The sequence below is a fragment of the Staphylococcus petrasii genome (assembly GCF_002902565.1).
GTDB classification, from domain to species: Bacteria; Bacillota; Bacilli; order Staphylococcales; family Staphylococcaceae; genus Staphylococcus; species Staphylococcus petrasii.
The window spans coordinates 1-43787 of record NZ_PPRC01000031.1 but is presented as its reverse complement, the minus strand read 5'-3'; the positions used below and the strand labels follow the sequence as shown (position 1 = coordinate 43787).

General features: G+C 32.6%; 42 protein-coding genes, 2 pseudogenes and 1 riboswitch. Of the genes and pseudogenes, 30 read left to right on the top strand and 14 right to left on the bottom strand.

The genetic code is table 11. The features are described from left to right. Positions 1-230: 230 nt before the first annotated feature. From CD127_RS06405 to brnQ3, 21 genes and pseudogenes are all read left to right on the top strand, one after another. Positions 231-1187 (top strand): thymidylate synthase, encoded by a 957-nt coding sequence (locus tag CD127_RS06405; protein WP_103366164.1) that lies wholly within the window; start codon positions 231-233, stop codon positions 1185-1187. A 126-nt stretch (positions 1188-1313) separates the two neighbouring features. After that, positions 1314-1799: a dihydrofolate reductase gene (locus tag CD127_RS06400; protein WP_103298409.1), complete on the top strand. Its 486-nt coding sequence runs from the start codon at positions 1314-1316 to the stop codon at positions 1797-1799. A 21-nt stretch (positions 1800-1820) separates the two neighbouring features. Further along, the gene (fakB2, locus tag CD127_RS06395) at positions 1821-2660 is read left to right on the top strand and encodes a fatty acid kinase binding subunit FakB2 (protein ID WP_103366163.1); all 840 of its coding nucleotides are present in this window, start codon (positions 1821-1823) and stop codon (positions 2658-2660) included. An 85-nt stretch (positions 2661-2745) separates the two neighbouring features. Beyond that, positions 2746-3273: a peptide-methionine (S)-S-oxide reductase MsrA gene (gene msrA / locus CD127_RS06390; RefSeq protein WP_103298407.1), complete on the top strand. Its 528-nt coding sequence runs from the start codon at positions 2746-2748 to the stop codon at positions 3271-3273. Then, on the top strand, positions 3266-3694 hold the full coding sequence (msrB, locus tag CD127_RS06385) for a peptide-methionine (R)-S-oxide reductase MsrB (protein ID WP_103298406.1): 429 nt from the start codon (positions 3266-3268) through the stop codon (positions 3692-3694). Before msrA ends, msrB begins: the two co-directional genes overlap by 8 nt. 12 nt (positions 3695-3706) lie before the next feature. Continuing rightward, positions 3707-4207 carry a PTS sugar transporter subunit IIA gene (locus tag CD127_RS06380; protein ID WP_103366162.1) on the top strand — a complete coding sequence of 167 codons (501 nt, stop codon included), beginning with the start codon at positions 3707-3709 and terminating at the stop codon, positions 4205-4207. Then, positions 4207-4428 (top strand): YozE family protein, encoded by a 222-nt coding sequence (locus CD127_RS06375; protein WP_103298404.1) that lies wholly within the window; start codon positions 4207-4209, stop codon positions 4426-4428. The genes CD127_RS06380 and CD127_RS06375 overlap by 1 nt, the downstream gene beginning before the upstream one ends. A 261-nt stretch (positions 4429-4689) precedes the next feature. After that, entirely contained in the window at positions 4690-6162 is a 1473-nt protein-coding gene (locus tag CD127_RS06370; protein WP_103366161.1) for a S41 family peptidase, read from the top strand. 21 nt (positions 6163-6183) lie between these two features. Then, positions 6184-6684, top strand: coding sequence for a GNAT family N-acetyltransferase (locus CD127_RS06365; RefSeq protein ID WP_103366166.1), 501 nt, complete (start codon positions 6184-6186; stop codon positions 6682-6684). Positions 6685-6702: 18 nt separating this feature from the next. Next, entirely contained in the window at positions 6703-7770 is a 1068-nt protein-coding gene (locus CD127_RS06360; protein ID WP_103366160.1) for an undecaprenyldiphospho-muramoylpentapeptide beta-N-acetylglucosaminyltransferase, read from the top strand. Between the two features lie 18 nt (positions 7771-7788). After that, positions 7789-8412 carry a phosphatase PAP2 family protein gene (locus CD127_RS06355; protein ID WP_103366159.1) on the top strand — a complete coding sequence of 208 codons (624 nt, stop codon included), beginning with the start codon at positions 7789-7791 and terminating at the stop codon, positions 8410-8412. A 208-nt stretch (positions 8413-8620) separates the two neighbouring features. Beyond that, a pseudogene (locus tag CD127_RS12830) lies at positions 8621-8731 on the top strand (hypothetical protein); the annotation flags it as partial. A 218-nt stretch (positions 8732-8949) separates the two neighbouring features. Beyond that, complete coding sequence (locus CD127_RS06350; RefSeq protein ID WP_103366158.1) at positions 8950-9609, top strand: response regulator transcription factor; 660 nt, start codon at positions 8950-8952, stop codon at positions 9607-9609. Continuing rightward, positions 9606-10967, top strand: a complete 1362-nt coding sequence (locus CD127_RS06345) for a HAMP domain-containing sensor histidine kinase (protein WP_103366157.1) — start codon at positions 9606-9608, stop codon at positions 10965-10967. Before CD127_RS06350 ends, CD127_RS06345 begins: the two co-directional genes overlap by 4 nt. Positions 10968-11281: 314 nt before the next feature. Beyond that, on the top strand, positions 11282-14089 hold the full coding sequence (locus tag CD127_RS06340; protein ID WP_103366156.1) for a 2-oxoglutarate dehydrogenase E1 component: 2808 nt from the start codon (positions 11282-11284) through the stop codon (positions 14087-14089). Between the two features lie 11 nt (positions 14090-14100). Next, positions 14101-15381 carry a dihydrolipoyllysine-residue succinyltransferase gene (sucB, locus tag CD127_RS06335; protein WP_103366155.1) on the top strand — a complete coding sequence of 427 codons (1281 nt, stop codon included), beginning with the start codon at positions 14101-14103 and terminating at the stop codon, positions 15379-15381. 669 nt (positions 15382-16050) lie between these two features. Continuing rightward, complete coding sequence (locus CD127_RS06330; protein WP_103366154.1) at positions 16051-16866, top strand: VOC family protein; 816 nt, start codon at positions 16051-16053, stop codon at positions 16864-16866. Positions 16867-16893: 27 nt separating this feature from the next. After that, positions 16894-17097, top strand: coding sequence for a DUF6501 family protein (locus CD127_RS06325; protein WP_103366165.1), 204 nt, complete (start codon positions 16894-16896; stop codon positions 17095-17097). Positions 17098-17205: 108 nt separating this feature from the next. Beyond that, positions 17206-17997 carry an ATP-binding protein gene (locus tag CD127_RS06320; RefSeq protein WP_103298394.1) on the top strand — a complete coding sequence of 264 codons (792 nt, stop codon included), beginning with the start codon at positions 17206-17208 and terminating at the stop codon, positions 17995-17997. 12 nt (positions 17998-18009) lie between these two features. Then, a complete protein-coding gene (locus CD127_RS06315) occupies positions 18010-19899 on the top strand; it encodes a vWA domain-containing protein (RefSeq protein WP_103366153.1) in 1890 nt (629 codons plus the stop codon). Positions 19900-20026: 127 nt separating this feature from the next. Further along, entirely contained in the window at positions 20027-21373 is a 1347-nt protein-coding gene (gene brnQ3, locus CD127_RS06310) for a branched-chain amino acid-like transporter carrier protein BrnQ3 (protein WP_103366152.1), read from the top strand. Positions 21374-21437: 64 nt separating this feature from the next. Here brnQ3 and CD127_RS06305 read toward each other — a convergent pair whose 3' ends face one another. From CD127_RS06305 to CD127_RS06295, 3 genes are read right to left on the bottom strand one after another with little or no spacing between them, the layout of a single operon-like run. Further along, complete coding sequence (locus CD127_RS06305; protein ID WP_103366151.1) at positions 21438-22601, bottom strand: toxic anion resistance protein; 1164 nt, start codon at positions 22599-22601, stop codon at positions 21438-21440. Between the two features lie 25 nt (positions 22602-22626). Next, positions 22627-23253: a 5-bromo-4-chloroindolyl phosphate hydrolysis family protein gene (locus CD127_RS06300; RefSeq protein ID WP_103298391.1), complete on the bottom strand. Its 627-nt coding sequence runs from the start codon at positions 23251-23253 to the stop codon at positions 22627-22629. Positions 23254-23273: 20 nt separating this feature from the next. After that, on the bottom strand, positions 23274-23543 hold the full coding sequence (locus tag CD127_RS06295) for an acylphosphatase (RefSeq protein ID WP_103366150.1): 270 nt from the start codon (positions 23541-23543) through the stop codon (positions 23274-23276). A 164-nt stretch (positions 23544-23707) separates the two neighbouring features. On the opposite strand from CD127_RS06295, the gene msaA reads away from it, so the two are divergent. Together msaA and cspA are read left to right on the top strand one after the other, a co-directional pair. Then, on the top strand, positions 23708-24016 hold the full coding sequence (gene msaA, locus CD127_RS06290) for a regulatory protein MsaA (RefSeq protein WP_103366149.1): 309 nt from the start codon (positions 23708-23710) through the stop codon (positions 24014-24016). A gap of 204 nt (positions 24017-24220) precedes the next feature. Continuing rightward, entirely contained in the window at positions 24221-24421 is a 201-nt protein-coding gene (gene cspA, locus CD127_RS06285) for a cold shock protein CspA (RefSeq protein WP_002433901.1), read from the top strand. Between the two features lie 160 nt (positions 24422-24581). Here the strand turns inward: cspA and lysA are convergent, their stop codons facing one another. From lysA to CD127_RS06240, 9 genes are all read right to left on the bottom strand, one after another. Continuing rightward, complete coding sequence (gene lysA / locus CD127_RS06280) at positions 24582-25847, bottom strand: diaminopimelate decarboxylase (RefSeq protein ID WP_103366148.1); 1266 nt, start codon at positions 25845-25847, stop codon at positions 24582-24584. Between the two features lie 2 nt (positions 25848-25849). Further along, positions 25850-26926, bottom strand: a complete 1077-nt coding sequence (locus tag CD127_RS06275) for an alanine racemase (RefSeq protein ID WP_103366147.1) — start codon at positions 26924-26926, stop codon at positions 25850-25852. A gap of 6 nt (positions 26927-26932) precedes the next feature. Continuing rightward, positions 26933-28084 carry an amidohydrolase gene (locus CD127_RS06270; protein ID WP_103366146.1) on the bottom strand — a complete coding sequence of 384 codons (1152 nt, stop codon included), beginning with the start codon at positions 28082-28084 and terminating at the stop codon, positions 26933-26935. Between the two features lie 177 nt (positions 28085-28261). After that, positions 28262-28981 carry a 2,3,4,5-tetrahydropyridine-2,6-dicarboxylate N-acetyltransferase gene (gene dapD, locus CD127_RS06265; protein WP_103366145.1) on the bottom strand — a complete coding sequence of 240 codons (720 nt, stop codon included), beginning with the start codon at positions 28979-28981 and terminating at the stop codon, positions 28262-28264. A 48-nt stretch (positions 28982-29029) separates the two neighbouring features. Then, positions 29030-29755 carry a 4-hydroxy-tetrahydrodipicolinate reductase gene (dapB, locus tag CD127_RS06260; RefSeq protein WP_103366144.1) on the bottom strand — a complete coding sequence of 242 codons (726 nt, stop codon included), beginning with the start codon at positions 29753-29755 and terminating at the stop codon, positions 29030-29032. After that, the gene (dapA, locus tag CD127_RS06255; protein WP_103366143.1) at positions 29755-30639 is read right to left on the bottom strand and encodes a 4-hydroxy-tetrahydrodipicolinate synthase; all 885 of its coding nucleotides are present in this window, start codon (positions 30637-30639) and stop codon (positions 29755-29757) included. Before dapA ends, dapB begins: the two co-directional genes overlap by 1 nt. 2 nt (positions 30640-30641) lie before the next feature. After that, a complete protein-coding gene (locus tag CD127_RS06250; protein ID WP_103298055.1) occupies positions 30642-31631 on the bottom strand; it encodes an aspartate-semialdehyde dehydrogenase in 990 nt (329 codons plus the stop codon). Between the two features lie 68 nt (positions 31632-31699). Further along, positions 31700-32902 carry an aspartate kinase gene (locus CD127_RS06245; protein WP_103366142.1) on the bottom strand — a complete coding sequence of 401 codons (1203 nt, stop codon included), beginning with the start codon at positions 32900-32902 and terminating at the stop codon, positions 31700-31702. An 83-nt stretch (positions 32903-32985) separates the two neighbouring features. Continuing rightward, positions 32986-33162: riboswitch (Lysine riboswitch) on the bottom strand. Positions 33163-33405: 243 nt separating this feature from the next. Beyond that, on the bottom strand, positions 33406-35010 hold the full coding sequence (locus tag CD127_RS06240; RefSeq protein ID WP_103366141.1) for an ABC-F family ATP-binding cassette domain-containing protein: 1605 nt from the start codon (positions 35008-35010) through the stop codon (positions 33406-33408). 153 nt (positions 35011-35163) lie between these two features. On the opposite strand from CD127_RS06240, the gene cvfB reads away from it, so the two are divergent. From cvfB to phoU, 6 genes are all read left to right on the top strand, one after another. Continuing rightward, positions 35164-36060, top strand: coding sequence for an RNA-binding virulence regulatory protein CvfB (gene cvfB, locus CD127_RS06235; protein WP_103366140.1), 897 nt, complete (start codon positions 35164-35166; stop codon positions 36058-36060). Positions 36061-36366: 306 nt separating this feature from the next. After that, a complete protein-coding gene (locus CD127_RS06230) occupies positions 36367-37326 on the top strand; it encodes a PstS family phosphate ABC transporter substrate-binding protein (protein ID WP_103298059.1) in 960 nt (319 codons plus the stop codon). Between the two features lie 184 nt (positions 37327-37510). Further along, on the top strand, positions 37511-38437 hold the full coding sequence (pstC, locus tag CD127_RS06225) for a phosphate ABC transporter permease subunit PstC (RefSeq protein ID WP_103366139.1): 927 nt from the start codon (positions 37511-37513) through the stop codon (positions 38435-38437). Between the two features lies 1 nt (position 38438). Beyond that, complete coding sequence (gene pstA, locus CD127_RS06220) at positions 38439-39374, top strand: phosphate ABC transporter permease PstA (RefSeq protein WP_103298061.1); 936 nt, start codon at positions 38439-38441, stop codon at positions 39372-39374. Between the two features lie 81 nt (positions 39375-39455). After that, positions 39456-40343 carry a phosphate ABC transporter ATP-binding protein PstB gene (gene pstB, locus CD127_RS06215; protein ID WP_103366138.1) on the top strand — a complete coding sequence of 296 codons (888 nt, stop codon included), beginning with the start codon at positions 39456-39458 and terminating at the stop codon, positions 40341-40343. A gap of 8 nt (positions 40344-40351) precedes the next feature. Beyond that, positions 40352-41005, top strand: coding sequence for a phosphate signaling complex protein PhoU (gene phoU / locus CD127_RS06210; protein ID WP_103298063.1), 654 nt, complete (start codon positions 40352-40354; stop codon positions 41003-41005). 164 nt (positions 41006-41169) lie between these two features. Here the strand turns inward: phoU and pepF are convergent, their stop codons facing one another. Beyond that, on the bottom strand, positions 41170-42978 hold the full coding sequence (pepF, locus tag CD127_RS06205; RefSeq protein ID WP_103366137.1) for an oligoendopeptidase F: 1809 nt from the start codon (positions 42976-42978) through the stop codon (positions 41170-41172). 162 nt (positions 42979-43140) lie between these two features. Here pepF and CD127_RS06200 point away from each other — a divergent pair, with 162 nt between their 5' ends. Then, positions 43141-43479 carry a hypothetical protein gene (locus CD127_RS06200; RefSeq protein WP_103366136.1) on the top strand — a complete coding sequence of 113 codons (339 nt, stop codon included), beginning with the start codon at positions 43141-43143 and terminating at the stop codon, positions 43477-43479. Positions 43480-43561: 82 nt separating this feature from the next. On the opposite strand, the pseudogene CD127_RS06195 reads toward CD127_RS06200, so the two are convergent. Next, a pseudogene (locus CD127_RS06195) lies at positions 43562-43787 on the bottom strand (transferrin-binding protein); the annotation flags it as partial.

Below are 43787 nucleotides of genomic sequence, written 5' to 3'. Positions count from 1 at the left end.
AAATAAAATCAATCTATATATATAAATTTCTAAAACCTATAATAACTAATTGATTTTTCAAAGAGTTTATTATAGGTTTTTATTTTTATATTCACGCTTCCATTTTCAAAATTTAGACTACAAAAATGTTCAAAATTTCGAAAAACTGAGGAACTCTATTAGAGTTAATTTAATAACCTCTCATTTTCTAGTATAATAATAGTTAATACAAAAATTTAGGAGATGACACTATGTTAAACCCCTTTGATTCAGCGTATCACAGCTTATGCGAAGAAATCTTAAAAATAGGTAATGAACGTGATGATCGAACACATACTGGTACTATTTCAAAATTTGGTCATCAACTACGATTTGATTTATCGAAAGGATTTCCGCTTTTAACTACAAAAAAAGTATCTTTTAAATTAGTGGCTACTGAATTATTGTGGTTTATTAAAGGCGATACCAACATTCAATATTTATTAAAATATAATAATAACATTTGGAATGAATGGGCTTTTGAGAAATACATTCAATCTGAAGATTATCATGGTCCAGATATGACAAATTTTGGTCATAGAGCCTTAGAAGATTCTGAATTTAATGAGCAATATAAAGAAGAAATGTCTAAATTTAAGCAACGCATCTTAAACGATGATAGTTTTGCTGAAAAATATGGCGATTTAGGAAATGTATATGGTAAACAATGGCGTGATTGGGTAGATAAAGAAGGGAACCACTTTGATCAATTGAAAACAGTGATCCAACAAATTAAAGAGAATCCTAATTCACGACGTCATATTGTATCTGCTTGGAATCCTGCTGAAATTGATTCAATGGCTTTACCACCTTGTCATACAATGTTCCAATTTTATGTGCAAGACGGTAAATTAAGTTGTCAATTATATCAACGTAGCGCAGATATATTCTTAGGTGTGCCTTTTAACATTGCTAGCTACGCTTTATTAACACACCTTATAGCTAAAGAATGTGGCCTTGAAGTAGGCGAATTTGTCCACACATTTGGAGATGCGCATATTTATTCAAATCATATTGATGCTATTCAAACACAACTATCTAGAGAGAGCTATACGCCTCCAACGTTACAAATAAATTCTGATGCTTCGATTTTCGATATCAATTATGAAGATCTTGAATTAATAGATTATCAGTCACATCCTGCAATCAAAGCACCAATTGCAGTTTAAAGCTATCTCAATTTTTTATTTATTTGAAAATGAAGTAACCGTACGATTACGTTTTAATAAATAATTAAATGCATAACTTAACAAAAATCAAAAATTTATCCTTAAATAAATAACGGAGGGAAAATTATGACTTTATCAATTTTAGTAGCACACGATCAACAACGTGTCATTGGGTATAACAATGATTTACCTTGGCACTTACCAAACGATTTAAAACATGTTAAAAAGCTTTCAACAGGTAACACTTTAGTTATGGGAAGAAGAACATACGATTCAATTGGTAAACCATTACCAAACAGACGAAATGTTGTATTAACGCATGACACTTCATTTCATGTAGATGGTGTAGATGTTATACACTCTTTAGATGAAATATATGATTTAGAAGGTCACGTATTCATCTTCGGAGGCCAATCATTATTTGAAGAAATGATAGATAAAGTAGATGATATGTATATTACTGTGGTAGAAGGGAAACACCAAGGAGATACATTTTTCCCTGAGTATACATTCGAAGATTGGGAAGTTGAATCTTCAGTTGAAGGGGAATTAGATGAAAAAAATACAATTCCACATACGTTTCTACATTTAGTTCGTAAACATAACAAGTAAAGTGATTTAATGGAGGTATTTATGACAAAACAAATTATAGTGACGGATTCTACGTCAGATTTATCACAAGACTATTTAAAGCAGCATAACATCCACGTCATTCCTTTGAGTGTAACAATTGATGGTAAATCTTATGTCGATCAATTAGATATTACATCTGAAGAATATATACAACATATCGAAGACGACGCCGATGTTAAGACGAGTCAACCACCAATTGGCAAGTTTATCGAACTATATGAAACACTAGCGAAAGATGATGTAGAAATTTTTAGTATACACATGTCATCCGGACTAAGTGGAACTTACAATACTGCACTACAAGCAAGTGAAATGGTAGATGCCAATATAACCGTTATTGATTCAAAATCAATTTCATTCGGTCTAGGTTATCAAATTCAAAAATTAGTTGAATTAATTAATACTAATCTCTCTTCTAACGAAATAGTTGAAAATCTTAAAGAAGTACAAAAAAATACAAAATTATTTGTAGTGATTGGTCAACTTAATCAATTAATAAAAGGTGGACGTATTAGTAAGACAAAAGGTTTTATTGGAAACATTATGAAAATCAAACCTATTGGTACGCTTGAAGATGGCTATTTAGAAATGGTGCATAATGCGCGTACTCAGAATTCAAGTATCCAGTATTTAAAAAAAGAAATTTCAGAATTTATTGACAAGCATAAAATTAAATCAATCGGTGTTGCACACGCTAATGTGATTGATTTTGTTGAAAAGTTAAAATCACAATTTGATGACGCCTTTGGCCCACAAGAATATGATGTCAATGTCACAACACCAGTTATTTCAACTCATACTGGACAAGGGGCAATAGGGCTAGTCGTTGTTCGTCATTAATATATTTTAAGTGTTGTGTAAGTAAATCACTTTAAAATCAATTCATATTGTCGTAAATTTAAATAATAACAAAGGAGGTAATCAAATGGCATACGCAACATTTGCTGGAGGATGCTTTTGGTGCATGGTTAAACCATTCACTTCGTATCCAGGTATTGAAAGTGTAGTTTCAGGTTATAGTGGCGGTGACGTAGAGAATCCCACATATGAACAAGTTTGTACGAATAAAACAGGCCATAGAGAAGCTGTACAAATCACTTACAATCCTGAAATTACGTCTTTTGAAAATATTTTAGATGTTTACTTTAAAACATTTGATCCAACTGATAATAGCGGTCAATTCTTTGATAGAGGCGAAAGTTATGAACCAGCTATTTTTTATCATGATGAACAACAAAAGCAAGCTGCTGAATTAAAAATTCAACAGTTAAATGAACAAGGTATATTTAAAAAACCTGTCATTACGCCTGTGCTTCCTTATAAGAATTTTTATCCTGCAGAGGATTATCACCAAGATTATTATAAGAAAAATCCTATGCACTACGAACAATACCAACGTGGATCAGGTAGAAAAGCTTTTATTGAATCACATTGGGGGTCAAAAAATGATTAAAAAAAATAAAAATGAATTAAATGAGATGGAGTACTTAGTAACACAAGAAAATGGTACTGAGCCTCCATTCCAAAATGAATATTGGAATCATTTTGATAAAGGTATTTATGTTGATAAAATTTCAGGTAAACCCTTATTTACATCTGAAGAAAAATTCGAATCAAATTGTGGATGGCCTAGCTTTTCAAAAGCAATCGATGATGATGAAATTATTGAACTCGTTGATAAAACATTCGGTATGGTTAGAACTGAAGTAAGATCCGAAGAAGCAAATAGTCATTTAGGACATGTTTTTAACGACGGTCCTAGAGAAAGTGGTGGCTTACGTTATTGTATTAATTCGGCTGCTATTCAGTTCATACCATATGAGAAATTAGAAGAGCTTGGATATGGCGATTTAATTCCACATTTTGAAAAATAGGAGTGAATAAACATGTTTAAAAAATTATTTGGTAAAGGTAAAGAAGTTAATAAAGAAATTCAAATTTATGCACCGCTTACTGGTGAATATGTAAAAATTGAAGACATTCCAGATCCAGTATTTGCACAAAAAATGATGGGCGAAGGTTTTGGTATTAATCCTTCTGAAGGAGAAGTAGTATCACCAATCGAAGGGAAAGTAGATAATGTCTTTCCTACAAAACATGCGATTGGTTTGAAAGCTGACAATGGCCTTGAACTTTTAGTACACATCGGTTTAGATACTGTTCAACTTGATGGCCAAGGTTTCGAAATTTTAGTAAATAGTGGCGATACAGTTAAAGTTGGCGATCCATTATTAAAATTTGATTTAGAATATATCAGAAAAAATGCTAAAGATGTTATCTCACCAATTATTATTACTAATTCAGACCAAACTGAATCACTTCATATCGATGACGTTCAAGCAGTAGTTAAAGGCGAAACTAAAGTCATTGATGTGACTATGAGCTAATGAAAAATCATTCTTTTTACCAATTTGCACTTACTGTCAGAGGACGAAAAGATAGTAAAGGCGAATTAGCTGAAGAAATTTTTAATGATTTAGCTTTTCCTAAACATGAAAGTGACTTTAATACACTATCTGACTATATTGAGATGCAGAGTGATATTACAGTGCCAATGTCAGTATTTGATGATTTATATGAAGAGTATACAGAATGGTTGAAATTTTAAAAAATACGAGCAAGTGCTTCACGCAATAGCTTATAAATATAAAATTCATCAATCAAACTGTTTTAATAAAATATTCTTGCTAGGGCGGGACGAGAAACACTTTTTAACTAAAGATTGATTTCTCTCCCGCTTTATTATTTTCAACTTTTAAGGACTTTAAACAGCCTTCTAATTTGCGTTTAATTATAAATAAAGACATACTAGTAATATCTTTTCAAAATAAAGAGTAAATACATAAGAAGTAATAGAGGAAGTGTTTGAATGAATAATAATACAGATAAGCATGATGAGCAATTGTCTTCTGATCATAAAAATGAAGTGTCATCTCCTAAAAAAGTACACTTAAAGATTTGGCAATTTATTCTTATCTTACTGCTTGCTATTATTCTTACTGCAGCACTAACTGTAGCTGCGACTATTGGGATTAATCACAAATTGAGTGGTTTGACTAAAGATGAACGTAAAGAAATGAAAAAGATTGAATTTGCTTATAAAACTTTAAATAATGACTACTATAAAAAACAACAATCTAATAAATTAACAGAAGCTGCTATCGACGGCATGGTTAAAGAATTGAAAGATCCATATTCTGAATACATGACTAAAGAAGAAACTAAAAGTTTTAATGAAGATGTGTCAGGTGACTTCGTAGGTATCGGTGCTGAAATGCAGAAGAAAGATAAAGAAATTATGATAACAAGTCCTATTAAAGACTCTCCCGCTGAAAAAGCCGGAATACAACCAAAAGATGTTGTAACTAAAATAAATGGACATTCTGTTGAAGGTAAACCTTTAGATGAAGTCGTAAAAATGGTACGCGGAAAAGAAGGTACGTCAGTAAAACTTACTATTAAACGTGGGTCTCAAGAAAAAGATATTAATATTAAACGTGAAAAAATCCATGTTAAAAGTGTGGAATATAAGAAAAAAGATGGTATCGGTATTATGACCATTAATAAATTCCAAGAAAATACAGCTGGCGAACTAAAAGCTGCAGTAATTAAAGCACATAAAGAAGGTGTTCGCAGTATTGTACTTGACTTACGTAATAATCCTGGTGGCTTATTAGATGAAGCCGTTAAAATGGCGAATATCTTTATCGATAAAGGACAAACTGTTGTTCAACTTGAGAAAGGTAGCGATAAAGAATCAATCACGACGTCAAATGACGCTTTAAAAGAAGCAAAAGATATGAAAGTGAGTATTCTAGTAAACGAAGGCTCAGCAAGTGCTTCAGAAGTATTTACAGGAGCTTTGAAAGATCATCATAAAGCAAAAGTTTATGGTTCAAAAACGTTTGGTAAAGGTATAGTACAAACAACTCGTGAATTTAGTGATGGTTCATTATTAAAATATACTCAAATGAAATGGTTAACACCAGATGGCCACTATATTCATGGCAAAGGTATCGAACCAGATGTTAAAATAGCATCTCCTAAGTATCAATCTATTAGTGTGATTCCAACTGATAAAACATATTCAGTAGGAGATAATAATAAAAATGTTAAATCAATTAAGATTGGTTTAAATGCTTTAGGCTATAAAGTAAATGATGAATCAAATCAATTTGATTCAAATTTATCTACTGAACTGAAAGCATTTCAATCTGATAACCATTTACCTACTACTGGTAAATTTGATGCTAAAACAAACGATAAATTCACGCAGTTATTAGTGGAAAAATCTAATAAAGAAGATACTGTATTAGATAAGTTATTAGACAAACTAAAATAAAGAGGTGTTTTGAAAGTGACAATTAGATTAGGTAAAAAAGAAGATATAAACCAAATTGAAGCGTTAGTTGAAGAAGCAAAACAATCTATGCAAGAACAAGATAATAATCAATGGGATGATAAATATCCTGTTGCCGAACATTTTGAAGAAGATATTGATACAGAAACGCTATATGTATTAGAAGAAGAGAATACAATTTATGGTTTTATAGTGGTCGACCAACAACAATCAGAATGGTATGATGATTTAGAATGGCCAGTTGATAGAGAGGGTGCTTATGTCATCCACAGATTAGCTGGGTCAAAAGATTATAAAGGTGCAGCTACGCAATTATTTGACTTCGCCGTTCAACTTGCTGAAGACCACGACGTTCATGTTTTATTAACTGATACATTTGCGCTTAATAAACCTGCGCAAGGCTTATTTGATAAATTTGGCTTCGAAAAAGTTGGCGAGGTAGAAATAGACTATCATCCATATGATAGAGGCGCACCATTCTATGCATACTATAAAAACATATAAGAATAGAGGTTAATAACTATGACTAAAATAGCATTTACTGGTGGCGGCACAGTCGGACATGTGTCCGTAAATCTAAGTCTCATTCCGACTGCTATTGAAAAAGGTCACACGGCATTTTACATTGGTTCTAAAAACGGTATTGAACGAGAAATGATTGAATCTCAGTTATCTGAAATTAAATATTATCCAATATCTAGTGGTAAATTACGCAGATATTTATCTTTTGAAAATGCTAAAGATGTATTCAAAGTGTTAAAGGGTGTTCTTGATGCCCGTAAAGTATTAAAAAAAGAAAAGCCAGATTTACTATTTTCAAAAGGTGGATTTGTTTCAGTGCCGGTGGTAATAGCCGCACGTTCATTAAAAATTCCAACTATTATTCATGAATCAGACTTAACACCTGGCTTAGCAAATAAAATTTCTTTAAAATTCGCTAAAAAAATCTACACAACATTTGAAGATACATTAAACTATCTTCCTAAAGATAAAGTAGATTTTGTAGGTGCAACGATCCGTGCAGACTTAAAAGAAGGTAACAAACAACGCGGTTATCAACTTACAGGCTTTGATAATTCTAAAAAAGTCTTACTTGTTATGGGTGGAAGTTTAGGTAGTAAAAAGTTAAACGAAGCGATTCGTGAAAATTTAGAAGCATTGCTTCAAGATTACCAAATCATTCATCTTACAGGTCATGGGTTAATTGATCACTCTATCAATAAAAGTGGATATGTACAATATGAATTCGTGAAAGAAGAACTTACGGACTTACTAGCCATTACAGATACTGTAGTAAGCCGAGCTGGTTCAAATGCTATTTATGAATTTCTAACGTTACGTATTCCAATGCTTTTAATTCCTTTAGGATTAGATCAATCTCGTGGAGACCAAATAGATAATGCTAAAAACTTTGAATCTAAAGGTTATGGCAGAACGATTCCTGAAGATCAACTTACTCAAGTTAAACTTTTAGAACAATTAAAAGATATTGAAAATCAACGTGATAGTATCATCAAACAAATGGAAACATATAAAGAAAGCTATACTAAAGAAGATTTATTTAATAAAATCTTGAACGACGCTTTATAAATACAGGAGGCGTACTTGATGAATCGTGCAAAGCGCATTACATTACTCATAGTTTTCACTCTAATCTTTGGAATTATCGCTTTTTTCCATGAATCAAGATTAGGTAAGTGGATTGATACAGAAGTATATGAATTTATTTATTCATCAGAAAGCTTTATAACAACTTCAATTCTTTTAGGCGCAACTAAAATAGGCGAAGTTTGGGCCATGGTTTGTTTATCATTAATGTTTGTAGCATATTTAATGCTTAAACGCTGTAAAATTGAAGCATTATTTTTCGCAATCGTTATGGCACTTTCAGGAATTCTAAATCCTGTGTTAAAAAATATCTTTGACCGTGAACGCCCAACGTTACTACGTTTAATTGATATTAGTGGTTTCAGCTTCCCTAGTGGACATGCCATGGGCTCAACATCATTTTTCGGAAGTGCAATGTTTATTGCTAATCGAAGTATGTCTGGATCTAACAAAGGCATTATCATCGGACTATGTGCTTTATTCATTCTATTAATTTCAATTTCAAGAGTGTATTTAGGCGTTCATTATCCAACAGATGTTATTGCCGGAATTATTGGCGGCGCCTTCTGTATTGTTTTATCAACTCTAATATTGAAGAAACAACTATATCCATCTACAAATTAATATCTTTGTCTTAAGAGAAGCAGTGTATTCATTTTTTGAAGCCTGTTTCTCTTTTATTTTTTAGGAAAATGAGGTAAGTGAGAAATAAAAATAAGAAAGCAGTGAACCTCGGCATTAGATTCACTGCTTTAATTAAAACGTTTAAAGCTAATTTTTAAAACTTCAACGTTAGTCTTTTACGGGCATATAAAAGGGGAATAACTCGAAAATGATCAATCCTGTAAGAACGAAATATATGTGGGGGGGAATTGTCTTAGTCGGTATTGATAATCATTTTCAACTATTATCATACATGACTGATAATCATTGTCAATTAGAAATGTGAAAATTTTAAATTTATTTTCTATCGTTTATTTTTACGTCAAAAAGTTATCACATCTTATTATGCTGTAACATACTTGTATACTTATTTAGAGAAATACTGTGATAAAATATTGTTTATATTATAAAAGGCTAATTGGCCATAATTAGTAAAATTAATTTTAAATTAATTAACATGTTTGTTAACTTATTTTTTCAAAAAAAGAGGTGCAACCATTGACTGATATATTAATAGTAGAGGACGAACAAAATTTAGCTCGTTTCCTTGAATTAGAATTAACACATGATAATTATAATGTTGATATCGAATATGAAGGGCAAGCAGGTCTAGATAAAGCACTAAGCAATAGTTATGATTTAATTATTTTAGATTTAATGCTTCCGAATATTAATGGACTTGAAATATGTCGTCGTGTGCATCAAGAACAGACAACACCAATCATTATTATCACAGCTAAGAGTGATACATATGATAAGGTTACAGGTTTAGACTATGGTGCTGACGATTATATTGTAAAACCATTTGAAATAGAGGAATTATTCGCTAGAATTCGTGCTGTATTACGTCGCCAACCACAAAAAGATATTATTGATATAAATGGTATTAAAATTGATATCGATGCTTTCAAAGTAACCGTTAACGGTGAACAACTTGATTTAACAAAAACAGAATATGATTTATTATACGTGTTAGCGACAAACCGTAATCATGTACTACAAAGAGAACAAATATTAAATCATGTATGGGGTTATGATAGTGAAGTAGAAACGAATGTCGTAGATGTTTATATTCGCTATTTAAGAAATAAATTAAAACCATTTGGCAAAGAAAAGACCATTGAAACCGTTCGTGGTGTAGGATACGTGATTAGATGATTAAAAAACGCACTTTACAATATAAATGGATGACAATCACGACACTTATTATGTTTACGACAATCCTTTTATTTTGTTTGATTACTATCTTCTTTCTTAAAGACACGTTACGTGAGGGAGAAATTGATGAAGCTGAGCATAGCTCTAGTGAAATTGTTAATTTAATTCAAACACGCTCTGTGGATCGTATTTCAACACTAGATTTAAGTGCTTCTTTAGAAAATTTTGAAGAAGTCATGATATACAATCAAGAAGGCAAAGAACTCATGCATACTTCAAATGAGAGTAGCATGCATTTTAAACCACCATTTGATTTAACAAATATTGAACGTGTGAAAGTTGCAAAGTATAAAGGTAGACAATTTCTCATTATAACTGAACCTATTCAAAGTCGTAATTTCCAGGGATTTAGCGTTCTAGTTCATTCATTAGAAGGATATAACAACATCGTACGTTCTCTGTATATAGTAGCTATTATGTTTGGGGTAGTTGCAACGGTCATAACTGGCTTCATTAGTTATATCATTTCAAGACAAATTACTAAACCGTTAATAAGAATGTCTAATAAAATGAATCAAATACGACGTGATGGGTTTCAAAATAAGTTAGAACTTAATACAAAATATGAAGAAACCGATAATTTAATTGAAACGTTTAACGATATGATGTTTCAAATTGAAGAGTCATTTAATCAACAACGGCAATTTGTAGAGGATGCTTCTCACGAATTGCGCACACCGCTTCAAATTATTCAGGGTCATTTAAATTTAATTAAGCGTTGGGGAAAAAAAGACCCCGCAGTATTAGAAGAATCATTAAACATTTCCTTGGAAGAAATGAATCGTATCACCAAGCTTGTTGAAGAGTTATTACTTTTAACAAAAGATAAAGTTAATATACAAGCGTTAGAAAGTGAAGATGTAAACATTAATGATGAAATCCGTTCGCGAGTTAAATCATTACAACAATTACACCCTGACTACCAGTTTGATGTTCATTTAGCAAATAAGCCGTTAAACTTACATATCAATCGCCATCAGTTTGAACAATTGCTTCTAATTTTTATCGATAATGCTATGAAATATGATAAAGAGAAGAAGCACATTATTATTAAGACACAACTTCGAAATAAACAAACAAGTATCGAAATAACTGATCATGGTATGGGTATTCCTAAAGAGGATCAAGAATTTATCTTTGATCGCTTTTATCGAGTGGATAAATCGAGAGCTAGAAGTCAGGGAGGCAACGGTTTAGGTCTTTCTATAGCAGAAAAAATTGTGCAACAATACGGTGGTTATATAATGGTTGATAGCGAAGTAAACCAATATACTACTTTTAAAATTATCTTTAAATAATAAATAATATAGCGTGACTAGGATTGAACAATGTTTTGTTTTAATCCTAGTCATTTTTTTAACTTCTTTTCAAAAGACACTATAACATTTGATTTTTTGAAATATAACACTTTTGAAATTTAAGCTTAATTAGAAGAAATATTGAAAAAAAGGCTGTTATCAACATAAATTACTATGCATTAAAACGTTTTCAACAAAATTAATTTTTATTCTTCATCCTTTTACATAATATTCAGTCAATAGGCTTTATCAAAGCATTAAATAATGCTATGATTATTCTGTAAGCGGTTTAACTATTTTGTGGAGGGTATACTATGGCAAAGGATAACAAGGATGTTACGGAAGCTCCTGTAAACTTTGGTGCAAATTTAGGTCTTATGCTAGATTTATATGATGATTATCTACAAGACCCTTCTTCTGTACCAGGTGATTTACAAGTTCTTTTTAGTACAATAAAAAATGGTGAAGCTAATATCGAGGCTAAACCTACCACAAAAGGGAGTGGTTCTTCAGCGGATGATAGCACTATCAAACGTATCATGCGTTTAATCGATAACATTAGACAATATGGTCACCTTAAGGCCGATATTTACCCTGTAAATGCTCCAAAAAGAACTAATGTTCCTAAATTAAGCATTGAAGATTTTAATTTAGATAAAGAAACATTAGAACAAATTTCTGCCGGCATTGTTTCTGAACACTTTAGTGATATTTATGACAATGCATATGAAGCAATTGAGCGTATGGAAAAGCGCTATAAGGGACCTATTGCATTCGAATATAACCATATTAACAACAATAAAGAACGTACATGGTTGAAACGTCGAATTGAAACACCTTATAAAGCAAATATTAACAATGATGAAAAGATAAAATTATTTGAAACGTTAGCACATGTTGAAGGCTTTGAAAAGTATCTACATAAAAACTTCGTTGGCGCAAAACGCTTCTCAATCGAAGGTGTAGACACATTGGTGCCTATGTTACAACATACATTAAAACGTGCTGCAGAAGTCGAAATTCAGAATATTCAAATCGGTATGGCGCATCGTGGACGTTTAAATGTTTTAACGCATGTATTAGAGAAACCATACGAAATGATGATTTCAGAATTCATGCATACTGATCCAATGAAATTTTTACCAGAAGATGGAAGCTTAGAATTGACTTCTGGCTGGACTGGAGACGTTAAATATCACTTAGGTGGCGTTAAAACAACTTCTTCTTATGGTATTGAACAACGCATCTCACTTGCAAATAACCCAAGCCATTTAGAAATTGTAGCACCAGTGGTTATTGGTAAAACACGTGCGGCTCAAGATGATACACACCATAATGGTGGTCCTACGACTGATTTCCATAAAGCTATGCCTATCATAGTTCACGGGGATGCAGCTTATCCAGGTCAAGGTATCAATTTCGAAACAATGAATTTAAGCAATTTAGATGGTTATTCTACAGGAGGCGCTTTACATATCATTACGAATAACCGTATTGGTTTTACTACTGAACCAGTAGACGGCCGTTCTACAACTTATTCTTCTGATATTGCTAAAGGTTACGATGTGCCTATCTTACATGTTAATGCTGATAATGTAGAAGCAACAATTGAAGCAATTGATATCGCAATGGATTTCAGAAAAGAATTCCACAAAGACTTCGTAATTGACTTAGTTGGTTATCGTCGTTACGGGCATAACGAAATGGATGAACCATCAATTACTAACCCTGTTCCATATCAAAATATTCGTAAACATGATTCTGTTGAAATTATTTATGGTAACAAATTAGTGGATGAAGGCGTTATTAATAAAGATCAAATGAATGAAATTATGGATAATGTTCAAAAATCTATGCGTTCAGCTCAAGACAAAATTGATAAAGCCGATAAAATGGACAATCCTGATATGGAAAAACCTGAATCATTACAACAACCTTTACAAAGTGATGATAAAGATTTCACATTTGATCATTTGAAAGAAATTAATGATGCAATGTTAACGTATCCTGATGGTTTCCACGTTTTGAAAAAGCTAAATAAAGTGCTTGAAAAACGTAGAGAACCATTCGAAAAAGAGGACGGCTTAGTTGATTGGGCACAAGCAGAACAACTTGCATTTGCAACAATCGTTCAAGACGGCATCTCAGTCCGTTTAACTGGTCAAGACAGTGAAAGAGGTACATTTAGTCATAGACATGCTGTGTTACATGATGAGGAAAATGGAGATGTTTACACACCTTTACATCATGTACCTGATCAAAAAGCTACATTTGAAGTTCATAATAGTCCGTTATCTGAAGCAGCTGTTGTTGGCTTTGAATATGGATACAATGTTGAGAACAAAGAAAGCATGAATATCTGGGAAGCTCAATATGGTGACTTCTCTAATATGGCTCAAATGATATTTGATAACTTCATGTCTTCTGGACGTGCTAAATGGGGCGAAAGAACTGGTTTAACACTATTCTTACCTCATGCGTTTGAAGGCCAAGGTGCAGAGCACTCTTCAGCTCGACTAGAAAGATTCTTACAATTAGCGGCTGAAAATAATAGCACAGTGGTTAACTTATCAAGTTCAAGTAACTACTTCCATTTATTAAGAGCACAAGCTAAAAGTTTAGGCACAGAAGCTATGAGACCTTTAATTATTATGTCACCAAAAAGCTTGTTGAGAAACAAAACTGTAGCTCAACCAATTGATAAATTCACATCTGGCGGATTTAAACCAATCCTTGTGGATGAGGCTGATAAAGATAAAGTGACTAAAGTTATTTTAGCTTCAGGAAAAATGTTTATTGACTTAAAAGAACATTTAGCTAAAAATCCTAACGAATCTATTTTACTTGTGGCTGTGGAAAGATTATATCCATTCCCTGAAGAGGAAATTAGAGAAGTGTTAAATGAATTACCAAACCTTGAAACTGTTTCTTGGGTTCAAGAAGAACCTAAAAACCAAGGTGCATGGTTATTTGTATATCCATACTTAAAATCTCTTGTAGGAAATGAATATAACTTAAGCTATCATGGCAGAATTCAACGTGCAGCACCAGCTGAAGGTGATGGAGAAATTCATAAACTTGTTCAAAATAAAATTATTGAAAGTAGCACTCAAAATAACTAGGGGGAAATAATATGGCAGAGGTAAAAGTTCCAGAATTAGCAGAATCTATTACAGAGGGTACTATTGCAGAATGGTTAAAAAACGTAGGCGATAGCGTTGAAAAAGGAGAAGCCATTCTTGAATTAGAAACTGATAAAGTTAATGTTGAAGTTGTATCTGAAGAAGAAGGTGTTTTACAAGAACAACTTGCTTCTGAAGGCGATACAGTAGAAGTAGGCCAAGTTATTGCAACAGTTGGAGAAGGTAGCGGAAATAACGCTTCTAGCAGCAATAATGAACAACCATCTGAAGATAAAAAAGAGGAAAAAGCTGAAAAAAATGAAGATAAAGAAACAGAAGCACCTTCAACTAGCTTAAATGAATCAGAACAGTCTTCATCTAATAACCAACGTGTTAATGCAACACCATCTGCACGTCGTCATGCTCGTGAAAACGGTGTAGATTTAAGTTCAGTTTCTGGTAAAGGTAACGATGTAGTACGTAAAGAAGATGTAGACAATAGTCAAAAATCAAGTCAATCTCAAGCTACTAAATCTTCACAAGATAGTAAACCACAAGAAACTAAAAAATCATCTAGCACACCAAATAAACCAGTTATTCGTGAAAAAATGTCACGCAGAAAGAAAACAGCTGCTAAAAAATTATTAGAAGTATCTAATAACACAGCAATGTTAACTACATTCAACGAAGTAGACATGACAAATGTTATGGAACTTCGTAAACGTAAAAAAGAACAATTTATTAAAGATCACGATGGTACAAAATTAGGCTTTATGTCATTCTTCACTAAAGCAGCTGTAGCAGCATTGAAGAAATACCCAGAAGTAAATGCTGAAATTGATGGCGACGATATGATTACTAAACAATATTATGATATCGGTGTAGCTGTTTCTACTGACGATGGTTTATTAGTACCATTCGTAAGAGATTGCGATAAGAAAAACTTCGCTGAACTTGAAAGAGCTATCGCTGACTTAGCAGTTAAAGCTCGTGAGAAAAAACTAGGACTAGATGACATGGTTAATGGTTCATTCACAATTACAAATGGTGGTGTCTTCGGTTCAATGATGAGTACGCCAATTATCAATGGTAACCAAGCAGCAATCTTAGGTATGCACTCAATCATTACGCGTCCTGTAGCTATTGATAAAGACACTATTGAAAACAGACCAATGATGTACATTGCATTAAGTTATGACCATAGAATTATCGATGGTAAAGAAGCAGTAGGATTCTTAAAAACAATCAAAGAACTTATTGAAAGCCCAGAAGATCTTTTATTAGAAAGCTAATCACAAAGGAATACAACCTCGTAAATATTGATACAACGACGTATTATCGTCGTTGTATTTTTTTGGTTGAAAAGGCGGAAATTGTTAGAGAAGGTCGCTAGGATAAGTTTAAATAGGCTTTTTAGTTATAGTATCGTAAGTTATAATTACAAACGATACACTTATATATAATGAAATTTGAGACAAAGTAATTATAAAAGTATTACTAAAAAGTAAGTACGTCCATTCTAGTTTAAAGCATATATAAGTTAAGATAGAGTCATATGATGTAGCTACTAGAGTTTACATTATTGCAGGTAAAGCAACTAAATGATAGTAGTACATATCTAATTTTCAATATAATATTAAAGTATAATTAATACTGAGTAATTTTAAGAAATAGCCAAAAAAACGAACTTATACTTCGAACACTTTAAATAAATAGCAAAAATATTTATTTTTTTAATACAACTCCCCTCCCTATATTTTATAAGGCAGGGGAGGGGGTGATATTATTATTTTAGATTTAAGTTTGGTTTTAATTTATCGAACATAACAAATTATAAAAGCAAATAAAGTTCGTATTTTAATTAATGTGTGTAAACAGTAATATCCAATAGTTCATCATATAAATCGGATAAAAAATACGTTATAATAATTGAGAAAAGATAAATATAGGGGTGTCAGTCAATGAGCGGACTTAGAAGTGTCACACTAGGGACAAGTGATCTTTCTAAAACAAAGAAATTATTTAAAGATATATTAGGTCTTAATGTTGCATCTAAAAATCAAGCTTTACGATTTGGTGATGCAAACTTAAGCCCAGGGACGCGTATACATTTTGTTGAAGTTCCAAATGAAACTTATCAAAACCAACACATTTCTAGTGTAGGATTAAGAACTCCATCTGATGCAGGTCTAGAAGAATATCAACAAATCTTAAAAGATAATGATATTGACTATAGTTCTATAACAGAGTTAAACGGTAATAAGCATTTTAATTTTAAAGATGCTAACCAACAAATCTTTGATATTTATTCAAACGAGCATAATACTGGAATCGGCCTAGGCACTCCAACATTTGAAAGCTCAGTAAACCCACTTCATCAATTACAAGGTTTAGGGCCAATCATTATTCAAGTAAATGAAATGCCTGTGACAGCTTCCATCTTAAAAAATGTATTTAGTTTAGTACATTATGCGGAATATGAGTCTACTGAGTTTCCTGAACAAGTTATTCAAGTATTCAAAATTGGTGATGGTGGTTTAGGCGGTGAAATTCACTTATATCAACCTAAAGAAGAAATCGAAATGGTTGAAGAAGGTATCGTTGAACAAGTTGAATTTAGTGCTAATTCATCTGAGGAATTTGAAAAGGCTCAAAAAGAACTTGATGAAATTGGAATCCCTTATCAAATGTTAAACCAAGGTGATGCTAAATCTATCCGTATTACTGAAAATAGTGGCATCTCATTCATTTATACTTTAGATAATAAATTACAATAGTTAATTATTGGAGGAATATATATGGCTATGTTACATGAAACATGGAAAGAGCGTACACCAATTAAAACAGTTGAAGTTACTAATACAGATGCTAAGAAATTTACAGTTTCTGATATGTTAACTATCGGTAAACAATATGATGTAATTAACGAAACTGAAGAATACTATCAAATTATTGATAATTCTGGTTTAGTTGGCGGTTATTACAAAGATTATTTTAAAGAAGTTTAAGACAACAAATTATTTCTAAACATGTTGTTCCATCTAAGACTCGGGAGTCATAAAAAGGCTCCTTAGTCTATTTTTTCATTTTCAAAGAAAGAAGGAGTTTAAACTATTATGGTACAAAATCAATATATCAATTCTGATGAATCTGTATTCAATGATGCTCAAGCATTATTTAAATTAAATAAAAATATCTTATTAAAAGGTCCAACTGGTTCTGGGAAAACGAAATTAGCAGAAACGTTAAGTGAAACGGTTAATACGCCTATGCATCAGGTTAACTGTTCAGTGGATTTAGATGCTGAAAGTTTATTAGGATTCAAAACGATTAAAACAAACGATGAAGGGCGTCAAGAAATTGTCTTTATCGATGGTCCTGTTATTAAAGCAATGCGTGAAGGTCATATCTTATATATTGATGAGATTAACATGGCTAAACCTGAAACATTACCAATTCTAAACGGTGTATTAGATTATCGTCGTCAATTAACTAATCCATTCACTGGAGAAGTGATTAAAGCTGCACCAGGCTTCAATGTTATTGCAGCGATTAACGAAGGTTACGTGGGTACATTACCGATGAATGAAGCGCTTAAAAACCGTTTTGTAGTTATTCAAGTAGATTATATTGATGGCGACATCTTAAAAGAAGTAATTAAACAACAAAGTAATTTACAAGATGATAAAGTCATTGAACAAATTATTAAATTCAACGAAGATTTACGTACAATGTCTAAACAAGGCCAAATTTCAGAAGAGGCAGCTAGTATTCGTGCGCTTATCGACTTAAGCGATTTAATTACTGTGATGCCTATTGAACGTGCGATTCAACGTACAATTATCGACAAATTGGAAGACGAACGTGAACAACAAGCGATTAAAAACGCAATTGAACTAAACTTTTAGAGAGGGATTAATATGAGTGATCGTTTTATAAAATTTAATGATGAGCAACTCGATGCTAAACAAGTCATGATGTTACAAGACTTAGCGCGCTTACTACTAAAAAACGAACAAACACAGGTTAAAATTCAAAAATTCCCTTTTTATGATCCGATTAATAATACGCTTATCACTAGCTGGTTTTGGTCTCATCGTCCTGCTGAAATTGAAAATGCAGGATTAAAAACGGATGTCATGTTGGCTGCTTATGGCTATCAAATGATGGACGAAAAAATTGTGAATGAAGTACTTCATGAAGATGAATTTGAACATCCTAAATTTTATCAACAACTCTTTCGTTTATTAGAAGATATGCGTGTCTTTAACCATATTCGTAATGAACGACCAAGTACGGCTAAACTTATCGATTTACGTCTGCAAACGCGTTTATCTTATACTGAATCGCAAATTACTTTCTATAAAACTAAGACGGTTTATACTGATTTATTATTTTTATATTTAGAACGTGCATTTTTAAGTCAAAATTTCTTTGATATTCCAATGATGCATCCACAATATGATGATATTTTAAATCATATGTTCCAGTATTTGCCTAACTTTTTCCAAAATGAAACATCTGAAGATAATATGTACTTAGCACAACGTATTATGTTTCAAATTGATGATATATTAAATAAGGATATGTTGAATGAATACTATTATCTTCCTAGAAGAGTTTACGAAGCGATACATGAATTATCGTTTGAAGATATTAAACGTACGGATGCAAGTAATGTTGATGGTCATGACAATACGAGTGAAGATACAGACGCTGAAACAGCTGAAGCCGAAACTAAAGCCCAAGATAGCAAATCTGAGGGTGGCGCGTACTTGGAAATGGAATTGCATGAAGGTGAAAACAGTGACGTTCTAAGTGACAATGATACGGCGCGTGAAGGCGATTCTACTGATGATATGACAGATATGATGACTAAAAAAGGGCGCGGTTCTGATAATACGCTTAATAAAGATGAAGGTGGCACGATTGGTCAAAATCCATCCTTTGCGCTTAAAGGTATTAATGAAAATGTCGAAATTAAATGGAATGTGCCTGATATTGACCCAGAGTATCTTTTAGAATATCAAAATGTGAAAAATGATGTTCAATTTGAAACAAAAGATTTAATCCAAATTATTAAGAAAACAATTGACCGTGAGCATGTTGATGAACGACATAATCTTACAAAAGGGCGTTTACAACGTGACTTAATTAATTGGTTTATTGATGATCAATATAAGTTATTTTATAAAAAACAAGATTTAAGTAAAACGTTTGATGCTACATTCACTTTATTAATTGATGTTTCTGCAAGTATGTTTGATAAAATGGATGAAACGATCAAAGGCGTAGTGTTATTCCATGAAACACTCAAATCACTAAACGTTAAACATGAAATACTTGCTTTCAATGAAGATGCTTTTGATTCAGATGATAGAAAACAACCTAATATTATTGATGAGATTGTTCACTATGATTATTCAACTATGGAGAAAAGTGGACCACGTATCATGTCATTGCATCCTCAAGACGATAATCGTGATGGGGTAGCTATACGAATCGCTAGCGAACGCTTACTAAGACGTAGTCATAACCAACGATTCTTAATTGTCTTTTCAGATGGTGAACCATCAGCATTTAACTATGCTCAAGATGGTATTTTAGATACGTATGAAGCTGTTGAAATGACTCGTAAATATGGCATAGAAGTCTTCAATGTATTTTTAAGTCAAGATACGATTACAGAAGACATTGAACAAACTATTCATAATATTTATGGACAATATGCATTATTTGTAGAAGGCGTAGAGAACCTTCCAGCGCACTTATCTCCATTACTTAAAAAATTATTATTAAAATCTTTTTAAAAATAAAATAAATAACCAGAAAATATAATCAATGTTTTTAAATTTTCTGAATTTACATAGACTTGCAAATCCTTTTTATGATAGAATGTTAACTATTGCACATATATACATAAAAAGGAGCAATTCTATGAATAGAAATACCTGGATAATGGGGTTTATGCTATTTGCCATGTTCTTTGGCGCTGGTAATCTCATTTTTCCTCCTAAATTAGGGCAGGACAGTGGCCAATATTTTTGGTGGGCTATGATTCCTTTCTGCTTAACAGGCATAGGTCTGCCTTTACTAGGCGTGATTGTAGGAGCCTTTGATAATCGAGGTTATATAGGTTCATTAAGCAAGATTTCGCCTAAATTTTCTATGATCTTTTTAATTATCATTTATTTAACTATTGGACCTCTTTTCGCGATACCACGTACTGGTTCAACAGCATTTGAAATGACAGTGACGCCAATTGCACACACGAATAGTAATATTGCCTTATTCATATTTACTCTCATTTACTTTTTAATTGTCTTATATTTATGTATTAATCCTAATAAGATAGTAGATCGAATTGGTTCATTGCTTACGCCATTGTTGTTAATTACCATTCTAGCAATGATTATAAAAGGCTTTGTGGATTTTGGAGGCAATAGTCATTCAAATGGAGACGCCAATATATATACATCTACGTTAGGTAGCTTTACTAAAGGATTTACAGAAGGTTATTTAACTATGGATGCTATCGCTTCAATCGCATTTTCAATGATTGTAGTGAATGCTATTAAGTCAACTGGAGTAAGTCAGAGAAATAGTATTTTTAAACAAACAGTTATGGCCGGTCTTATTGCTGCCGTAGCATTGATATTTATTTATGTTTCGCTAGGCTATATAGGCAATCATATGTTAATTAATCATCAAACGCTTGATAACTTAGCTGCTAAAAATCAAAATATCGGCGCATACTTATTAACGAATATGGCAACTCAAGGCTTCGGTATTTTTGGAAAATACTTACTAGGAATTATTGTAGCATTAGCTTGTCTAACTACCGCATGTGGTTTAATTGTCTCAGTAAGTCAATATTTCCATAGTTTGTATCCAAAAATTTCATATAAAATATATGCCGTTGTATTTACTCTAATCAGTTTTGTGTTAGCAAACCTTGGACTAAATTCAGTTATTTCTATGTCAGTACCTGTACTAAGCATTATTTATCCAATTGCAATTACAGTGATTTTACTGATTTTAATTGCTCAATTTATTCCAACAAAACCAATTGCTCAACAGATACCTATCATCGTAGTAAGTTGTGTTTCTATACTAAGTACAATTTCTTCAAATGGTTGGATAAAAATCGCATTTATAGATAGCTTACCATTAAAACAAGTAGCCTTAGAATGGTTGCCAATTGCAATCGTTGCTACGATTATAAGCTACATCATGTCTATATTTGTTAAACAAGACTATATTAAATATCAAAACGAAAGATAATAAAAATGAGCGCATCACTTATGATAGGTGATGCGCTCATTTTTCATATTAAGCAATTAATTTTTTATTCTTTTCTCATTGTTAATAAATGTTGTTTAAGTTCATTTTCTAAGCCGCTAAGTTCACGTTCAGCTTCTTGTCGTTTTTGACGACCATTTTGTTGAATTTGAAGTGTTTGTTCAATTGTTTCAATAATATCACTTTGCGTTGTTTTAAGTGTTTCTATATCTACAATGCCACGTTCATTTTCAGTAGCAGTTTCTATAGCATTTTGTTTTAACATAGCTGCATTTTGAGTTAATAAATCATTCGTTGTATCTGTAACGGCACGTTGCGCACTCACTGCATTACGTTGTCTCATTAGCGTAAGGGCAATTGCCATTTGATTCTTCCAAAGTGGAATACTTGTAAGAATTGAACTTTGGATTTTCTCAGCCAATGCTTGGTTAACATTTTGAATCATTCGAATTTGTGGGGCAGTTTGAATAGCAATTTGTCTTGATAATTGTAGATCATAAATACGTTTATCTAGACGATCAACAAATTGTTCCATATCTGCCACGGCTTGAATGTCCATTTGATTGCCTGTTTGTTCAGCATGTTGTTGTAATTTAGGAATATCATTAGTAAGAATTTCCTGTTTTTTACGTTTAGCTGCAGCAATATATAATGAAACATCATCGAAATACGTTTTATTTTGTTCATATAAGCCGTCTAACAATTGAATGTCTTTTGATAAATTATTCTTATGTTTATCTAATTGAATTGTAATACGGTCAATTTGTGAACTTACTGACTGCATTCTTGAGAAAATTTCATTAACTGAAGCTTTCGTTCTTTTAAACAGTCGTTTAAGTTTAGATTGCTTCTCCGGATTTAAATCATCTGGATTTACAGTTTTGAGTTTAGACATTAATTGATTCAATGCATCGCCCACAGGCCCAATTTCTTTGGCTTGAACTTCATCTAACATACGATGTGAGAATTGAGACATATTTTGTTGTAGATGAGAACCAAATGCTAATAAACCATCGTTATCTAACGGTTTAATTTGTTGGCTAATAGAATCAATTTTTTTAAGTTCATTCTCATTAAATTGACGCTCAAAATCTTCAGCAATCGTATTTTGAGAAAGGTTAGGGTTGTTAGTAGTGTTTGTGTTTAATTGTTGTTGATCTATATAATCATCTAATGGATGTGAGTTAATAAATTGTTCTTCTTTCGTCATTTATATCTTCGCTCCATTCTCTAAATTAATTATCTTTATGACGATTTTGTTCAAGACGATTAAGTTCCATTTCAACATCTAATCGCTCATAATCGTCTTCATTTAAACGTTTTAAATCTGCAATCAATGTGCGTTTTACTTCGTCTAATGTAATGCGAGTTTGTTCCAATTTTTGTTTCTCTGCTGCTGATTTCTTAGGCATTTTCGATAAACGCGTATATGACTCAATTAAATTTAACGCATTATCAATATGAGAATAGAAGAAACTTTCAACTTTGAAAAACAAACCCGGTCTTTGTTTAACGGCAACATGAATTGATTTCGAAATACGATAAATATCATTGATTTGACGAAAATCTTTAAGAGATCGCACATTAACATAAGATCTTAATATATTTCTAATTTTATCTTGCGATTGATTTAACTGATTTCTAACAAAGCGATAATCTCTACGTGATAAGCCTATTTCAGTTAAATATTTTTTTGACGTTAAGCGTTGAGTAGGGAAGTAAGATACAAAAAACATCCCAATACCTATTAGAGCGTCTAGTATAAATGAAAGATCAAATCCAAATATACTTACCGCCCATGAAATAATAGCTACTGGAATTCCTACTAAAACGCCTATGAATCGAGAAATATTATATCTCAAATGGCATCTTCCTTTATATTTTAAATCGATTGAAATTCTGAATATTGTTTATCATTATTAACATCTTCAATAGTATAATTATCAACTGAAGAAGCTGGTGATGCACCATCTATAACGGCATTTATAAATTGTTCTAAATCTGCTTCTTTACCTTGAGCATAAATTTCAACATAGTCGTCCACATTTTGAACGGTTCCTACAATGTTATATTTCTGAGCTAATTTCTCAGTATAGTAACGAAAACCTACACCTTGAACTGTTCCGAAAATTTGTAAATGCTTATGTTGCATAATATCACCTCTTATTACTATTATACGAACTTTAGCATTAAAAAACTAATATTTACTATTATGTGAAATAGAGGTCGGCCAAAAGTATGAGACGTAAAACTTGAATTCATTTGTATTCGAGTTAAAATAATTTTATAGTTTTAATTTTGAGAGGGGAATTTACAATGTGGACAGTTGCCAAGATTAGAGCTGACTACGAGGGATGGTGGTTATTTAGCGACTGGACAGATAAAATAGTTGAAGAACATCATTTTGATAGTTACGAAGACATGTTGGGGAATTATGAAAAAATTATTAATGCAAGCAAACAATATTATGATAATTATGTAATTGGGAAATATAATATTCATGCATTTTATAATAATTGTGATTTAAATTTTTGTGAAGATTGCGATGAAGATTTACAAATATTTTATAGTTTTATTGTTTTAAATAATAATGAAGTTTATTATAATCTGCCAAAAATTAATTAAAAGACAATTTTCTATAATTGTATTGCAATTTAATACGAACTAACATATAATAGCTATTAAGCAATGGTTTTATTCCATATTGCAAAGAATATCTGTAAGAGTTATTTATAGCGTTTTGTTATTCATACATAATTGTCACATGTATTTTTTGTAATATGCGAATAATGCATATTGAAAGAATTTAGTCTTGGAGGTTTCAGAATTATGAAACAAGGTACAGTTAAATGGTTTAACGCTGAAAAAGGTTTTGGTTTTATCGAAGTTGAAGGTGAAAACGACGTATTCGTACACTTTTCAGCAATTAACCAAGATGGTTATAAATCATTAGAAGAAGGTCAATCAGTTGAATTTGAAGTAGTTGAAGGCGACCGCGGTCCTCAAGCTGCAAACGTTGTTAAACTATAATAAATAGATTGTAAAATATTGACTTTATTGACACCTTACCAAGATGTAGGGTGTTTTTTATTGTTCAATTTTAGTGAATATATAAAAGCCATATTCTAGCCCTCGTTTGAAAGGGTGAGAATATGGCTAAATTTTTGCAAAAATCTCTAATTATATTAGATTATTTAGTATCATTAATAATTAATTGACGTAATGATTGACGTTTAATGACTTCGCGTGCTTTACCATCTTTTAAGAAGAACACAGGTGGTTTCTGCATTTGGTTGTAATTAGAAGCCATTGAATAATGATAAGCTCCTGTAGAAAGAATCGCTAAGTAATCACCACGTTGAACAGAAGAAGGGAGTTTCGCATCACGGATAATGATGTCACCTGATTCACATAATTTACCAGCAATTGTTACTGTTTCATCAGCTTCTTCATGACGATTAACTAATAATGCTTGATATTTGGCACCATATAATGCAGTTCTAATATGATCGCTCATACCGCCATCAATTGAAACATATTTATTTACTTCAGGAATTTCTTTAATTGTGCCCACTTCATATAAAGTAATTCCAGCTTCTCCAACGATAGAACGACCTGGTTCAATACCAATTTCCGGTACGTCGTAATTTAAACGTTCAGTTTCAGCTTTAATTGCATCTGTAATTTCTGCAATACCTTCTTCAATAGGGAAACTTACGTCTCCTTCAACGTATTTGATACCGAAACCTCCGCCTAGGTTAAGTAATTCAACTTTAATATCATTTTCAGAAAGCCAGTTAAGCACAATCTTAGCAGTTTCAATCATCGCTTCAGTTCCTTCGATTTGAGAACCAATATGGAAGTGAATACCTTTTAAATGTAAACGTTTAGAGTCGCGCACTTTATTAACCGCTTCAAGCGCTAAGCCATGGCGAATTGATAAACCAAATTTGCTGTCTTCTTGACCAGTTTGAATAAACTCATGTGTATGCGCTTCAACGCCAGGGTTAACACGTAATACCACATTTACAGTATCACTCGCATATCTGTCGATTAAATCAATTTCTTCAAGTGAATCGATTACAAAGTAACCAACACCACTTTCTAAAGCGTATTGAATTTCACGTTTCGTTTTGTTATTCCCATGGAAGTGAATCTTGCTTGGATCAAATTTAGCTTCTAATGCTGTATATAATTCACCTTCAGAAACAACATCTAATTGTAAGTCTTCTTCTTGTACTAATTTGACCATTTGAATACATGTAAATGCTTTTGAAGCATATGAAATATTATATTTTAAACCGCTTTTTTGAAAAGCTGAGTGATATCTACGCATTTGATTGCGGATTTCATCTTCATCATAAACAATAGTAGGTGTACCAAAACTTTGAGCAAGTGTCTTTAAACTTGTACCTGCCATTGTTAATTCACCATATTCATTATATTTAACTGTCATTTTTATCTATACTCCTTTATGAGAGAATCATGATTCATCGCACTAAGTTGTTCAGAGTTAGCGCCTACACCTTTGAATGTATATTCATCAATGCGTATATCGTTATTATATAATATCACTTCATCTTGTGCATGGACTTCATCGTCAACTTCTACAAACATATGACTCATCATTAATGCACGAATAGGATAGCGTTTGCCATTAATTAGCGCTTCATGTTTTGCGCGTGATTTAAGAATACCGTCACCATAGCCTACATCTACAACTGCTAATCGTGTTTTATTACGCGTAGCTTCATACGCAAAGCTATAGCCGCAATAATCGCCTTCATTAACTTCTCGAACCTGTATAACATTTCCTTTAACTGTGAGAGACTGTTGAATGCTTTCTTCTTCTAATTTACTGTATGGACGAGATCCATATAAAGCAATGCCTACACGTGCATGCGTGTGATGGGGCAATAATGTTTGTCCTTCACGATAATAACTTGCGCTATTTTGAGCATGTATCATATCAAACTGGTAACCTTCATCTAATAGTGTATTAACTACATTTAACCAAGCTTTGCGTTCGAAGCCGTACTCCGGAACATCAAATTCATCAGCATAGCCGAAGTGCGTCCATAATCCTGAAATTACCATTTTACGTGGGTTAGAATTGTTATGATCGTCTTCTAATACTTCTTTAATTTCTTCTAACGTTTTGAACCCAGAACGATGCAATAAATTTTCAAACTCTAAATGAACTTTAATATCGCGTAGTTCCTCTTTATATTTATAGTAATATTCTAAAGAGGGCAGCGTCATTTGAATTTGATTATCTCTTACAGTATCAAAGTCATATACTGCGTTCATCAAGAATATTGTAGCTTCTGGCACCAATTTACGTATTCTTACAGCTTCTTTTAAAGAAGTCGTACTGAAAGTAGTGATACCTGCTCTTGAAAATTGCTTTACGGCAAATTCTAATCCGTAATGATAGGCATTATTTTTAACTACTGCCATAATTGAATTATTATTTTTTACTTTAACAGCATTTTGATAAAACGCTTCTGAATCAACCGACCATGTTGCTGTCAATTTAAGTTACTCCTCTCCATAATGTAGTAATAATTGCTCATAATAGTTGGCCACACCGATTAATACTTTTTCATCAAAATTTAAATGAGCTGTGTGTAATCCTGTGACGTAACCTTTATCTTCATTACGTGTGCCTACGAATGCGAAGTAAGCAGGGGCCAGTTGCTGACCATAGAAGCTAAAGTCTTCTCCAAATAAAAATGGTAAAGGTTTCTCTATTACTTCTAAATTTGCACCTTGAATCGCTTGTTCTACACTTGCTCTTAATTGAGGGCTATTCATTGTCGCAGGATAACCTTCTTCAAATTTCACTTCACATTCCACGTTGAACAATAATTTTACGCTTTCTGCTATTTTTTGCATTTGCGTTTTAACTACATTTAAATCATTGGCATCGTAAGTACGAATTGTACCTTCTAAGTAGCCGTTACTTGGCACTGTATTGATAGCCTCGCCAGCTTCAAAATGTCCCATATGTACTATATTACGTTTTAAACCATTCAAATGATATTGTTGAATTTGTCCTACTTGATTTAACACATGTAGTAGGGCTTCACCACATGAATGACCTTGTTCTTTGTCCGCTACGTGACTTGATAATCCTTTTAAAAAGAAGCGATACTCCGTGGCACTAGCAGTAATTTCATTATCACGAATCACCACTTGACCTTCATCAGCAAACGGATTCACATGAATACCGAATACAGCTTCAATAGGGTAATTGTTAAACGCACCCGCTTTAATTAAACGATTAGCGCCACCGCCAGTTTCTTCGGCAGGTTGGAAGATGAATACAACGTTATGAGGTAATTCACCGTTATCTGCCATTGCTTTACAACGTTTTACAAACAACATTAACGCAGTAGTATGGCCATCGTGACCACATGCATGCATGACATTATCAATTTCACTGCGATAATCAACGTCATTCTCTTCAAAGATTGGTAGGGCATCTATATCAGCTCTAAAAGCAATAGTATGATCACTATTTCCTTTTAAATAAGCGATTGCACCTGTTTCAAGTGGGCGCTCATATGAAACGCCTAATTCTTCTAAGAAGTTGACGATATATTTTGTAGTTTCAAATTCGTGTAAACTCAACTCTGGATGTTGATGTAAATGTCTTCTATGTTTTGTGACAAATTCTAATTCACTCATATTATCATTCCTTTGTTTACTTAATGATGAGACCGTTCGTTTTATTTTTGAAAATGGTTGTTAAACTTGCTAGAACTTCATTTTCCAAAAAAACAAAAAAGCATAAAGAATTATAGACAGAGGCTGGAACTTAAGCGTCCCAGCCTCTATACACTATAAATAATGTGTCATAAATTCCTAATCATTTAACTTTCTTAAAGCTGAAACAATTTCACGTTTAGAATCTTCAACTTCAGAAGTTTGTTTAATTACTTTCGCAGGAGTACCAGCAACAACTGCGCCAGCTGGAACATCTTGAGTAACAATAGCACCGGCTGCCACTATAGCACCTTCGCCAACTCGAACGCCTTCAAGAATAACAGCGTTTGCTCCGATAAGCACATTATCTTCAATTACTACTGGAGAAGCGCTTGGTGGCTCAATGACACCAGCTAATACAGCACCTGCACCGACATGAACATTCTTACCAGTTGTAGCACGACCACCTAATGTCGCATTCATATCAATCATTGTACCTTCGCCAACCACGGCACCAATATTAATTGTAGCGCCCATCATGACAACTGCGCCGTCTTCGATAATCGCTTGTTCGCGGATAAAAGCACCTGGTTCAATTCGGGCATTCGTATTTGTTAAATCTTTAAGAGGAATAGCCGAATTACGACGATCCATTTCGATTTCTAATTCAGTAATACTAGCTTGATTGGCTTCGTAGAAAGATTTCCAATCATCCGCTTCACAGAAGATAACTTTTGAATTATCTGATCCAAACACTTTAAATGATTCTGGGAAGTTAACATTATTAAATTCTCCATTAACATAAACTTTTAAAGGTGTAGATTTCTTAGCATCACTTATATATTGAATAATTTCTTGTGCAGAAAGGTGTTGTACCATGTTCGATTCTCCTTATTATTTCATTTATTTAAAGATTGCTTTCAGTTTTTACAAATTATCAAAAGTGTAATAACCATTTTGTTTATTAATTAATTGTTCAGCAGCTGTTATTGCGCCATTTGCGAAAATATCTTTCGACTGTGCTTTATGAGAAATTGTAATTGTTTCATCTGTTCCTGCAAATAAAACATCATGTTCTCCTACGATTGTGCCGCCACGTACTGCATGGATACCAATTTCATCTTTCTCACGTTTTTCAGTGCGATCATGGCGGTCATAAACAGGGGACACATTGTTACGCAATTCTTTAATAACATCATATAATTTAACAAGTGTACCACTTGGCGCATCGACTTTCTTATTATGATGAGCCTCTGTTAATTCGATATCAAAATCTTGTAATAAAGGTACTGCTGTTTCTAAAATTTTAGTTAATACATGAACGCCATAACTCATATTCGCACTAAAGAATACTGGCATACGTTCACTAAGTTCTTCTAATTTAGCTACAAGTTTCTCTTTTTCACCAGTAGTAGCAACGACTAAAGGTAATTCAAACTCCTCATCTAATAACGGTAATAATAGGTTTGGATTTGAGAAATCGATAGCGATATCCGCTTTATCTTGCGCATCAGCAATATGGTCGAAATGCGCATAAGGCGTAGAGTCGTTATGTTCAGGCTCGATAACACCTATAATTTCATGACCTTTTTCTTCTGCAAGTCGTGCAACACGTTGGTTCATCGCACCATAACCGATTAATAAAATTTTCATTAGTGTTCACCCGCTTTAAACTGTTCGTATGCATCAACTAATACTTTGGCGTCTTCAACCTCTAAAGGTAAAAGAGGTAATCGTAATTCATACTCTCCGAAACCTAAATAACTTGTTAATGCTTTAATTGGAATTGGATTTACATCAACAGAAAGGGCATCTAATAATTTACCAATTGGTTCGAAATCTTTAGTAATATCTTGTCCACTTTGTTTAGCATCATATAATGCTTGGAATTCTTTTGGAATTACATTTGCTATAACTGAAATGACGCCATTTCCGCCACGTTCGTAAAACTCTACAACGTTATCGTCATTACCACTATATAAAGCAAATTCATCTTGATTAATACGTTTTTTTACTTCTTCATAATATTCAAAGTCATTTGTAGCATCTTTAATAGCGACGATGTACTCGTTATGACTTAATGTTTCAACTGTTTCAGGATTAATAGTCATATTTGTTCGTGAAGGAACGTTGTACAATACAACAGGTAATTTAACTTCATTTGCAATCGTTTCAAAATGTTTAATTAAACCGCGTTGATTCGTTTTATTGTAATAAGGCGTAATTAACATAATTGCATCAGCGCCTAATTGTTTAGCACGTTGTGAAGCTTGGATAGATTTAGCAGTATTGTTAGTACCAGTACCTGCAATGATTGTTACACGATGATCCACTTGTTTTACTACCGCTTCAAGCACTTGTTCTTTTTCTTCTTCAGTTAAAGTAGGGCTCTCAGCTGTCGTACCATTAACTATAATTGCTTGTACACCATTTTCTAATAAGAAATCAACATGTTTTTCTAATGCATTGTAATCCACTTCATTATTTGTGAATGGGGTATCAAGCGCTACACCAACGCCTTCAAAAATATGTGCCATTATTATCTAGCTCCTTTTAAATTGATAACTTGCTCTAATACTTGAACTGCATTTAATGCTGCACCTTTAAGTAAATTATCAGATGTACACCATACGTGGAATGTATTATCTAATGAATCATCTCGACGAATACGTCCTACAAATACGTCGTCTTTACCAGTTGAGTTAATTGCTAATGGATATTCATTATTTTCTGGATTATCAACTAATACTACGCGACTATCTTGATCAAATAAGTCTTTAATTTCTTGAACTGTCGCTTCTTTATCAAGTGTCACATCAATTTCAACACTATGGCTGTCTTGAACAGGTACACGCGCACATGTTGCAGTTACACGTAACTCAGGTTGATTTAAGATTTTGCGTGTTTCATCAATCATTTTTTGTTCTTCTTTTGTATATCCGTCTTCTAAAAAGACATCAATATGAGGAAGCACGTTATTATAAATTGGGTGAGGGTAAGCTTCAGGGGCTTTACCATTTGCACCCTCAGTTAAATCACGTTTACCCTTAATACCAGAGCCTGAAACCGCTTGATAAGTTGTATAAGCTACACGTTTTAATCCAAATTTATCTTGTAACACTTTTAATGGTACTACTGATTGAATTGTTGAACAGTTAGGGTTAGCAATGATACCACGTTTAAAGTGAGGCTCATTTACTTCTGGTACAATTAAATCAATGTCTTCAGTCATACGCCATTGACTAGAATTATCGATGACAATAGCGCCAGCTTGTTCAAAAATAGGGGCAAATCGTTCACTTGTTCCGCCACCAGCACTCATCAATACGTAGTCAAATTTCTCACTTGCTGCTTCTTCTGTAAGTTCTTGAACAATATATGTTTTACCTTGAAACTCAACTTCTTTACCAGCTGATCTTGCTGATGAAAATAATACTAAATCGTCAAATTTAATATTTTTACGATCAAGTGTTTCTAACATTTTTGTTCCTACTAATCCTGTTGCTCCGACTACTGCGATTCTTGTCATAAAAAGTCACTCCATTATTTTATTATTTTGAATTTTAAAAAAATTAATTATAAATAGGATATTTCAATTTAGATATCAAAAGCATCGTATAAAATTTCAACTGCTTTTTCACCATTCTCTTTATCAATTACATATGAAATACTAATTTCAGACGTTGTTGTTTGATAAAAAGGAATATTAGAATTGATAAGGGTAATAAATGCTTTAGATGCTACACCAGACATGTCTCTCATTCCAGAACCAATCAAAGAGATTTTGACGTATTCTTCATTAATTTTATAGTCTAATGCTTCAAATGCTGTAGATAACTGCTCTAAAATATTGGAAATTTGATGAGCATCACTATCTTTAATTGAGAAAGATAATTGTAATCCTTCTGTATTAACAATTTGAGAAATCATATCTACATTTACTGAGCCATCTTCTAAAGCAGTAAATAATTGAGTTAATAATCTATTATCCGGTAGGGGATAACTAATTGTTACGTGCATCATATGTTTATCTAATGCGACACCTGTTACAGCTTTTTTCTCTAAAATTTCTGTTCTTGGCATAATCCATGTTCCTTTCACATTTGATAATGTTCTGCCCAAATAAAGGGGAATGTCGTAATTCTTAGCTAATTCAACACTTCTTGTTTCAAGGACACCAGCGCCTAAAGCACTCATTTCCATCATTTCTTCATAGGATACATAATCTAAGCGCTTTGCCTTACTAAGTATTCTTGGATCAGTAGCGTACACGCCATCAACGTCAGTATATATTTCACAAGGTATTTGATTACTTGCAGCTAAAGCAACTGCAGTTGTATCTGAACCGCCTCGACCTAACGTTGTTAACTCCAATTCGTCATTGACTCCTTGGAAGCCTGCTACAACCAAGACATCTTTATCTTCAAATGCTTTATCAAACGTTTCAGGATTAATTTCAGCAATTCTACTTTTAAGATGATGGCCAATTGTCTTAATACCAGCTTGATAACCAGTCATTGATCTAGCATTCACACCGATATCATTCAATACCATTGATAGGTAAGAAACTGTTTGTTGTTCACCAGTAGTTAATAGTAGGGCTAATTCTTCATCTTTAGGTGTTGTAGTAAGATTTGATACATTTTCCATTAATTGATCTGTAGTTTTACCCATAGCACTTACTACTACAATTAATTGTTCGCCGTCATCCACACGACGTTTAAGCATTTCTGCGATATTTTTTATCTTTGTAAAATCGGCAACGGATGAACCGCCGAACTTCAAAACACTTCGTTTCAAACTTTTACCTCCTACATTTTGGGAGGCCCACGCTATAAAAAAGAGCAAGTTCGGAATGCGCGCGAACTTGCTCGTAATTTATATACAAGTGATGCACTCCATTATTAAATAATAATGACAAACTCTCAGCTCTTAACCACAAAGTCCAACGCTCTATATCTGCGACTATAAAACGTTTCGGCATCGCACCCTTTCAATATTAGCTGTTGCAGACAGTGTATCTAATATGTACTAATGATTGATGCGCCTCATCAATTTCTTATTCAATTGCTATGTTTTTTATTATACATAAGGCAATTATGTCTGTAAACCGATAATTGTGATTTTTTGCAATTGACTGAAAAATCTAACAGTTATTTTACTCCTTAATAGCAATGATACTTCTATTTAGTAAAAAGTAGGGTGTGGTGAGAGAGGTTTTAGGCGAACAACTTCATCCAATATTGTTATTTTTCCAAAAAAATAACTCACTTCCCAAGCAAGATAGGAAGTGAGTTGAAAAATTATTTTTGTAATACGCCAATTTCTTGAAGATATTCTTCGTAAGGAATTTCTTTTGATAAACCACCTTGTTGATTTAAATCAATAACACGGTTAGCAATGGTATTAATGAATTCAAAGTCATAAGATGTGAAGATAATTGAACCTTTAAATGATTTTAAGCCATCATTGACGGCAGTAATACTTTCTAAATCAAGGTGGTTCGTTGGTTCATCTAATAGTAAAACGTTTGCACTTGAAAGCATCATTTTACTTAACATACAACGTACTTTTTCTCCACCTGATAAGACACTCGCTTTTTTCTTAACTTCTTCGCCACTGAATAGCATACGACCTAAGAAACCACGTAAGAATGTTTCTGTTTGTTCATCTTCAGGTGCATATTGACGTAACCATTCTACTAAGTTCATGTCTACACCTTCAAAGAAGTCAGAGTTATCTTTAGGGAAGTAGCTTAATGATGTAGTGACACCCCATTTAAATGAACCTTCATCAGGTTCCATTTCACCAGCTAAGATTTTTAACAATGTTGTTTTAGCGATTTCGCTATCTCCAATAAGGATTGCTTTATCGTTAGGATTCATTGTAAATGAAATATTATCTAATACTTTTTCGCCATCAATTGTTTTAGAGATACCATCAACAACTAATAAGTCATTACCAATTTCACGTTCTGGTGTGAATTTAACATATGGATAACGTCTTGAAGAAGGTTGGATATCATCTAATTCAATTTTTTCTAATTGTTTCTTACGGCTTGTTGCTTGTTTAGATTTTGAAGCATTCGCAGAGAAACGAGCGATGAAATCTTGTAACTCTTTAATTTTTTCTTCTTTTTTCTTATTTTGTTCTTGTGCCATTTTTTGTGCTAATTGACTTGATTGATACCAGAAATCATAGTTACCAACATATAACTTGATTTTACCGAAGTCTAAGTCAGCAATATGTGTACATACATTGTTAAGGAAATGACGGTCGTGGGATACAACAATTACTGTGTTATCGAAGTTAATTAAGAAATCTTCTAACCAGTTAATTGCTGGAATATCTAAACCGTTAGTAGGCTCATCTAGTAAAAGTACATCAGGTTCACCAAATAAGCTTTGCGCTAATAATACTTTTACTTTTTGATTGTTTTCTAATTCAGACATTTGTTTGTCATGTAAATCAGCTGAAATACCTAAACCTGATAATAGGGAAGCAGCATCCGCTTCAGCATTCCAACCATTCATTTCAGCGAATTCACCTTCTAATTCTGCTGCACGAATACCATCTTCATCACTGAAATCTGGCTTCATATAAATTTCATCTTTTTCTTTCATCACTTCGTATAGACGTTCATGACCTTTAATTACAACGTCTAATACACGTTCATCTTCATAAGCAAAGTGATCTTGTTTTAACACAGCTAAACGTTCATCTTTGCCTAATGAGACATGACCAGTTTGTGAATCAATTTCCCCAGATAAAATTTTTAAAAATGTTGATTTACCAGCACCGTTAGCGCCGATAAGTCCATAACAGTTTCCTTCAGTAAATTTAATATTTACATCTTCAAATAGTTTACGATCACCAAAACGTAAACTTACATCAGTTACTTGTAGCATGCATTTACTCCTTTATTAATCGTTTATCTAACGCAAAAATTATATCACATAATGTTTTTACTTTCGAGTTCATGTAAGTTCAATTGTAAGAATGCTTGTTTAAAGGAGGCATGTTATAATACATAAGAATACAAACCTTTGAAGGAGAATATTATGGCATTAGATAAAGATATAGTTGGATCAATAGAATTTTTAGAAGTTGTTGGCTTAGAAGGTTCAACATACCTTTTAAAAGGACCTAATGGAGAACAAGTTAAATTAAACCAATCAGAAATCGATGAAGAAGATGCTTTTGAAATAGGCGAAGAGTATAGTTTCTTTATTTATCCAAACCGTTCAGGTGAGCTATTTGCTACTCAAAACATGCCAGACATCACTAAAGATAAGTACGATTTCGCAAAAGTACTTAAAACAGATCGTGATGGCGCACGAGTAGATGTAGGATTACCTAGAGAAGTACTCATTCCTTGGGAGGATTTACCTAAGGTTAAAACATTATGGCCTCAAGCTGGCGACTATGTATTAGTCACTTTACGTATCGATAGAGATAACCAAATGTTTGCGCGTTTGGCTAGTGAGACTATTGTTGAAAAGATGTTTACACCAGTGTTTGACGATGATAAATTAAATCAAGTTTTAGTAGCAAGACCTTATCGTTTATTACGTGTTGGTAGCTTTTTATTATCCAATGATGGTTATAAAATATTTGTCCATGAATCAGAACGAAAAGAAGAACCACGTTTAGGTGAAGAAGTAGAGGTACGTATTATTGGCCATAATGATAAAGGTGAATTAAATGGTTCATTTTTACCGTTGGCTCACGAACGCTTAGATGAAGATGGTCAATTAATCTTTGATTTATTAGTTGAATATGATGGTGAATTACCATTTTGGGATAAATCAAGTCCAGAAGCTATCAAAGAAGTGTTTAATATGAGTAAAGGTGCTTTTAAACGTGCCATTGGACATTTATACAAACAAAAAATCATCAATATTGAAACTGGAAAAATTACGTTAACTAAAAAAGGTTGGAGTCGTGTAGAAGACTAAACCACAATTTCTAAAGTTAACCCGTTTTTCTTCTATTATATATACTGAATCGGCTCAATTTAAATGACTCATATTTTCAAAACTAAAAATCTTACTTATATAAACCTATTACTCGGTATCTAATGATATCAAGAGTAATAGGTTTACTTTTTTATATAGATATAATCTATCGTCACTATCAATCTTTTTATTAAATTAACAAAACCTTTACATTTAATATATTTTATATTAACAAAAGGTATGTAATATAAGCATTGTAAGAAATACATATAACATTTGGGTTATCTATATTAGGAGGATGTTTCAATGAAAAAATGGCAATTAGTCGGTACTACTGTATTAAGTGCTTCAGTATTATTAGGTGCATGTGGCGGTGGCAACAGCAATGGTAGTGGTTCTGGAGATGAAGGTAAAGACCTTAAAGGGGAAGCAAAAGGTGAAGGTTCATCTACTGTAGCTCCTATCGTTGAAAAATTAAACGAAAAATGGGCTAAAGATCATCCAAACGCTACAATCTCATCTGGTCAAGCAGGTACTGGTGCTGGATTTGAAAAATTCATCGCTGGAGAAACTGATTTCTCTCAAGCTTCTAGACCAATTAAAGATGAAGAAAAACAAAAATTAGAAGACAAAGGTATTAAATATAAAGAATTCAAAATCGCTCAAGACGGTGTAACAGTCGCTGTTAACAAAGATAATGACTTCGTTAAAGAATTATCTAAAGATCAATTGAAAAAAATCTACAGTGGCGAAGCTAAAACTTGGAAGGATGTAGATTCAAGCTATCCTGACAAAGAAATTAAAGCTTTCTCACCTAACTCAAGTCATGGTACTTATGACTTCTTCGAAGAGGAAGTAATGGATAAAGGCGACATTAAAGCTGAGAAAAACGGAGACACTAACGTAATCGTTCAATCAGTTGAGAAGAATAAAGAAGGTATTGGTTACTTCGGTTATAGCTTCTACGAACAAAACAAAGATAAATTAAAAGCAGTTAAAATTAAAGACGATAAAGGTAAAGCAACTGAACCTAAGAAAGATTCAATTAAAGACGGTTCATACGCTTTAAGTAGACCATTATTCTTATACGTTAAAGAAAAATCATTAAAAGATAATGATGTAATGAGAGAATTCATTAAATTCACTTTAGAAGACAAAGGTAAAGCTGCTGAAGATGCTGGATATGTAGCTTCTCCAGATAAAGTTTACAAAGATGAACTTAAAGAATTAGATAAATACGGTAAAAAAGATTCAGATAAAAAATAATCATTATTAATATCAAAGGGCTGGGAAATTATTCAAGGGGTATGACAAGGTGGTTTAACCGCCACCTTGATTTCGAATAAATGGGTGATTTTAAAATGTTTTAAATTAATTTGAACTCATTTTTACCTGATAATTTCCTCGCTCTTTTTTTAAATTTATTGGGAGAAAAAAGAGAGGGTTATATATGGCTTCAGAGACTAATGTTAGAGATATGATAGCTAAAAATAACGCTAAAAAAGGTGGATTCAGCGATAAAGTTGTACCCGTCATTTTAGGGATTATAGCAGCTATTTCTATTTTAACTACCATTGGAATTCTATTCACTTTGATTACAGAAACTATTACATTTTTCACTCGTGTGTCGATTACTGAATTCTTATTCACTAAAGATTGGAATCCTACAGGTTCAAATCCTAAATATGGTATTTGGGCTTTAGTTATCGGGACATTAAAGATTACTATTATTGCAACTATTGTAGCAGTACCAATTGGTTTAGGGGCTGCCATTTACTTAAGCGAATACGCTAGTGACAAAGCACGTCGCATCATTAAACCAATTCTTGAAATTTTAGCTGGTATTCCAACAATCGTATTTGGTTTCTTTGCATTAACTTTTGTAACACCAGTATTAAGAACAATTATTCCTGCATTAGATAGTTTCAACTCTATCAGTCCAGGGATTGTAGTAGGTATCATGATTGTTCCTATCATCACAAGTATGAGTGAAGACGCTATGGCATCTGTACCTAATAAAATTCGTGAAGGTGCTTATGGTTTAGGATCAACTAAATTTGAAGTAGCGACTAAAGTTGTACTTCCAGCTGCTGCATCTGGTGTTGTTGCCTCAATCGTATTAGGTATTTCAAGATCAATCGGGGAAACAATGATCGTATCATTAGCAGCAGGTAGTTCACCAACAGCATCATTATCATTAACTAGCTCAATTCAAACAATGACTGGTTATATTGTTGAAATTGCGACTGGAGACGCGACTTTCGGTTCAGACGTATACTACAGTATTTATGCTGTAGGTTTCACATTATTCGTTTTCACTTTAATTATGAACCTTATCTCATATTGGGTTGCTAAACGCTTCAGAGAGGAGTATTAATATGACAACTACTACGAATCCTAATACTACAAATCCTAAAGCAAAAGGCTTAATAGACCAAAGTAAAGTTGAAAAAAATATTTCGAGTCGAGCGACTACAAATAAGATTAATAAATGGTTGTTCTTTGCATGTATTGTTATTGCATTATTAGTACTTGTTGCATTACTTGTACAAACGCTTGTTAAAGGTGTAGGTCACTTAACACCTGAATTCTTTACTAACTTCTCATCTTCAACACCTTCACAGGCAGGTATTAAAGGTGCATTAGCCGGAACAATTTGGTTAATGATTAGTATTATTCCAATTTCTATTATTTTAGGTGTAGGAACTGCAATTTACTTAGAAGAATACGCTAAAGATAACTTTTTCACTAGTTTCATTAAAATTAGTATTTCTAACTTAGCAGGGGTTCCTTCAATCGTATTCGGTTTATTAGGTTTAACATTATTCGTTCGTGGTGGCGGTATTCAAGCATTAGCATTGGGTAATAGTATTATCGCTGCAGCATTAACAATGTCATTACTTATTTTACCGATTATTATCGTATCAAGTCAGGAAGCAATTAGAGCCGTACCTAACTCTGTTCGTGAAGCATCGTATGGTTTAGGTGCGAATAAATGGCAAACTATTAGACGTGTAGTATTACCAGCATCATTACCTGGTATCTTAACTGGTTTCATCTTATCTTTATCTCGTGCATTAGGTGAAACAGCACCATTAATCTTAATCGGTGTTCCAACAATTTTATTAGCGACACCAACAAGCATTATGTCAATGTTCACAGCATTACCAACACAAATTTATACATGGGCTAAAATGCCACAAGCTGAATTCCAAAACGTTGCTTCAGCTGCAATTATCGTATTACTTGTAATCTTATTATTAATGAATGCTGTTGCTATTTTCTTACGTAACAAATTCTCAAGAAAATATTAATTTAAATTCATTTAACGTAATTTTGGGGGAGAGAAAATGTGTATTACCACTTTTCTCTCAAATATAGAAGGAGTTTTAATTATGGCAAATACAAATGTAGAAGAAAAAAATCAAGAAGTAGCAAAACATACTGATCATTCTCAAACACCAGTATCTACTGTTGTTTCTTCAAACGAAAAACAAAACAACCAATCTAAAGAATCTGATACTAATAAAAAAGTAGTATATTCTACACAAAATTTAGACTTATGGTATGGAGATACTCATGCTTTACAAAATATCAATTTAGATATTTTAGAAAATAATGTAACAGCTATTATCGGACCATCAGGTTGTGGTAAATCAACTTACATTAAAACATTAAACCGCATGGTTGAATTAGTACCATCAGTAAAAACTGCAGGTAAAATTTTATACCGTGATCAAAACATCTTTGATGAAAATTATTCAAAAGAAAAATTAAGAACAAATGTAGGAATGGTATTCCAACAACCAAACCCATTCCCTAAATCAATTTATGATAATATTACTTATGGTCCTAAAACACATGGTATTAAAGATAAAAAAATCCTTGATGAAATTGTTGAAAAATCACTACGTGGCGCTGCAATCTGGGATGAGTTAAAAGATAGATTACATACAAATGCTTACGGTTTATCTGGTGGGCAACAACAACGTGTATGTATTGCAAGATGTTTAGCAATTGAACCTGATGTTATCCTAATGGACGAACCAACATCAGCACTTGACCCAATCTCAACTTTAAGAGTTGAAGAATTAGTTCAAGAATTAAAAGAAAATTATTCAATTATTATGGTTACACACAACATGCAACAAGCTGCGCGTGTATCTGACAAAACTGCATTCTTCCTTAATGGTTATGTAAATGAATACGACGACACTGATAAAATCTTCTCTAATCCTTCTGATAAACAAACAGAAGACTACATTTCAGGACGTTTCGGTTAATATTCAACATGACGATTATTAGACAAAAATACGAAGGTCAACTAGACGATTTAATCAAAGATATCCGTCGGCTTGGTCTTCGTGTTTATTTTAATATTGAAAATGCATTAGTGTCGTTAAGTGAAGATGATAAAAATTTTGCAAGACAAGTCATTGAAAAAGATAAAGAAATTAATGAGTTCGATTGTGAAATCAATGAAAAAGTAATTATGCTAATTACTAAACAGCAACCAATTGCAACTGATTTAAGAATGATGATGTCAGCTTTAAAAATTTCAACAGATTTCGAAAGAATGGGGGATAATGCTGCTAATATCGCTCATATTCGTTTAAGAGTGAAGATTACAGACCATTATGTTTTAACACGTTTAAAAACAATGGGTAAATTAGCAATGCTTATGCTTCAAGATTTAAATAATGCTGCTAAACATGAAGATATTACATTGATTAAAGAAGTAATTGAACGAGATCAAGATATCGATGATTTGTATATTAATATCGTGAATACTACGTATCTTATCGATAATGATCCATTTGTAGCTGGACAAGCACATTTAGCCGCAAGAAATTTAGAACGCGTAGGAGACCATGTAAGTAATATCGCTGAAAGTGTATATTATTATTTTACTGGCGAACATTATGAAAAGTCTTCTCGTCAATAAGAGAAATCCGAGAAACGAAATTCGAGTTTTTCAATAAATACATTTATTCTAAAATAACCCAAATTTAGATAAATAAATATAATTAACCCCGTTATTCGCGATTATTTGAATAACGGGGATTTTTGTTTTTTAGAAAAATGGCGTGTATTAGTAACTAATATCGATTAAGCTTCTTGTTCAATTTGGTCTGTAAGCGATTCGACTTCATTTACTAATTCAGATATATATTTAATTGTAGATTTCAATGGCGCATCTGTTGTAATATCAACACCAGCAATTTTAGCAAGTTCTACTGGTGATTTACTGCCTCCAGCTTTAAGTGTGTCTAACCAAGCATCTACAGCTGGTTGGCCTTCTTGTCTAATTTTCTGAGACATTACTGTTCCGATTGTTAATCCAGCAGAATAAGTATATGAATATAATCCCATATAATAGTGAGGTTGACGCATCCAAGTTAATTCTGTACCTTCAGTGAGTTCAACTGCATCTCCGAAAAATTGCTCATAAACCGTACGCATAATATTATTCAATACTGTAGCAGTAAGAGATTCGCCATTATCAACTTTACGATAAACTTCTCGTTGATATGCCGCTTCAAGCAAATGCGTAACCATATTATGATAATAAGTACGAGATAAAATAGAACCAATTACCCAACGTTTAAATTTAGGATTATCACTATTACTGAATAAGTAATTCGCCATAAGCATTTCATTCATAGTAGAAGGTGCCTCAACAAAATACATTGAAGCTTCAGAGTCTAATAAGTTTTGATGTTGTTGTGCTAATGTAAAGTGTCCTGCATGGCCTAATTCATGCGCTAATACAAATGTTTCGGCCATTTTTCCAGTCCAAGAAATAAACACATAAGAATGTGTGAAATATGGACTTGCACAGTAAGCACCAGTATCTTTGCCTTTATTTTGAGCAAAATCAATCCAACGATCTTGGTAGGCGTTATCAATCATTTTAATATAATCTTCACCTAAGACATTAAGCGCACCATGAATATACTTCTTAGATTCTTCAATAGAAATTTGAGGTTCATAACTTGGGTCTACTGAGATTTTCAAATCCTCAAAACGCATTTTATCTAAACCATGAATTCTTTGAAGTAACTTCGCATATTTTTGCATTACTGGTGCTAAGTCACTCATTATGACATCAATTTGACGGTCATACATTTCTCGTGTTACTTCTTGGTCATGTAATAGGTAATCAATAACTGAGTCATAACCTCTTAAATCTGCTTCAATTTTTTCCTGTTGAACATGCTGATTATAAGTAGCTGCCGTAGTATGTTGATATTTTCGTAGGGCATTACTGAAATTTTGGAAACTTTTACGTCTGAATTCAGGATCTGGGTTATCCTCATATTCATTTTCAAAAGTTGCATAATCTAAAGGGTAATTCACGTTATTATGTTCAAATGATTCAAAAGCTATATCTAACATTTTAGTTGTGCCGTAAAGTTCATATGCACTTTGGAAAGTAGGGGATAAACTTGCTAACACTTCTTCTACTTCTGGAGATAATTGATAAGGCTTATTACTCATTATTTTTTGTAAATAGTGAGGGACGTTTGAATTAGCCATAGCGCTTTCAATCTCACTATCAGACAACGCTGAAATTTCTGATTCTACAAAGGATAATTGGCTAGTAATTTTGCCATAAGAAGTTGAAAGTTTAGCACTTAATGTTTGAGCTTCTTCATTTGAAGTTTCCACGCTTAATCTTAATTCTGCATAATTACCTAAACGATCTAATTGAATCAGAATCGTTTCATATTTATCTAATACCTCATGAATATTAGAAGGGGATATTTTATTTTTAAATTCTTTATTTAATTCTTTAGCATCATTAATCGTTTTTTCTAAAACTTCATAAAACTGTTGGTCATCTTTAAATAAATCTTTTAAATCCCATTTTTCTTCTTGAGGCACATCTTTTCTAAATGGTAAGCCTGTTGACATCTAATCACTCCTTGAATCTAGTTTTACAATCATTATACACAAGTTTATTTTCAATCTCATTATTAAGCCTTTAGGCCGAGTAAATCACTGTTATAACATTGTATAATTAACTAGAATAATACTATATACATTTATAATTATTTACAATGTAAGGAGTTTTACATGACTATTTTTGATATGCCTAATTATTTATGGATTACTATAGTTGCTATGATCCTTTTAACTGTATTTTGTTCTTTAGTTTTGAAAAAGTGGATCATATCAGCAGTGATTACTTTTATAGTGTTGGGAATTTTAGCATTCTTTATACCCAATTTCTATGATATTTCATTCCAACCATTACTTGGATATGCTGCTTTCTTAGCAATCATTAGTTTAATTATCAGTTTCTTATTATGGTATTTTACTAGAAATTGGAGACGTGAGCGTAAACAAAGAAAGTTAGAAAAAGAAATCCAGAAGTATGAAAATGAAGAAAGAAAATATCGTCGTCGATTTTAATAACTTTTCTATGGAAAATAGAAGCGAATAGAGAACAAAACCGTTGAACTATTATGATGTTTCAACGGTTTTGTTATATTAATTACTTTTTAAATGTTGCTTCAATATCATCTAATTGTTTAATGGTAGTTTTAATACCACCTTCACTGAAAAACCAAGCGTTGGCTTCAAATTGATATACTTGTTTATTTTTTACTGCTTTCATATTTTTAATAATATCTGTATGTAATAATTTCGGAAGTTGCTTATCTGTACCATTATTACTACGGTCAATAACATATAACTTATCAGGATTCACTTTATTTAAA

Bases quoted from the DNA above. Each gene is read 5' to 3' on its own strand.
- CD127_RS06405 (WP_103366164.1), top strand. From the start codon at position 231: ATGTTAAACCCCTTTGATTCAGCGTATCACAGCTTATGCGAAGAAATC.
- CD127_RS06400 (WP_103298409.1), top strand. From the start codon at position 1,314: ATGACTTTATCAATTTTAGTAGCACACGATCAACAACGTGTCATTGGG.
- fakB2 (WP_103366163.1), top strand. From the start codon at position 1,821: ATGACAAAACAAATTATAGTGACGGATTCTACGTCAGATTTATCACAA.
- msrA (WP_103298407.1), top strand. From the start codon at position 2,746: ATGGCATACGCAACATTTGCTGGAGGATGCTTTTGGTGCATGGTTAAA.
- msrB (WP_103298406.1), top strand. From the start codon at position 3,266: ATGATTAAAAAAAATAAAAATGAATTAAATGAGATGGAGTACTTAGTA.
- CD127_RS06380 (WP_103366162.1), top strand. From the start codon at position 3,707: ATGTTTAAAAAATTATTTGGTAAAGGTAAAGAAGTTAATAAAGAAATT.
- CD127_RS06375 (WP_103298404.1), top strand. From the start codon at position 4,207: ATGAAAAATCATTCTTTTTACCAATTTGCACTTACTGTCAGAGGACGA.
- CD127_RS06370 (WP_103366161.1), top strand. From the start codon at position 4,690: ATGAATAATAATACAGATAAGCATGATGAGCAATTGTCTTCTGATCAT.
- CD127_RS06360 (WP_103366160.1), top strand. From the start codon at position 6,703: ATGACTAAAATAGCATTTACTGGTGGCGGCACAGTCGGACATGTGTCC.
- CD127_RS06355 (WP_103366159.1), top strand. From the start codon at position 7,789: ATGAATCGTGCAAAGCGCATTACATTACTCATAGTTTTCACTCTAATC.
- CD127_RS06345 (WP_103366157.1), top strand. From the start codon at position 9,606: ATGATTAAAAAACGCACTTTACAATATAAATGGATGACAATCACGACA.
- CD127_RS06340 (WP_103366156.1), top strand. From the start codon at position 11,282: ATGGCAAAGGATAACAAGGATGTTACGGAAGCTCCTGTAAACTTTGGT.
- sucB (WP_103366155.1), top strand. From the start codon at position 14,101: ATGGCAGAGGTAAAAGTTCCAGAATTAGCAGAATCTATTACAGAGGGT.
- CD127_RS06330 (WP_103366154.1), top strand. From the start codon at position 16,051: ATGAGCGGACTTAGAAGTGTCACACTAGGGACAAGTGATCTTTCTAAA.
- CD127_RS06325 (WP_103366165.1), top strand. From the start codon at position 16,894: ATGTTACATGAAACATGGAAAGAGCGTACACCAATTAAAACAGTTGAA.
- CD127_RS06320 (WP_103298394.1), top strand. From the start codon at position 17,206: ATGGTACAAAATCAATATATCAATTCTGATGAATCTGTATTCAATGAT.
- CD127_RS06315 (WP_103366153.1), top strand. From the start codon at position 18,010: ATGAGTGATCGTTTTATAAAATTTAATGATGAGCAACTCGATGCTAAA.
- brnQ3 (WP_103366152.1), top strand. From the start codon at position 20,027: ATGAATAGAAATACCTGGATAATGGGGTTTATGCTATTTGCCATGTTC.
- CD127_RS06305 (WP_103366151.1), bottom strand. From the start codon at position 22,601: ATGACGAAAGAAGAACAATTTATTAACTCACATCCATTAGATGATTAT.
- CD127_RS06295 (WP_103366150.1), bottom strand. From the start codon at position 23,543: ATGCAACATAAGCATTTACAAATTTTCGGAACAGTTCAAGGTGTAGGT.
- msaA (WP_103366149.1), top strand. From the start codon at position 23,708: ATGTGGACAGTTGCCAAGATTAGAGCTGACTACGAGGGATGGTGGTTA.
- cspA (WP_002433901.1), top strand. From the start codon at position 24,221: ATGAAACAAGGTACAGTTAAATGGTTTAACGCTGAAAAAGGTTTTGGT.
- lysA (WP_103366148.1), bottom strand. From the start codon at position 25,847: ATGACAGTTAAATATAATGAATATGGTGAATTAACAATGGCAGGTACA.
- CD127_RS06270 (WP_103366146.1), bottom strand. From the start codon at position 28,084: ATGAGTGAATTAGAATTTGTCACAAAACATAGAAGACATTTACATCAA.
- dapD (WP_103366145.1), bottom strand. From the start codon at position 28,981: ATGGTACAACACCTTTCTGCACAAGAAATTATTCAATATATAAGTGAT.
- dapB (WP_103366144.1), bottom strand. From the start codon at position 29,755: ATGAAAATTTTATTAATCGGTTATGGTGCGATGAACCAACGTGTTGCA.
- dapA (WP_103366143.1), bottom strand. From the start codon at position 30,639: ATGGCACATATTTTTGAAGGCGTTGGTGTAGCGCTTGATACCCCATTC.
- CD127_RS06250 (WP_103298055.1), bottom strand. From the start codon at position 31,631: ATGACAAGAATCGCAGTAGTCGGAGCAACAGGATTAGTAGGAACAAAA.
- CD127_RS06240 (WP_103366141.1), bottom strand. From the start codon at position 35,010: ATGCTACAAGTAACTGATGTAAGTTTACGTTTTGGTGATCGTAAACTA.
- cvfB (WP_103366140.1), top strand. From the start codon at position 35,164: ATGGCATTAGATAAAGATATAGTTGGATCAATAGAATTTTTAGAAGTT.
- CD127_RS06230 (WP_103298059.1), top strand. From the start codon at position 36,367: ATGAAAAAATGGCAATTAGTCGGTACTACTGTATTAAGTGCTTCAGTA.
- pstC (WP_103366139.1), top strand. From the start codon at position 37,511: ATGGCTTCAGAGACTAATGTTAGAGATATGATAGCTAAAAATAACGCT.
- pstA (WP_103298061.1), top strand. From the start codon at position 38,439: ATGACAACTACTACGAATCCTAATACTACAAATCCTAAAGCAAAAGGC.
- pstB (WP_103366138.1), top strand. From the start codon at position 39,456: ATGGCAAATACAAATGTAGAAGAAAAAAATCAAGAAGTAGCAAAACAT.
- phoU (WP_103298063.1), top strand. From the start codon at position 40,352: ATGACGATTATTAGACAAAAATACGAAGGTCAACTAGACGATTTAATC.
- pepF (WP_103366137.1), bottom strand. From the start codon at position 42,978: ATGTCAACAGGCTTACCATTTAGAAAAGATGTGCCTCAAGAAGAAAAA.
- CD127_RS06200 (WP_103366136.1), top strand. From the start codon at position 43,141: ATGACTATTTTTGATATGCCTAATTATTTATGGATTACTATAGTTGCT.